Raw genomic sequence first — 57,671 nt, 5'->3', positions numbered from 1 at the left:
TTTCCGGCTCGCCAGCCGTGTCCTCCACCACAGACTTTGCCGGCGTCGTCGCCGAGCGGCCACCCATCACCGCAGTTCAAAGCGTCGCCGCTCTCTCAGAGCAGACTTATCAGCACCGCAAAACCATCTCGTCCGCCATCCACTTTCAAATGAGTGATCGAATCGTGCGATAAAGTAAAGCGAACGAGCCGATTGTCGGCTCGTTTTGAAAGCCTAGGAGCGAGCTTCGTGATGGATTCTGAACCGTCTGATTGGGCTCTAACCGCATTCGGTGCGGCAGCTGAACCGCTCATGCGCGCGATTCCTCGCGCCATCACGGCGGCGCACGAGCGCGCGATGGGAGCCCACTTCGGCGGGGGAATGCGTACGGCGGACGCCTACGGCTCCACTCTCGCGGTCGCGCAGTTCGAGGAGCTCGTGCGGGAGACCCAGGCCATTCCCGGCGTGCGTGTCGAGAAGCCGCTGGGTATGCCGGCACGGTTCGGGTTGGTCATGCTCGGGGATCCGGTGACCGCGCTCTATCCGTGGCGGTATGCACGGGACGGCAGCACTCGTCGCGAGGACGCCCGACTGACTAACCCCTCGAAACTGCGGACCTCGTTGTTGACCCTGCCGTCCGGGCCGGTCTCTCAACAGCTATCGCTGGACGAACACGCCAATTTGTCTGACGCGGAGTTGGAGGAACTGCTCGCCGACGAACAGATCATGCGTGAACAAGTCCGGTCTCTCGGCCAGGTCGTCACGATCGGTTACGCGAGCAACTCCATCGGGCAGGGGTCGATTTTCGATCTTGGTTGGGGCTTCGCGGAACTCCTCGACGAAGAGAGCGGCGCAATGAGCTGGAACTCGTGGCAGAGCCTGAGTACGAGCGGCGAATCGGCCGGAGCCGACCAGTCACTTCGACCTGCGCTGCGCATCGTCGATCCGCAGGCGACCCCGCGACGCTTCAACGATGCCCCACTGGACGACGACCTCGATCTCACTGCGCGAATTCCTGACGGTGCCGCACCGATCAGCGAACGTCAGCGAGAACCTGACGAAACAGGCAGTTCCGATGAGTAGTCGTCAGCTCTCGCTCCTGAGCACCGACACCATCTCGGATGGATTCGATCCCACCCGACTGACACAAGCTCGTCGCCTGGCCGGCCTCACCAAGCGAACCGTGGCCGAGCAGATCGGCGTATCTCCGGTGGCCGTCGGCCAATGGGAAGCAGGCACAGCTCGTCCCCGCCCCGACAACGTCGCCCACCTCGCCGACGTCTTGGACGTCCCTACCAGCCACTTCGCCGTGGGGCGCCCGTACGCGCGACTCGACAGCTCTGCCGCCCATTTTCGGAGCCTGCGCAAGACGCCGGCGCTGCAGCGGCAGAAAGCGATCGCGTTTACCGAGCAGTTGTGGGAGCTGGTGAACGCACTCGAAAAGAGGGTGCAGATGCGCCCGGTCGACCTGCCCGGTTTCTCAGCAGGAGAGGTTCTCCACGACTGGGACCTCTTCCCAACAGAACCTGTCCCCGCTGCGCAGGCCTTGCGGCAACACTGGAAGATCGAACCGGGGTGCATTCATCATCTCGTGCGAACAATGGAGCGCCACGGCCTCGTCGTCGCCTTCGTCAGCTACCCAGGCGCCGCGACCATTGACGCCTTCTCGACATCGCATTTGCCGCGCCCGATCGTCGTGCTCACTCCCAACCGCACCGACGATGTCTACCGGCATCGCTTCACTACCGCTCACGAACTTGGGCATCTGGTGATGCACAGCGATTGCGCGCCTGGAGACCTGAAACAGGAACGGGAAGCGGACGCCTTCGCAGCCGAGTTCCTCACCCCGCGCGCCGAGATCGCCCCGCTTCTTCCCGCGCGCCTGGACTTGAAGAAGCTCGAGCAGCTGAGCCAAGAGTGGGGAGTCTCCGTCGAGTCACTTCTGTATCGGTGCCGAGAGGTCGAGGCCATCTCGGACGCTACCTACAGACGTGCCTTCCAACGCATCAATCAGCTCCGCAGCGCGGGCCTCTTCCGCTCAGAACCTGTCAAAGATTCACCTGGCGAAGTCCCCATCCTCCTCAAACGAGCGTTTGCAGTCGCCGAACAGAATGGCCTTACGATGGAGGACCTCGCTGACGAACTCAGAATGAAGCTGCCTCGCCTCCGCGGCCTACTCGGCGAGGATGAAACGGACCAGCGCCCAACTCTTCGACTCGTTTGATGCGGTGCAAATCCCCTCGGTTTATAGGGTGCTATGTGTAGCTGCTCTTGGCGGGGGCCACACCGCCGGCCGGACATACGCCGGGGGTATCCCAGTGTCACTCCAAGGCACTTTTGGCGGCACCTTCCAGCTTTGAGGGGTATTGAAAGAGACCTGCTTGAGGTGCTTCTCCACTGGCTCGAAATGGACGTTCCCGCGAAACCATGCGTTCGTGAAGATCACCGTGGTGCCGTCCTGATACGTGAAATCCAGGCCCCGCATCCAAGTGTTGCTCTGCGAGTTGAATTTGGCTGCGGTGAAGTTGAGCAGTCGACCACCCACGGTCACGCTGGTGAGGTCAAGGTCCTGCTGGACTTGTGTCCTCTTGAAGTTGGCACTGCGGTCGAAGCTCACATCTGACAAGTCCACGTTCCACAGTTGTGTGCTTGAAAAGTCGGCTGTGCCTTTGAATGTGGCCCCACTGAAATCGGCTCGTACAAGGTGTGAGTGTGCAAATGACGCTTCGCCCTCGAAGACGCAGTCGGCGAACTGGAGCTGTCCTCGGAATCGGGTTCGCTCGAACGCAACGCCCCGCAGACGTGCTCCGCGCAAGTCAAAGCGGCAGTCCTGCCAGGGACCGTCACCGTCCACTGGATCCATCCTCACCTTGCGGGCGATGACCGTCAGAATTGTGGATCTGACTTCTTGCTCCTGAAGCGCCGCCCCGGGTTCCTGGTCGTCACGGGGAGGTGTACGCAGGTACGCGCAGAGCAGATCGATACATACCTGTCGCTCGGGGATACGACCGAAGTTGCTCCAATCGTCCGCGAGCGCGGCAATTGCGTACGCTCCCGCTACTCGCGACGCGAAGGACTCGGATCCCAGTTGCGTTGCCGCATCCGTAAATCGTGCCCGAAGATCCCTCTCGACCTCTCGCCGATGTTCTTGCTCGCGGGCTTCCTTCTGCTCCGCGATTGTGTCCATAGACGTCCGTTCGTAGCTCAGTCGTGTTTGACGAGCACTGAGGTATGCGAGAGCTGCACCGGCAAGGACCGCAAAGCCGCCTATGGCTGTTCCCTGTCCAGGCAGTATTGGCGTCGCCAAGACGGTGGTGATGAATCCTATGAGAAGCGCCAAAACGCCGAGCGCGATTGCAGTTTTCGCTATCCGGTCGGTACGGACGTTTGTGGACAACTTCTGACGTATCACCGGGGACTTACCCTTCTCCGAAACATCGCGACTGTTCTCGGAAGCAGGTCGGGGCTGAGTCGCGGTCACGCAACAATCTTGCCCCATAGTCACGCCCGGGACCGCTAACGCGTACGCGCCTCCAGATCCTGAAGGACGCGCACGATCAGAACTGTTGCCTGCGCTGCCGCGTAGGTCTCGGTCCTGTCGATATCACCGTGTGTCACTCTCTGCGCTAGGTCCCACGCAGAGCGAATGAAACTTCTCAGCTCCTTCTGGGTCGATCCTGCCGCGAATCGATCCACGTAGTAGCCCAACCATTTCTTCGCGTCTGCGGCCTTAGGCACGTCCTCACCCACAGGTACAAGCTCCGGGCGGGCAAGAATCTTTGCCGCGTCGATCAGAATTTCGCGGCACCGCCGGCCGACATCTTGAAGATCGTCAGTACTTCCCGACCGCGCGAGTTCACTCCCAAGTTCAGCCACACGGCCGTCCAGGCTGCCCCACATTGCCGATGCCGCAACGGTCGGAACCACGAGACTGGCGGAGTCCCGGATGTTCTCAAGGTCAATCTTGGTGGCTGCAATCAGATCGCGGACATGACTCTTGCGGGCCGCCCACTTTGGAAGGTGCATCTTCCAGTACCCGTTCCACTCGCCGAGGTCATCGTATGGAATCGGGTCTTTCACCTTCAGCGCCGCCAACAGACGGTGCATTCTAAGACGCTTCTGCTTGTACTGTCGGTCGTCCTTTGTCGGGTTTAGTGAGTTGTTCGTACTCACGTGCACCAGGACCCCGGCCAGTGAATCAAGCAGCTGGATAGCTTCGGTCGCGACCGCTGATCGCGGCAGATCACTCAGGTCGTCGGCCGTCACAAGCTCGCTCATGACGAGCATCCTGCCGTACCACTCAGCCCGCCGCACATTCCGCCTACGTACCGTGACTTTGTCTTACCGCTCCCGATCTTCCCGCCTACTGGGTAAAGGGAGGATTCGGCTGTGGTCAGGGCGCGGTTCCAACTTGGCTGGGATCGGCGAGTCGGGCGCGCGCACTCCCGTTACCTCCGGGAAGTCTGTTCCGGCCTGACGCTTCGCCTCCACTACCTCAGCGGCGACCGCGCCGATCGATGTATCTGCACGAGGTGCTTCAACCACCATCGTCTTCCCTGTCGGGTGTTCGGCAACTGAACCGGCTGCCGCCTGCGGAAGGGTCCGTCGCACAGCTTCGAGGCGGGTGCGTGCGAACGTTTCGAGCTCCACTGCGCGCTGCGCATCACCGGCAGCGCGGTGTGCGTCGGCAATCGCTTCGGTCGCCTTCATCAGCTGGCGGAGCAGGAGTGCGTAGCTGACGGCTTCCGACAGGTCGGGGCTGGCCTGCATGACAATCAGCGCGGCACCGCCCGCGGACATAGCGCCGGCCTTCTTCGGCCAGTGTTGGTGTGCAGGTACCTGCGCCGACCGGGCGAGTTGACGTGATGCTTCGGCAAGGGGTCCCGGCTTCGCCTCGAGTTGGTGCGACCACGCGGCGAACACGCCGGCGGTTCGACCGGCCGCCCGCGCCCACTGGGCGCGGTCAGTGACCGGGATCGAAGCGAGGTACCTGTTCCATGCAGCGATGTCGCGGGCGGCGCGGTCGAGCATCTTCGGGTCTGCAACGATCTTGGTTTCGCGGCCGGGCGAGACTGGCTTCTGCCCGCGGCGGGCGGCGTTCCACTCAGCGACAGCGGCACTGGAGGTCTCGGGAGAGTCGGTCCATTCGTGCCGCAGCCGGGGGAGTGTGAGGTCTTTCGCGAGGTGCCCGCCGCCGTAGAACACCGGTGCCGCGGCGCGGTCCTTCGGTCGTACCGCGACCTTGTAGCCGACCACGACGTCACTGCGCCCGGAAGCCATGCGTGGGCGCACGATCAGTCCTTGGCCGCGTAGTCGGCGCACGAACTCGGCTTCGTCGCGAGACGCGGTGGCGCACGCGCGGACCCGCCGTGCAAGAAGCTCCCGATCGAGTTCGCTCGAACCCTCTCGCGTGGCGCGGTGCTTCTCGGCGCGGTGGTAGCCGCGTTCGCCCGTCCTGGTGTTTCGGGACTCGATAACCGCGAGACCGTGTTCGCGTTCGAGTTTGTTCACGGCTTCGCTAGCGCGATTCCAGTCGCGGTAGAGGTCGACTTTGGTTCCGTCTTCGCGCACTGCGGAAGCGGCGATGTGGATGTGGTCGTTGCCCCCGGCCGAGAGGCCGTGGCGGACCGCGACCCAGCGCGCAGGAGAGCGGCCGGAGGTGTCGGTGAAGCCCATCTCGTCCATGAACTTCCGCGCGATCGCCCCCCACTGATCGTCGGTGAGCTGACCTTCCTCGGCAGCGAGCGACAGCGAGCAGTGCCAGACGTTTCCGTCGCGGAACGGATCGATCGGGTCGCGGACCATCTTGCCGTGCGAGTCACGCACTTCGCTCCCATGGTCGTCCCGCAAGAAGTTCGGGATCTTCACTTCCGTGCCGAACACCCGGCGAGGTTGATCCAGCTGCCGGGCGATGTCGATCGCATCCTCATGCGAGAGTTCGTTGTCGTCGTGCCATGTCATGATCGCCGAGTCGCCGGCCACCAGGTGCGGGTCGGAGTGTTCGTTCGACCGGCCCGGACCCTGCAGGTACGACAGCAGCCCGGTCATCTTCTCACCGCGCCCGATCTTGACGATCATCGCGCATCGAACCCGTCGAGAATGACGTCGATCCGCGACGCCAACCGACGCACCTCACCGAGCGTGACACCGAGATTTTCGGGCAGCTCGCCAGTGGCGTTGGTGGCCTTCGCCATCTGGTTGATGTTGTTCGACAGCGCCGACAGAAGCCGGAACGCCCCGAACAACTCGATCGCCAACTCCTGCCGGTCAGTGGCGGTCTCACGGCCATCGGCCATCGCCGCCTCGACCAGCAGTCGGGGCACGCTCACCTTCGCCTGCTGCGCCTTCGCGAGTAGCGCAGACTCTTCCTCCGCAGTGACCTTCACGATGTGCCGATGTTGTCGACCGCCAAGGACGTTGGCGCGCCTTTCACGCCGGAATCGGCGCGGACGTTCAGTTGACTCGTCACTCAACGTCGTCACCTCTCTTCCGGCCCAGCGCAGCGCCCCCACCGATGTGGGGCTACACGACAGTGTCTCAGGTTCTGCGGGCACCGCCGAATCTGACACGCCGGATTAGGTCACCTAATCCGCTATCTTGCTCCGCCGGGGCTCGATCAGTTGGCACGCAGCGCCTGCGTCGTGTGCCCGCTTTTGAAAGAGCACAGGACGAGCGCAGCGAGTTCCGTTGCGCGGTTTTCCGGCCGTCCCCAACTGTGGTGCGGACCCGATTGTGGGTGCCTGAGATCGAGCGGAGCGGGACAGGGAATCTCGGGCATCCACACGAGGCTCAGGGCGCTCCACACTTGGGGTCGGCCGGCGTCCGAACGGGCAGAAGAAGGGCCACGCTCCGCGTGTCCGACGCGACATCATCGCGGGGGGATTGTCCCCCAGTGGGGACCGGGCTTAACGGCATTGGGCACACACGACATTTCTCCGCTCCGCTGTGTCGTGTGCACACAACGCCTACCCGGACACCCACCCGGGGACAACAGATTCCGAGCGCGACTCGACTCGTGCACCCGCCGCGTGTACGGCTCGAGATTCGCGCGCAACGTCTATACGATCGACCGCATGGAGAACCAGTCGCTGGAAACCGAATTCGCCGCTCTCGATGAACAGATCCGACGAGAAGCCGAGAAGAAGATGCAAGCGATCCGCGTCGTCGCCACCGCACACAAAACTCTCGCCGCCACCCGCGAGGAGTTCGCGCGCGCCGATGCGGCGAACAAGAAGGCCTTGACCGACGCGATCACCGACGCACGCAGCGCCGGATTCACCGACGCCGACCTGAAGCGGTGGCAGGCCGATGAGACCAAGGCCAGCCGACGCGGACCGCAGCGCCGGCCCCGCAAGAGCGCGCTGAAAGAACAGCCGGGGACGACCGCTGACACCGGAGCGGCTAACACCGTGCCACGCCCGGCGGATGAGTCCCTCGCCGCCTCGGCCTGATCGGACCTCACGTCATCGTGCCACCGACGCTTCCTATGTCGGTGGCACGCTCATGTTCACGACTTCGGGGGGATTATGAGCGATGCCACGCTCGACAGACAGGACCGACCATCAGGTAGTGATCGTCACGCTCGCGTGCGCGATAAACGCGCCCTCGTCACTCTGGTGGGACCGCTCTCGGGGACACTCTGGGCCGCCCTCTTTGCACCCGATCACCCAGCCTCGGCAGTCCTCGGTGCACTGATCTTCTTCGCCCTGGCCGCGCTCATCGTGAAGAAGGCCTCCCCACTCGGGCCGGCATGGAATGTCCGCGCGGAGTTCTCCCGCGGGTTCCGCTGGCTGGGCTTGGGGCTGGTACGGATTCGGGGTCGACAAGTCGCAGTGCGCGCTCAGCTGGTATGGATCGTGGTCATTCCCACTGCACTCGCACTCCTGGATTATCACTACCTCTCAGATCCAATCAGCGCGGCCTTCCCGGTAGTCGATCCCGCAGAACTTGCCGCGCAGGAAACTCGGCATGCGAATGTGAAAGTCCTCGGGCTCTACGGCGCACTTGCCGCAGCATTTCTCGGAGCAAGCCTCTTCGAGGAAATGGTCTTCCGCAGCCTCCCACTGATCGTGCAACGGTGGCGACCGCACGCCACGATCCTCATCGCGATTACCGCTACCGCATCCACTGCTCTGTTCGCGCTAGCGCATTCGACCTTCGGTACCGCTAACGTTGTCTCGGCGTTCATTGGTGGCGTGGTCTACGTTGCGCTCGCGCTCTACACACGATCGCTCTGGCCGTCGATCATGGCCCACGGAATCTACGATGCGATCATCATGGTGGGCTGGGTGGTGTAGCCAACGACAACTGCGCTCGTCTATTGGGACTCTCGGGTCAGCTGTACTTTCGGATCGCCGCCTGCTTTGCCGTCGCGAACTCGTCAACATCCAGAACGCCCTCCGCGTGTAAATCCGCCAAGCGTCGGAGCTCCTCGGCCAGACCCCCACCACTCGGCTGGGGCTGTGTCGGGACCTGGACGACAATGTTGGGGCGCTTACAGTCGGCGATCTTGCGCTGCAACTCGTTCAGCCGAGGAAGCGTCCGCTTGTACAACGCTTTGCCCAGCGGCAGGCAGTTCGACAGGGTGAACGGATCGTCGGCGGCCTTGTTCCGCGACTTGTTCGAGTTACGCCAGTAGTCGTGTTGTGCGCTGCCTTGATAGCTGGGCGTCAGGATCTCCAGGACGCCGTTGACGATTCCGCCGTTGAACTCGATGTTGGTGATCTCGGTGTAGGGAAACGTTGTTACCCGACCTCCGCCGAGTGAGCCGGCCATGAAGCTGGTGTAGCCGCCTGTCTTCACGATCATCAGTCGATCCTCGAACGCGGCAAGGACACCGCCCATCGAGTCGCTCGCCACGACGAACCACGGCCACTCGTCCTCATGCGAATGCTGTTCGAGATACCGCCACGCCGCCTTCGTCACCCTCGGGCCGAAGACCTCGACCTGGCTTCGGCGGCCTTCGATTCGCTCCTGTTCCGCTTCTGCAGCCCGCCGCTCTCGTTCCTTCTGCTCGGCGGCAGCAGCTCGCTCCTCTTCGCGGTGCTGCGCCTTCTGTTGCTTCTCGTGAGCACGCTGTTGGACGGCCTGCCGGTGCGCCTCGGCGCGTTCTTCCGCTTCCCGGCGGGCGGTCTCGGCGCGTTCGTCCGCAGCCCGGCGTTCCGCGTCGCTACGTGTCTGTGCTTCGGCGCGTTGAGCCTCGGCGGCCGGACGCATGCCCGCGGGGAATCCCGCGGCAGTGAGGTGGTGCACGTAGTGGCCGATGAACGGCGCATCCTCATCGGGGATGGAGCCGAATGACATCTGCTGGCCGGAACGTGTGGTGACCACCAAGGTCTTCGCGGATCCATACATGGTGAAGTCGAAACGGTGAATACTGTCCGCGTCAACGCCACTCTTCGGTCCACTCGCGCCGACATCGCGACCGGCGAAAGCCAGCAGGCGGGCGTTGGTGATGACGAGACCATCGCACGGTGGGTACATGGCCGAGGTGCTCGCCACCGCCCAGACGATCTCCCCTGGATACAGGTGGACGGCGAGGGCCTCCACCCATTTGTCGGCGGTCCGGCGCTTGACTGAGGGGGCAATCTGCAATGACATCGTGGGCTGCGGTTCCTGACTACTTCGTCGGCGGGTCGAAACAGTACATCGCGCAGCTGGGCGCTCCCGTTGCAGACCCCGGACATGGCACGGACCACCGTCGTGTGCCAGATGGCTATCGTGTCGGTGCCCGCTTCTACTCTCCTCGGTAACAGCACCTTGAGAGCGGTTCGAGCGGAGGACATCCTGAGCGTCATCAGCGGAATTTCCCCGCTCCCGGGTATGCCCGTTCCCTCGGCAGAGACCGAGGACGAGCAGCTCGCTCTGATCGGGCAGCCACAACCGGTGCGCGTTCCTGCACAGCTGTGGCGGTCGTGGCTCGCCGAACCGACGATCGTCGCTCGGTTCGAGGCCAAGCGCTATCAGCGTGCTGGGGACCTATGCACACCATGGCTGGCCGGTGTCTCATCAACCGGCCACGGCTCCTTTCGTGCCGCGAGCCTGCCCGGCACCTCCCGCCGCGGCACCGTGCCCGCGCATCTGTTCGCTTACCAACTCGAGTACGGAGTGATCCCGAGACTTGGGTGGTCCGGCGCCGACGACGCGGTGCTGTGCCATCAATGTGACTTCGCCGGTTGCGTCAACCCACACCACATGCGCCTGGGCACCAACGCCGTCAACCGCAGCGAGTACTACCTGCGCCGCCGCAACCTCGCCAGTCCACTCGCCGACATCCGCGGACCGGCCGGACGCACCCGCGCCATCGCCGCCGCCATCCGCATCGGCCTCGTGCACGGCGACGACCCTGACAGCATCGAGTTGCGGATCCACGGGGCCGAAGCCGCCGGCCTTCCCCTCACTCTCTGGTGATCGCCCGGACAGAACTGCGATGCACAACTCTGCACACTCGTTAACCATGCAGAAGCTGAACTCCGCCGGCGGGAGCGTGTTGAGTGCATGTCTGTCCTGCGGACGATCAAGGGTGAGGTGGCATGACCACCTGTCTCACCTTTTGCACGTTACTAAGCGACCCGGTTAAACGAGATCGGTCCGGCAGAACGACGCTGTGTCGAGAATGAACGGCGACGGTCGCCGTGGGATAGCTGAAAGGCGTCAGATGACACAGCCCTCCGGTCCCGGCTGGTTCCCAGATCCCGAGGGTGGACCCCGGTTGCGATGGTGGGACGGCCGCCAATGGACCTCGGCGACCAGTATGCCGGGAGCTCAGCCCACGCCAGAGACTCCGTCGCAGCCGGGAGCGTCGGAACAGACGAACCCAGGCAACAAGAAGCGGAACGGTCTCATCGCTGTCGGTGCGGTGCTTGCGCTGCTGATCGTCTACGTCGGTGTGTCCTACTTCCGCAGCGGTGCCTCTGACCGAACGGACACCGTCGCCGCTCACGCCACGACCAGTGTCGCCGCACCGACAACGTCGGCCGCGACCTCGACGAAAGCAGCAGCATCAACCACCACCACCACCACTCGGTCGCAGCCGCCCGCGACCACTCAGGCCGCGACAGCACCGGACATGTCCAAGTGCAGTGACCACAACGGTGAAGCCGACCCCGCCATGCGCGAAGCGTTCAACACCCTTCCGCTCGACCCGAATATCAGGCTGGTTTCGACACAGTCGGTCACCCACTCCGACGATCGCAGCATGGTTGCGGCGATCTTCTACCTGTGCGCCCCGAATCTGAAGGGCAACCAGCTGAAGGACTACGCGACTCTAATTGCGCGCGCTCTCAAACCGTACGCATTTGCCGAGACCGTCAAATCGATGTCGGTGTACAACTTCCACGGCCAAGACACCATCGGCCGGGTGCGGTGCAAGGAGTTCCAGCTTCACACCTTCAGTGAGACAGCTGATTCTGGCGCTGTCCGCGCGTCCTGGGAAGACCTTCCCTGACCAGAGAGCTCATTCACCTCGCCTCCCTCTCGAACTGAAGGATTCATGATGGAAAGCGCAACTGTCGGATTTCTTGTGGTGTCGGTCATCGCATGGGTCATCGTCGCCGTCATCTTCGGCCTCTGTGCATCAACGATCGCTGAGAGGAAGTACCTGAACGGTGGCAACTACCTCTTGCTCGCATTCCTTCTCGGCCCTCTAGCCATTGTCGTTGCAGGATTTATGCCGGCACGTCCGCGGCCGGCCCCTACCGGGATGGTGTCCCTCGAGTGCTCCGTCTGCAACGCGCGCCAGAACGTGGCGAAGGAGAAGCATTGGTTCTCCTGCTGGCAGTGCAAGCAACGGACCGACGTCGTGGCTGCGTCCCGCTAATCAAGCCCGCGCAGCACCGTGCGGCGTGCACGGCTGACGCGCAGAGGGTGTTCGGGCTCGATGCCCGAACACCCTCCACCCCCACCGGACACGCCCTCGGAAGTTCCCAACCTCCGAGGGCGCGCCGCAACTGTGACTAGGCGATGTCGATGTCCTCGGGGCGTAGCTCACCGCTGATCACCTTCTCCACGTTCGAGAGTGTGTGCCCGTTGCCGGTGAGCATCCCGAGGTACTCGCTCACGTACTGCGGGCGCGATCGCCATGCGTCCTTCGCCATCCGCGACTCCATCGCCGCGACGGTGAGCGCGAACGTGAGCATCCAGGCGCGGGACTCGCTGGCCGCCGTCGCGGCCGCCGCGATGTGCTTCTTCGCGTCGTACACCGCCCAGGTCTTCTCACCCATCAACTCCGGCAGCAGATCAGACGAGTGGTACTCCGACAACTGGTGCGGTGCGAGCGCGACCATCATCGCCGTCCATGTCGCCGCGTTCCTCGGGGGCTTGGTCGCCGACAGCATCTCGCGGATGAACCCGCGCCTCACCTCGGTCGCGGCCTCTGCCAACTTGTTCAGCTCCCGCACCCGGCGGCGCTGCACCCGCTTGGCCTCCTCCGCTGCCAAGAGCGCGGCCGCGCGGGCTTCCTCGTTCTCCGGCAACGGGTCGGTCGGGTTGAACCCGGCGAGTTGGATCGCCCGGTTGAACTGGTAGCGGCCGCCGTTGACCGGGACCAGGCCAGCCTCCGCGGCGCGCAGCACGTCGAGGAAGTAAAACTGCGGCACGTACACGTCGCGTTCCTCGACCGAGTTCGCGTGCCGCAACCCGTCCTCGGGGTCGACATCCGGGTCATCGAAGGTGTCCCAGTCGATGTCGCCCTCCTCGACCGGCTCCCCAGATCCGATGTCGACGTACATCGTGTCAGTTGCCACCCACACACCCCACAGCTCCGGGCGTTGGCGCACCTGCTCCTCCGTGATCTGTGCGCGCGGATCCGCCTCGGCGTCGTCGGCGGTGGCGATGTACCGCCAGTGGATCTTCGAGTCGTCCCGGTAACCGGGATCACCGTCGAGCACGGTGAACCCGGCCTCGGCGTACGGGGCGGTGCGTTCGGCGCGGGTGGCCTTCTCCTTCCGGTCCGCCAACAACCTGCGGGCCTGGTAGTCGAACGTGCGTCGATGGCACTGCACCAATGCCGCCATGGCCTCGGTGTCGCCATCCGCCTCGAACGTGGCGATCACGGCAGCCTGTTCTATCGTCAGGCCCTGTTCCTCGAGGCTCGCCCGCGCGCCTTCGCGGCGGCCGACCGCGCCGAGCAGCTTGACCTCCTTCTGCTTCACACTCAGCTCCCTGGAGACCCGTTCCACCGGCACCCCGAGGTCGAGCATTTCGGCGACCCCGGCGGCGTTCTGCGCCGCCGTCAACCCGGTGCGGTGGTTGTTCGAGTTCATCTGCTCGCTGATCCGGGCGATCGCACGCTCGACCTCGTCGGCCGCGTGCTGCGGGCGCACCAACACCGGGATGGTGTCACGGTTGGTGGCGATCGAGGCAAGCGTCCGGCGCTGTCCGTCGATCACGACCAGGCTGCCGTCCTCGCGGCGGCTGGCGGTGATCGGATGCAGCACACCGTGCTCACGCACCGACTCCACGAACCCCGGCGTCTCCTCCAGATCCACTTGGTCGCGCACGTTCTTGCCGACATCGAGGGTGCGCGGATCGACCTCGAGAAGTTCGGCGGCTACCGGTTGCTGCGTTGCGGTCATGATGTTCTCTCTCCTGTACTGTCTCGGGCGAGAACACCGGGCAGATAGTTGCTGCCCGGTGTTCTCTTGTTTCCGGGATGTCCCGTCAGCGGGTGGCCGGTGTCGGTGTGCTGTCGTGCACCTGCCGTGCCCTCTGCCACCCGGTGGCGAAGCCGTCGTTGAAGGTGTCCAGTTCGGCGTCCATGTAGCCGAACTCGATTCCTGCGCGTTCGGCGAGCACGTACAGCGGCTCGTCGTCGGTCTCGCCGCACGTCGCGTGCACACCGGCGGTGAATCCCTGCTCGCGGATGATGCGCATCGCGTCCTCGTTCATGTCAGTGCTCGTCGCGGAAGGTGATGGACTCGCGCGTGGGGTAGACCCGCACGAATCCGGCGGCGGCGACGGCGTACGCGAGCTCGCCGTAGAACAAGACATCGCCCTTGCTCAGCGACCGGTGCCGCTCGGCCCGGTACCGGCGAACCACCTCGAACTCGGCCAGCCGGGGTCCGGGTTCGTTGAACGCCTCGAAGACCTCCTCGAGGTTCACCTCGAGGTCGCGGCGCGGATCCATCGCGAACCGGCTCACCTCACGCAGGGGGTCGCCGTCGGTGTAGCCGATGAGCATCGCGTCCCGTGCCTGGTTGTGCAGCACCCGCATCGGCACGCTCGGCGCTCCCGGTGTCACGTTCATCTGAGGTTCCCTTTCGGTGGTGATGGGACCGAAACTTTCCGGTCCCGGTCAGGTCTGTGGTGGCCGTCGTGCCGGTGGGAACCGGGCAGATAGTTGCTGCCCGGTCCCCACCAACGTTTCGGATCGGAGTACTTACGCCGCCTGGGCGGGGCGACCACGGCGGCTGGCGATCAGTGCCTCCGCGACCGGCCCGAGGATCGGCTCCGGGTTCACGTCCCATCCGGCGACCAGAACGGCGCGGCCGCGAATCGGGCGGTCGGTGGCCGGGCCATACCGGCGCACGATCGAGGTGGCCAGCGGGTTGACCGGGACGGCAGGGGTGTCCTGGTGGTTCGCACCGACGAGCAGGCTCGCCGTGCCCTGGTGCGGGCCGCGTCCGAGGACGAACCCGGCGGCGCCGACGTCACCGACGACATCGAGGGCCGCGCCGATACCGGCCGGGATGCGCAGGCTCGCCCACAACGGGTCTACCGGGAGGGCCTGGGCGGTCATGGTGCCGTCGATCTCGATGACGATCGCGGAAAAGGTGGTACGCATGTGTGTCTCCTTCGGAAGGCTTGGGCGGTGGTCAGAGGCCGAAGTCGGCCGGGACCAGCCGAATCTCGGCCGCCTGGATGTACGGGTCGTCGGGGATAAGGCCGAAGACCATGCCCACCAACTCGGCGCGCATGTCCGTGCCGAGGTCGTCGAAGTCGGGGTCCTCCTCGACCCGCAGGTCGGCGTAGATCGCGCGCGCGACGACGATGGGGTCGATGACCGTGTCGAGGACAATGGTGGTGCTCACTCAGAACCTCCGCTGCTCAGCCGGGCCACCTGCGCGGCCCGATCATTTTTTGTGCCCTTCTGGCAAAGGAGAGGTCCGCCGGTATGAGGGGGCCGGAGTGCAACTGTCGAGCCGAAAAATCTTGGGGGAGCGAAGCGGAGGAAAGAATTTTCGGAGCCCCTGGGCCGCCGTAGGCGTCGGCGGTGGCGCGCAGGTCACCGCCGGCGAGACTCGGAAGGCCAGAAGGGAACAACAAGATGCTCTTCCACCGGGCGAAGCGCAGCGGAGCTCGAATCAGGGACACCGCAGGTGGCCTCCCCCGGGCCGCAGGACCGAGGCCGCAACAAGTGAGCCGATCAGCCGAGACTCGGACACCGCGCCACGGCGCATCCTTGCCTGTTCTCGACGCTGTAGGGTCTCGAGAACTGTGGCCAGATCTCACGCACGATGGCCACTCGGTGGCCAGTTGGCCGTTTGGTTGAGATTGTCGCGGCGTCGCCGCATGGTGTGGAGTCGTGGATCAACAGTGCGGCCGCAGGCCGCTGCTTCTACGAAAGTGAAAGCGACGCTGACCGGACCTCAGCGTCCCGCCATTGAGTACGCGCTCACCGATCCGGCGGTAGCCGCAAGCCGATCGTCTACCGGCACAAAACTGCACGGTGAGGCCGCGTTCGCGCATGGCGAGGAGACAGCCGAAGCTGGTCCGATCGGTGGCCGGCGCTTCGCGGGTGGTGCCGCGGCGGTGGTCAGGCGTTGTCCCCCAGCAGGGTCGTGCGGACGTGCCGCAGATGCGCGCGCATCGCGGTGCGGGCGCTGTCCGGGTCCCGGTCGGCGATGGCGTCGACGATGTCGGTGTGCTCGCCGCAGTATTCGCGGTGCAGCTCGGGGTTGAAGGTGCGCTTCTTCAGCCCGCCCCAGATCGGTTGTTGACGGCTGTCGATGAGGAGTTGGCTGACCCCGATCAGGACGATGTTGTGGGTGGCGAGCGCGAAGCTGTGGTGCAGCGCGGTGTCCCACCGCTCGAACTCTTCCGAGGATCGGGCGCCGTCCCCGCCGCGCAGGCAGCGGCGCATTTCCTCGATGTCGTCGCGGGTGGCGGCGGCCACCGCCAGCGGGAGCAGCTCCGGTTCGAGGATCAGCCGCGAGCTCATGATTTCGCTGGGGCTGGGATGGTTCGCCGTCTCCGGGTCGGCGGTCTCCCGCGGCGCCAGGAACGTGCCCCGGCCGACGTAGCGCACCACGGTTCCCCGGTGTTCGAGGTCTTCGAGGACGGATCGGATCACGGCACGGCTGACCCGGGCTTCGGCGGCCAGTTCCCGCTCGGTCGGCAACTTGTCCCCGGGGCCCAACTGCCGCTCGGCGACGACGGCTTCGATGTGCCGCAGAGCGGCCGCCGTAGGTCCCACAGCCAGGGTCACAACAACTCCTCTCGACGAACCAATTCGAACCAATTATAGGGGTTTGGTTTGCACCTTCCCTGCCGACCCTCCGATAAATCCAGTGTTGACGCTCACACCAACCACGACCTATCGTAACCAATACGAACCGCAACCCGGTTTGGTTCACATTGGTTTCACAGGAGGTCTCATGCGCTTCGCGCGGATTCAAGGTAAGAGCGGCGCGGTCATCTGCGCTGTGGACGCGAACGGTGCTGCCCTGCCGGTGCAGTTCGGTGACACCGGTGCCCCAGTGCGCGAGCTGCAGGAGATCATCGCCGGTGGCCGGGACGCTCTGGCTCGGCTGAGCACCCGACCCCAGGCCGAGGGCGGTGCACTGCTCGCCCCGATCACCCCGCACCGCAACGTCTTCTGCGTCGGCCGGAACTACTCCGAGCACGCCGCCGAGTTCGCAAAGAGCGGGTTCGATGCGACCGGATCCCCGGACGGGCAGCACGTGCCGCAGTACCCGGTGGTGTTCACCAAGCCGGCCGCCTCGGTCATCGCCTCCGGCGACCCGGTCGATCCGCACCACGGTGTCACCTCCGCGCTCGACTACGAGGGTGAGATCGGCATCATCATCGGCAAGCGCGCCTCCAAGGTCAGCCGCGACGACGCGATGGACTACGTGTGGGGCTACACCCTCATCAACGACGTCACCGCCCGCGACCTGCAGCGCGACCACAAGCAGTGGTTCATCGGCAAGTCCCTCGACACCTTCTGCCCACTGGGTCCCTGGGCGGTGACCGCCGACGAGATCGACATCCACGACCTGCAGCTGCAGACCCGGGTCAACGGTGAGCTGCGGCAGGACACCAACACCGCCCAGCTGATCTTCGACGTGCCGACCATCATCGAGACCCTCTCGGCCGGCATCACCCTCGAACCCGGTGACGTGATCGCCACCGGCACCCCGGTCGGCGTCGGCATCGGCTTCGACCCGCCGAAGTACCTGGTCGAGGGCGACGAGGTGATCGTCTCCGCACCCGGCCTCGGCGAGCTCCGCAACACCATCGGCCTGCCGGCCGCCACCGACCAGCGCATCCCCGCCGGCACCAGCGAGCTGTTCGTCGAGAAGACCGGCAGCGGACCCGCGGTGGTGCTGATCCACGGCCTCGGCGGCGCGACCACCGTGTACGAACCGCAGGTCTCGACGCTCGCGGAGACTCACACCGTGCTGCGCTACGACCTGTCCGGTCACGGGCGCTCCCCGTTCGCCGGACCGGCCAGCATCGACAACTGGGTCGAGGAGCTGCGCGCCCTGCTCGACGCCGAGGGCATCGAGCAGACCGCCCTGGTCGCGCACTCGATGGGAACCCTGGTCGCGAACACCTTCGCCGCCACGTACCCGGAGAGGGTCACCAAGGTTGCGCTGCTCGGCGCGGTCCGCGCCCAGCCCGACGCCGCCAAGGCCGCCACCCGCGCCCGGGCCCGCACCGTGCGGGAGGGCGGCATGTCCGCGGTCGCCGACACCATCGTCGCCGCCGCCCTGTCGCAGGACACCCACAGCACCCGCCCGCTGACCGTGGCCCTGGTGCGGGAGTTGCTGCTCGGTCAGAGCCCCGAGGGTTACGCCAGCGCCTGCGAGGCCCTCGCCGCCGCCGTCGAACCCGACTTCTCCTCGATCGAGGTACCGGTGCTGCTGCTCACCGGCGACGAGGACAAGGTCAGCCCGGTCGCGGTCAACGACGAACTGCTCGCGCTCTACCCCAACGCCCAAAAGCATGTGCTCGACGGGGTGGGCCACTGGCACACCCTCGAAGATCCCACTGCTGCCACCAACCGGCTCCAGGAATTCCTGAACAAGCCCTGAGCTTCTCCGAAGAAAGGAGTGGCGACAATGACGTCAGCCAACACCCCCGATCAGTCCATCCTTTTCACCAACGTTCGGATCTTCGACTCCACCGGCTCCGACCCGTACGAGGGTGAAGTGCTGGTCGAAGGCGAACGCATTGCCGAGGTCCGCCAGGGCACCGGAGATCTGCCTCGCGAAGGCGCGAGAGTCATCGACGGCCAGGGCAAGTTCCTGATGTCGGGTCTGTGTGATGCTCACACCCACTTCTCCTGGGTCAACTCCGCCGACCTACCCGGTCTCGGGACGATGGGCGTCGAAGAGCACACCCTGCTGTGTGCCCGGTCGGCGCAGACCTACATCGATTCCGGCTACACCATGTGCGTCGGCGCCGCGGCCGCCAAGCCGCGACTGGATGTGGTCATCCGCAACGCCATCAACGCCGGCCAGATCCCCGGCCCCCGCTACCTGGCGAACTGTCAGGAGATCGCGGTCACCGGCGGCGCACTGGTCAAGGGCATCACCGCCTTCGCCGACGGTCCCGAGGAGATGCGCAAAGCCGTCCGCCGGAACGTCGACCTGGGTGCGGACCTTGTGAAGCTGAGCATGTCCGGCGAAGAGATCACCGGAAACCAGCACGCCGAGGACAACTACTTCTCGGACGAGGAAACCCTCGCCGCCGTCACCGAGGCGCACCGCCGCGGACTACGGGTGTGCTCCCACGCCCGGTCCGGGGAGAGCGTGAAGATGTCGCTGCGCAACGGCGTCGACATCATCTACCACGCCTCCTTCACCGACGAGGAAGGTCTGGACATGCTCGAAGAGCAGAAAGACCGCATCTTCGTCGCACCCGGGCTGAACTGGCTGGTCGCCACCCTGCACGACGCCGAAGCGTTCGGGTATCCCCCCGAGGCAGCAGAGGCCGCCGGGTACCAGCACGAACTCGACTGTGCGATCGACAATCTGAAGAAGATGAAAGAACGCGGCATCCGGGTGCTGCCCGGAGGGGACTACGGCTTCGCGTGGACCCCGCACGGCACCTACGCCCGCGACCTGCAGCACTTCGTCAAACTGCTCGACTTCTCCACGAAGGACACCCTGCTCTCGGCCACCGCCCTCGGCGGGCAGATCATGCGAATGCCCGACGACCTCGGCCAGGTCAAGGCCGGGTTCTACGCCGACATGATCCTGATCGACGGTGACCCGCTCGAGGACATCACCATCCTGCAGGACCAGTCCAAGATCGTGGGCATCATGAAGAACGGTGTCTTCCACAAGGATCCCGGATCGGGGCAGTCGGCGCGCCCGGCCGAGCTCAGCGAAACTCACCGGGGCACCCCCATCCCCGCGTAGGGGTTCGCTGACCGTCACCGGCCGGTGAGGGTGGGGGCGTGGCGCACTCGCCCTCACCGGCCGGCCCATCGACAATCACGTCCGCCGATCCCCATTTTTGCCCGGCGGCGGACCGTCACCGGGGCCCCGAGGAGAATCACCGTGCCGTCGACTCTGCTCTCACGGCAGCAAGCCAAGCTCGTCGCCGTCACCGAATTCTGGGACTGGCAACTGCGCGCACGATGCCGCACCACCGGTTCGGCCACCTTCTTCGCCCCCGACGGCGAAACCGCCGGACCACGGATCCGCCGCGAGAACGCGGCCAAGAAGATCTGCGGCGACTGCCCGGTGCGGTCGCACTGCCTCGCCCATGCCCTGGGCACCCCCGAACCGCACGGGGTGTGGGGCGGAATGACCGAACGCGAACGCGCCGGGACGAAGAACCCCACCACGGCCCGGTCCGCACCGCTCGCATCCTGAAACACACGACGCCCATCCCGATCGGCGCACCTGCGCCTGCAGCGGTCGCACCCACCACTCCCACGGATCGCTCCGGCAATGCTGCCTCATGCCCACCCTGCCGATGCCTGCCGTGCCGAATTTCAGCGAAGGACTATTTCGATGTGCAACCTCATCCATGAGGCTCACCAACATTCGCTCTCCCGCCGCGGACTGCTCGCCGGCGTCATGGCACTCGGGACCGCGACCGCGTTGGCCGGGTGCTCCTCGGCCGACACCACCGCCGCGAAGACCACCGGCACCTTCTCGTACGTCGACGACGCACGCTCGCACCGCACCCGACTGGTCCTGCTGGGCACCGCCGGCGGCCCGATGACCTGGATCGCCCCGCACAACGGCGGCGACCAGACCCGCCACGGTATCGCCACCGCGCTCGTCGTCGACGGTGCGATCTACCTGGTCGACTGCGGAATGGGTGTCGCACACCAACTGCGGCTGGCGAACCTCGGTAAGGAGGGCGACTTCCACGGCTACGAGGGCCTGCGCAGCGTCTTCCTGACGCACCTGCATTCCGATCACACCATGGACTACTTCAACATCGTGCTCTCCGGCTGGTACCAGGGCCTTCCCGGTCCGGCACCGGTCGAGGTCTACGGACCCGGGGACCGGGGTGCCCTGCCACCGATCTCCGGCACCATCGACGTCTCGGCCGTCAACCCCGAGAACCCGACCCCGGGAACGGTGGACATGACCAACTACCTCACCCAGGCGTTCGCCACCGACATCAACGACCGTCTCCGCGACTCCGGTAAACCCGGTCTCGACAAGCTCATCCGCACCCACGACATCCCGATTCCTGCCGAAGTCGGCGCCCGGGCCAATACCAACCAGTTCCCGGTCATGGACCCGTTCCTGGTGATGGAGGACGACCGCGTCAAGGTCACCGCGACCCTGGTCGATCACGGCGCCGTCTACCCGGCCTTCGCGTTCCGCTTCGACACCGCCGACGGGTCCATCGTCTTCTCCGGCGACACCGCACCCAACCCCAACCTGATCACCCTGGCCACCGGTGCCGACATCCTCGTCCACGAGGTGATCGACGCCGACTGGGTCAAAGCCCTCTACGGCGAACCGCCGTACAGCCCGGAAGAAGAGGGGTTCATCGAACACCTCCTGCACTCGCATACCACGATCGAGCAGGTCGGCCCGGTCGCCGAGGAAGCCGGCGTCAAGACCCTGGTCCTCTCGCATCTCGCGCCGGGAAACAACCCTGCCGAGCGGTGGCAGGCTGCGGCCGCCGGCTTCTCCGGCGACCTGATCGTCGGCGAAGACCTGATGGAGATCGGCGTCGGAGAGCGCACCAGTTGATCGATACCGCGCTCCTGCTCGGTGCGGCGGTCGCGGCAGCGGTGTTGGTCGGCGCCGTGCTGCAACGACTGAGCGGCACCGGTCTTGCGCTGGTCTCCGCCCCGCTGCTCACGCTGCTCCTCGGCCCCGCAGCGGGGGTGCTACTGGTCAACATCTGCAGCATCTGTTCGGCCGCACTGATCTTCGGTGTCGTGCGCCGGCACGTGGACTGGCGCCGATACCGGATGCTGACCGCGGCGGCGATTCTCGGCGTCCTACCCGGGGCGGTCCTGGTCGCAGTGGTACCGGCGTCGTGGTTGGCCCTCGTCGTCGGGGTCAGCGTCCTGGCCGGGCTGACCGCCACTCTGCTGACTCGTCGGCGCCTGCGGCAGCACGACGATCGCCGAACCCCGGTGATGGCTGCGGGTTTCGTATCCGGGCTGATGAACACCACCGCCGGGGTCGCCGCACCCCCGGTGACGATCTACGCGCTCGCCTCCCGGTGGCCGCAACAAGCCTTCGCCGCGACCCTGCAACCGTTCTTCTTCACCGTCGCCGGCCTGTCGCTGGTAACCAAACTCGCCTCCGTTGGAGCCGTCCACATCGATCCGAAACTCGGGCTGACCGCGGCCACAGCCCTGCTGGTCGGCGTCAAGATCGGCAGCACCCTGACCGGGCGCATCGACCCCACCCACGCCCGCACGGTGGCCGTCGCCCTGGCCTACGTAGGGGCCGCGGCCACCGTGCTGCGGGCAATCACCTCGCTCTGATCGCCATCGGGAACTACCCCGGTGGGGCCCATTATTCGAACGCTGACCAGCACGTCCCGAAAGCCGGCCCCTGACCGAAACACGCTGACCAGCACAAACCCGATAGCCCCGTCCGGTGATGATTTTGCTTTCGGGGCGTCAAACGGGGCATCTCCGAATAGTCGGGTTTACGCCCGTCGGCTACTCAGAACCACGGAACCGGCAGCTGGTGGGGAAAGGTCCGCTGAAGAAATGCCATCACGTTGAGACAGATCGCGGTGGCCATACCGTGAGACTCGAGATGAACGAGCAGGTCGTCGCGTCTCGAAATGTCATCGGCCGCGAGACCCTACAGACGCGACCAGGGAGCGGACGCCGATTCATCGTCGGCGGCCCGCCCCTACCCTGACCGGGCAGATCGGCGGACCCACACTCCCACTAGGCCAGTCGCATACACCAGCAAACAAGGTGCTTCACTTAGTCCATGTCGTTCGATGCCGTCGGTGTAGTTGTGATGATCTCGGGTCCCGGAGACACGGCTGATGAGGTCGCCGTAGTTCGTAGGGTCATCGAGAAGTGGAACAGCGAACACTCCGCTACCACTGGCGTGGTGTTCGTTCCGAAGCACTACTCGACGAACACTGTTCCCATTTACAGCAAGGGGACCGATGGGCAGGCAATCATCAATGAGCAAATCACCAATGACAGCGATGTCGTTGTGTGCCTGTTCAAGCATCGGCTCGGTACACCGACTCCGCGGAACGAACATTCTGGCACAGCTGAGGAAGCCGATGCCCGGCAGGCTGATGGTCTGGTACACGTCTATTTTTGGGTGGGAACTGACTATCCAGCAGACCTGGTAGACGACCCGGACAGGATGCAGGAGTGGCAGAGGCTGAAGGACTTCCGCAGTCTCTTCCACAACAACGATCGAGGTCTCTATTCCACCTATGAATCGACAGAGCGATTGCGCGAGCAGGTGGAAAGCGCATTGTGGAACGACGCTCGCGCTTTTCAAAGTAATCGGGCAGCCAAGCCGGTCGACGTCGTTTCCTCGACAACGAAGCCGACTGTAGACGTCGTGGTGAGCGGGAACGTCTGGTGTGCGCGTGAACTTAGAGGCATTCTCGACAACGCCATTGAGGGTGATATCGAGTCTGAGCGGCAGTGGGCTGCAAGCTGGAGAGACACACCTGATGCTGGCCTTCGGGCGATCTTGGCACCCTTGCCGACGGGATCGGTCCGACGTGTTCCGAAAACTCAAGCGGAGATCGATGAGTGGGCGGACGGGGTCCGATCGCGAATCAACGAGTTCGACAAGGCTGTCGCCTCCTCGGCTGGCACTTCAATCCAGGTGAGTCTCAACTGCGAGACAATCCTCAAGGACGTCGAGGTCGAATTCATCTTCGCAGGGGTATCCGGAACCGACCCGACCAAGAGTTCATGGCCTGACCTGTGGACTCCTCTACACGTACCGCCGTCGCCGGAAGACTTCTTGGGGTATGAACGCATCAAACCCATGGACATCGACTACCGAGCGATCGGCCCGATCACCTCACACTGGGAGCAGGATGGCGATGATGTGGTTCTGACGCTCGCACTCCATGAGCTGCGGAACCGGCGATTGCCCGCCACCTTCGATGATCCGGTAATCCTGACACTTCCGTGCACGGCGGACGCACCCTCCGAGATCAGCTACACGTGGCGAGTCAGTGCATCGAACAGCAACCAGGAATGGGCAGGGAAGGGCACCATTCCAGTGCTCAACGAAGCTCGGTCCGAACTCGTGGCGTGGTTGCGGGCGACGGGCCGCGATTGAGTCGCCATCACGGCTAACCTGATCCAGTGGCGAAAAAACAACCGGGCACCCTTTGGGAAGGCTTCACGCCGGAGGAATCCAGCCTATTGAGCTACATCGATCATCTCGGCAATAACGGGTGGGCGAGGAACGGCCAAACCGAGGAGGTGATGCCGATCGTGTTGAGCGACTGCGATGCCGCTGGTCTCAGCCTCGCGCGGATCAAGGACGCGATGGCGACCATCGGTTATGACAAGCACTCCCTACATCAGCTCGATCGATGGGAATCAAAGCGCACGACCGGTAAATTCGGCCCGTAGCCCGAACCTGCGCTCTCGGCTTGCAATAATGTCTCGGTGGCTAACAACGATGACAGCAGCGATCCGAGACTCGAACCTGCCGAGAACGGAGCGCAGTTCGACCGAAACCTAGAGCTGTACAAGCGGTTATCAGAGGTTGTTAGCAACACTCTGACTGATGCTATTAACGACGCGGGGTTGAAAGTACACTCGGTTAGCACCCGCGTTAAGGATCGCGCGAGCTTCATCGATAAAATCATAAAAAAGAAATATGCAGATCCATTCTCTCAGATTCCCGATCTAGTTGGGGCGCGAGTGGTCTGCCTTTTCGTCGACGACCTTACGAAGATCGACAAAATTATCCGAAGCAATTTCGAAGTTATCAAAAAAGAAGACAAGATCACAGAAGCCCCGGACAACACCTTCGGATATATGTCGATCCACTACGAGTGCAAAATATTCAAAGATAGCAAAGGACCGAACGGGCTTGAGGACATCACGTTCGAGATTCAGTCGCGAACTATCCTAATGGACGCGTGGGCAAACGTTTCCCACCACCTAGCCTACAAAGGCAACGCCAGCCTCCCCGAAAGCCTGCGACGAGACTTCCACGCACTCAGTGCGTTGTTTTACATTGCGGATGGCCAGTTCCAGCTCTTCAATGCAAGCTCAAAGCGGTCCGACGCCAACGCCGAGGAGCTGATCCGCAAGGCAGCCGGGGAAATTGTTCCGATCGATCGCTCCACACTTAAAGCCTTCCTGCGCGACAAGTTCCGCGACCGCGAAGACTCGCACGACTCAGATTATTCCGAACTTGTCGAACAGCTCGCAAGTTGCAATTATGTCAATATCCAAAATCTGGATACAGCGCTAGACGAAGGGCTTCCCGCAGCCCTCCTTTCAGAAACAGAGAATCCCCCGTACCATGATGAAATTCCGGACATGCGGGCGCGATACAAAGATGTAGGATTAGCCCGTCACGCATTGGCTAAAGTCGACCCGGAATTCAAAAACAGGATTAGCGCTAGCTGGGCGATAAACAATTTCGTTAAGAATCTGAACGAGGAAAGCGGCGACCAGTAATACGTCACACTTTTCAGCCCAGGTCACAGTAGTGGTTCAGGCACGACCAACCTTTGGGGTTGGTCGTGCCTGAAGCCGGTCTATCTTTCCTGATCGTTCACGCGGCCGCGGTCGGCTCGTAATCCGGGTGGGATCCTTTCGATTGTGGTGGTGTTCGTTGCAGTGGCCGCGTTGGCGTGGGTGGGGTAGTCCGAGTGGACCAGGCGTATGACCTCGGCCAACTCCCGATCGGCCTGACTCTCTCCAGCAACGATCGGGACTGTCTCCTGCTGACCGGCTCTTGCCTCTTCCAATGCGACCTGGTCCCGTTCCCATACCGCAACTGGTGGGATGGCGGCTTCCGTGAGCGCGGTTCCGACGGCCTTCTCGGCGGCGGTGATTGCGGCGTCCCGGGTGGGGAAGGTGCCGCTGTCGAGGGTTTCCCTGTCGTTGTGGGTGGACCAGTACCAGTCGCGTCCGGTCCATTTCACGACGGCGCCGGGATCGCCGGTGTCGCGGTCGAATCCTGCGGTGAGTTCGGAGCCGATGTCGTCGGTGCGCTGCCACCGTGGTGGTTGCGGGTTCGCTGCCCGCTCCGCCTGCTCTTCGGCGTACTTCTTGGCAGCCTCCAGCATCCGCAGTGGGGTGATCTCCCGGAGCTTTTCCCGGGTCATCCCCTCGGCTTCTGCGTGCCCGCGGGTGGCGTTGAGGTCCCTCGTCCAACCGCGGTACATGCCGGCGGCCGCCAACCGCCCCCTGGTGGCTTCCTTCTCGGCGAGAGCCTCGGGGGAGTTTTCCCGGGCGGCGAGGTCGGCGCGCATCTCGTTGTAGGTGTGCGTGAGCCGGGTGATCTCGTCGTCCTTGGTGAACGGGACCCCGAGCTTTCCGGCGAGCTGCTCGGTCTGGGCGACCATGTAGTCGCGGTCCTTGACCTTGAGGTCGAGCGCGGCGGGCAGGTCGGCGGCCATGTTGGTCAGCCGGGTGACCATGCCGGAGCCACCGTCGGCGGAGCCGAGGGCGAGGTCGATCACCTCGGCGTCGAAGGTGCGCACGATTCCACCGGTGAGGTGGAACGCGTATCCGCCGACCGACAGCCGGCCGACGGTGATGTCGGCGCCAGCGATCTCGGCCAGCAGATGCTGGCCGTCGGGTTGGCGTTCGAGGTCGGCGGCGATGTGCGCGAGCCGGGTCTCGATCGCTTTGCGGACCTCGGCGGGTTCGGCGAACGTGTGCTCGTGGCCGCTGACCGTGAGAGTGCGCTGCTTGCGGGGCAGCTCACCCCAGGCGACCACTGCGTCGGCGACCTGTTGGCCTTCCTCGATCTCCTTGGTCACGATCGGCAGCCGGGTGCGGTTGTCGTGCAGTTGCCACTTGATCCGTTCCTGGTCGGAGCGGTGGGCGCGGGCTTCGGCGTTCAGTGTGCGGAGCCGGGTTTCGAGTTCGACGACCTCGATGTAGCGGGGGTCTCCGGTGGCGGCGGCCTTGGTCGCGGCCATCGAGGAGGTCATGTCGTCGCCGCCGATGTCCTCGGCCTCGGAGACGTCGAGCCGGCCGCGGCGGAGTTGCTCGATGTACCCGGATTTGCGTTCCACGGTCTGCCATTTGGTGGTGTCGAAGGAGCGTTCGCCGACGATGTTGATGATCTCGACGGTCTTGTTCTGGTTGCCCTGTCGGATGATCCGGCCTTCGCGTTGTTCGAGGTCGGCGGGTTTCCAGGGGCAGTCGACGTGGAAGAGCGCGGTGGCGCGTTTCTGCACGTTCATGCCGGTGCTCATCGCCTCCGAGGAGCCGATGAGGACCTTGACCTCACCGCGGCGGCAGGCGGCGAACAGCTCCCGTTTGTCCTTGGGTTTGGGGTAGTCCTGGATGAACTGCACCGCGCTCGGGGCCATGCCGCGGGCGACGAGGTCGGCGCGGATGGCGTCGTAGAGGGTGTCATCCTGGCCGGGTTTGGGGGTGCCGCGGTCGAGGAACACGATCTGCAGCCCGCCGGTGCGCGGGTCCGGGGCGCCGGTGTCGTCGAAGTAGACGTTGTCGGCGGTCCGCTGTTCGATCTCCCACAGCTTGTTCACCAGCAGGTCCACTCGGCCTTCGCCCGGTGGTGGGGCGTCGAGCCCACCGAGGCGGGGGTCGAGGGTGACGTTGAGGCCGTCGCTGCCGATCTTGAGTTTGTTGTCGATGTGCGCGGTCCGCGCCGAGCACTTCTGCATGCGCGCGTCGAGGTCGATCATGAAGTCGCGGACCTGTTGCGGCAGCTCGAAGCTCAGGTTCTGCCGGCCGCCACCGGCGATCTCGGGGAGCACGGCGGGCACCTGGTCTCGGGTGACGACGTCGGTGAACTGGGCGTTCATCGCCATCAGGGCGGGCAGGTTCACGAACTTCCCGATCCTCGACACCGAGCGCAGTTCGTTGCCGGTGACGTTCATTTCGACCGATTGGCGCATCGCGGCGAAGTTCGCGGCCCAGGCATCGATGCTCCCCATCCGCCCGGCGTCGAGCAGGTCCGGGCGCAGGTACTTCGTCATCACCCACAGCTCGGACATGGAGTTGGCGACCGGGGTGCCGGTGGCGAAGGTGACCACCTTCTCCGGAACGGGTTTGCGGCCCTCGACCGCGGCCCGCTGGCGGTACTTGCGCCGCAGGTGGGACAGTTTCATGTCCAGGTCGGTGGCCCGACTCGACCCTTCCCGCAAGGCCAGGTCGGCGTTGTTGGACTGGCGCTGCAGGTTCTTCCACAGGTGCGCCTCATCGAGGAACAGGAAGTCACAGCCGGTTTGCTCGAAGGAAAATCCGGCGTCCTTGGAGTCGGCGTTGATCTTCTTCTCGAGTTTTTCCTCCCACCGCTTCTTGGCCTTCTCGATTTCCTTGATCGTGTTCTGCCCGGTAGCGGCCTCGCGGGCTTCCTCGAGTTTGGCGAGCTCGTCGGCGATGTACGCGGCCTGGGTGTCGACCGAGCACTGCATCTTGGTGAACGCCGGCTCGGGGACGATCACCAGATCCCAGTCCTGCGACGCCGATTGCGCCATGAACAACTGCCGGTCGGCGCGGGACTTGAAGTCGTCGCCGACCAGCACTCGGGCGCCGGGGTAGGCGTCGGCGACCTCGCGGGCCCACTGATCGACCAGGTGATTGGGGACCACCACCCAGGGCTGTTTGACCTGCCCGAGGCGGCGCATCTCCATCGCGCACATGGTGATCGACCAGGTCTTGCCCGTGCCGACGGTGTGGTCGAGCAGGATCGACGATTCGTTGATCTGCCGCACGGCCACCGCCGCCTGGTGCGGGTGGGGTGTGATCCGCAGTCCGGGGAAGGTGCGGCCCTGCCCGTCGTATTTCGGGTCGACGAACGAGTTGAACCGGTCGTTGAACACCCGGGTCAACTCCGCGGCCCGGGCGGGGTCGTTGAACAGCCAGTCCCCGAACGCGGTTTCGAGCATCACCGCCCGCTGCTGGAGTTCCTCGGTGAGCTCTTCGTGGAACCGCGGCTTGGGGGAGTACTCGAGTTCGGCCTCGGTCTTCAGCACCCGGATCGGCTGGTTGTTGGCGATCTTCTCCATCAGCGACAGCCCGTCGACACCGCGGCGGTCACCGGCGGTCTCGGCGTTGAGCCCGTAGGGGTCGGTGTACTGGTCGCTGCTGATCGTGAAGTCCCAGGACGCGGTGACGGGGGAGTACTCGACCGCGACCCTGGTGTCGGGGTGCACCGAGAACGTGTCCCGGATGAACTGCTCGTACATCGCCGTCGGCACCCAGTTCGCGCCGGGGCGGACGGTGATCGAGGTGGGGTCCTGATCGGCGGGGATCACCCGGCGCAGCGCCTCGACCGCGCCGGCGTAGAGCTGCGGGTGCTCGGCCGCGGCGGCTTCGGCGGCCGCCAACTTCTCCCGCACGTTCCCCGACAGGAACCGCGGCGCCGGGATCAGCTCGGTCCGGTCCTCCGGGTCGGGAAAGATCAGCCCAGCAAGTTGGGTGCGGGCGCCGGCGGCGTCGATGCCGACCAGGCCGGCGATCCGGTCCAGGTCGACCCGGCCGGTCTCGTCCAAACTGACTGCCAGCGCTTCGGCCACGTCCTGGGCCGTATGCGCCCGTTGCGGTGGGGTGATGACGTCCTCGGTGAAGATCTTCGATTTGCGCGCCTGCTGGGTGTCCTCGTCGAAGATCTCGATGCTGCGGACCAGCTGGATGGCGGGGTCGTAGCGGATGGCGCCCTCGAGGTGGCGCATCTTCTTCCACGGCGGGTTCGGCTCGGACGCCTCCGCCAGCAACCGGGCGGCGACGTCCTCGGGCAGTACGCCGGTGACCGGGCCGATCTCGTCGCCGTTGTTGCGTCGCCACCGTTTCTCCAGGTCGGCGAAGCGTTTGTCGATCACCTTCTGGTTCGGTGGTCCCGGGGTGATCCAGGTGAACCGGTTGAGGGGACCGTACTTTCGCGTGTACGTGTCGTACTGGCGGTTCAGCTGCGTGCGCAGCCGGTTCTTGGTGTCCTCGTCGCCGCCGGTGCGTTGGGCGTCGACGAGGTCGGTGACGGTGCCGGCCATCGCGAGCATGGTTTTCCATTGGGCGCCGCGGGCCTTGTCGATTTTCGACGGCACCGGCGCCCACCGGCCGCCGATGGACAGCTGTTCGAACAGCTCGATGTCGGTGTTGAACCGCACCGAGCCGGGGACCTCGGTGATCGCGGCTTCTTCGGCGGTGACCAGCCCGGGCCGATCGAGCATCGGGTCGGTGGCCGGTTGCTCCGCGTCCTGGCCGAGCCCGGCGGCGTTCGCGGTGTCGATGAGGGCGGTGAGCCGGTCGCGGACCTGGTCGGCCAGGGGGCGGCTGGTGTCGCCGGTGACCGTCAGGGTGGCCGCGGCGTACATGCCTGTCCCGGCGCCGAGTTCGCCGAGGACGTTCTCCGGATGGGCCAGGAAGTAGTCGTTGACCTTCAGTGCGCCGCCGGCCAGCTCGGCGGGGGAGGTGGTGATCCACTGCTCGGTGTCCGCCGACATGCCCCGGCCGGCCTCGCGGCGGCGGAAGATCAGCAGGTCGGTGACCACATCGGTGCCGGCCTGCCGGTCGAATGCCTTGGTCGGCAACCGCAATGCGCCGACCAGGTCGCCGAGGTCGGTGATCTCCTCGCGGGCCTTGGTCCGCTGGGCGTCGGAGGTGAAGGCGCTGGTGATGACCGCGACGTAGCCGCCGGTTTCGGTCAGGGCGAGGGATTTGCGGACGAAATGGTTGTGGATGGTCAGCCCGGACGGGTTGTGCAGCGGATCGGTGACCGCGAAGTTCCCGAAGGGGACGTTCCCGATCACCGCGGTGAACGCGCCCTCGTCCGGGGAGAACTTCTCGAATCCGTGGTTGCGGACCTGATGGCCGGGGTAGAGGTGGTGCGCGATCCGGGCGGTCATCGGGTCCAGCTCGACCCCGACCATCCGGGTGTTCTTCGGGGCGTGGCCCATGAAGTTCCCGGCGCCGCAGCCCGGTTCGAGGACCCGCCCGCCGGTGAATCCGGCCCGGCCCAGCGCCGCCCACATCTCGGCGGTGATCGCCGGGTCGGTGTAGTGGGCGTTGAGGGTGGAGGCGCGGGCGGCGTCGATCTCCGTCGGGGTCAGGACGGTGGCGAGTTCGGTGCGCAGCTCGTCCCAGTCGGGTTTGCGTTTGTCGAAGATGTTCGGGACCGCACCCCACCCGGACCAGGCGGCGAGGATCCGCTGCTCGGCGGCGGTGGCGGCCCGGTCCTCGTCCTCGAGCCGGTGGACCAGGCCGATCGCGTCGATGTTCGCCCGCGCCCGGGCCTTGGCTCCGCTCGGGGCGAGGATCTCGGTCCCGAGCGTGAAGTTGCGGGCCGGCTCCTGCGGCCGCGGCGCCGCGGTTTCCTCGTCGCCTTCGGCGATGTCGTCAACCGCCGCCACGGCAATACTGCCGGCGGTCGGAACGTCCCGGTCGTCGAGGCTGCGGTCACCGGGGCGGACTGTGGTGTGCTCGATGTCCACCGACCCGGCCGCGGTGGTGCGGTGTCCGGTGCGGACCGCGGCGATCGCGTCGGCCAGGGTTGCCGTGATGACCGGTTCGCCGCCGCCGAGCACCTCCCAGTCCTCGGTGCGCCACCGGTAGTGGACCTCGGTGCGGCCGGGCCCAGGGGCGCCGACCAGGTACTCCGTGGCCCGGACCGCCTCGAGGTCGGGGGCACCGGTTGCGGCGGAGAACAGGTCGTCGGGTTCGGCGGCGCTGGTGTGCAGGGTGTCGAATGCGTGGCCGGCGACGTCGAGGCGCAGGATCTCCGGCATGTTGAGGCCGTGGGCGCGGCATGCCGCCACCAGTGCGGGGTGCTCGCGCTCGACCTCGGTGAGGATCCGCGAGTGCAACTCCCGGGACGCCTGCGAGGTCAGGAAGCCGGTGCGGCCCAGGCTGGGGTGCGGTGAGGTGGCGGCCGCGACGAACACCTCGTCCTCGCGCAAGGCTTGCCCGGTGATCTCGGCGAACCGGCCGCGGGCCTGCTCGGCGACCATCCCGCTGCGGACCGGTCCCGCGGACTGCTGGCCGGCGCCGACGGTGGCCCGCCGGACCGCGGGTAGGTGGTGGCTGCCCCACAGCTCGCGGCTCTCACCGCCGTCGGTGGTGACCTCCCAGATCGGGCTGCCGGTGTGCGGGGTGAACCGGTGCACCTGGGTGCGGGGCCGGTCCGTCCGCACGAAGGTCTCGCCACCGCGGGGGAACCATTCGGTGGCCTTGTCCCGGTAGACGTCCTCGAGGGACGCCAGCAGCGGCCCCCGGACCTCCGCGGTGAGCCATGAGCGCCCGCCGTGGTCGTCGATCACCGCCGCCAGCTCAGGGCGCTCGGTGAGACGATCGGCCAGGTCGTCGGCCGCGGACTCGAGAACAGGGCTGGCCCGCTTGGTCACCAGGGTGCTCGCCGCCAGCGCCACCACCAACGGATCCTGAGCAAGCTCCTCGTACGCCCACACCCGCCACCTCTCCACGGCCGCAGTGCGGTCGTCGACGCTGCCAGCCGCCTGCCAGGCGCGCAGGCCGCGGTCCGGGACCTGCGCCCGGGCGGCGTCGGCGCGGTGCTGCGCCTCGGCCACCGCAGCCGGGTCGGCGCCGTCGAGCATCAGGGCGGTGTGCACGCGTTGAGCGTCGAGCCAGGCATGGATCTTGTCCCGATCCGGAATCTCGTCAACGGCCTGCAGATCCGCGCCGGGTGCTGTTACCGCGTCGACGATGTCGACCTCGGCCGTCGCGGCGGCCGCCGGGGTGGGCGCGTCCGGGTCGGGGGAGTCCTTGACCGCCTCGTGGACCGCCTCGAGGGTGGTGGCGATGTTGTCGTGCAGCCAGTACGCCGCCGCCTGATACTGCGGATCGGCGCCGTCCACGGACAGCAGCCAATCGCTGACGGTGAGGCCCAGGAGCCGATGCCGGCCGACGCTGAGGTAATCCTCGGGCCGGCGCCGCAGCACCTGCAGGCGGGGGTGGGTGATCATCTCGGCCTGCAGATCGGCGAGGACCTCGCCTTCACGTGCCCGCGCCCATTCGGTCCGGGCACCGTGCCAGCCGCGGCCCCAGTCCGTGAGGATCTGCTCGGTGCGCGGGTCACCGACGGGGACGCCGTCGAGTGCAGCGCGGACTCGCGGGTCCGCAGCCGGGACCGGGGCACCACCGGTGAGCCCGTGTTCGGTCCAGGCGTCGGCGCCGACGTGGCGCCAGTCCACCGGGTCGATGCGGTGGCTGTTGGCGTGGACGCGGCCCAGGGTGTCCTCGGCCAGTTGCTGCCGCTGCGTTTCGGTGTCGGGGCCAGCGGCGGCCACGACGGTGTTAAGGGCCTGCTGCACCGGCCCCGCGGCGGTGAACTGCGCGGCCAGGCCGGTCGCGGCCTCGGTAACAGCAGGATTCGCTTCGAGGGCGAGGACCGCGGCGTCCGCGGCTACGCGATCGGGGTGGTGCTGCGCCCAGGCGCGGGCGGGCAACTCCGCCGCGGCCGCCTGCCATCGGGCCGGGTCGTCGAGGGCGGCGCGGGCGATCGCCGCGACCTGCGGGTCCTCGCTCATCACCTGCTCTACCAGCAGGGCCTGCACGTCCTCGTGGGTCTTGCGGGCCGCCCAGATCATGAACTGCTCGAACGTGTTGGTCTCTACTCCGGCGACCAGGTTCAGGTGCTCGTCGGCCAGCACCTGCCCGCCGATGTCGTCGAGCAACGCCGCAATGCCCTCGTCGTCGGCGACGGATTCGCGTTGGCTGGTGAACTCGGCGACCAGCTCTCGCAGCGGCCGCCGGCCAGCCACATCGTCCGGGGCCGGATCCGGAGCCGGTGTCTGAGAGGGCCGGTTTTCGCGGTCGGTGCGCTGAGCGGCGAGTTGCTCACGAATCTGCGCGGACCGCTCCCGTGCCTGTCCGGGCGTCAGTGGGGGACCGGTGTGCTCAGCCCGCTCATCCCGCGCCCGTTGGGTTTCCGCCTCGGCGAGGATGCGGGCGATCTCCGGGTCGGAGGCGTTCGCGACCTTCCCGGACCGGGTTCGCAGCACCTTGATGTGCTCGTCGGCGCGGCCGATCGTCAGGTCGTCGGGCAGCCGCACCGGCAACCCCCGCCGCCGCCGCAGGGTCCGCAGATATGCCTGCTGCCGATCGGTGGCCGGGCGGTCGCGCCAGTCCCGGCGCGGTGGCCGGGCCCGGCTCAGGGCGGCCACGTCCACGCCGTCGACGTCGTAGCCGGCGGCAGTGCACACCTGCCGGGCACGCTCGGCCGCGTCGCGGGCCTCATGGGCGTCCGCCGACACCCGCTCGACCCGGGCCGCCATCCGGTCCGCGGTCGTGGTCAGGTCGTCGATCAGCTCCGGATCGGTTCCCAGCAAAGCGGTTTCGGCGGCCTGCACCTGAATTTGCTGTGCACCGCGGATCAGAGTGGACAGCTTGCTCTCGACCTCGTCGAGATGTCGGGCGGCCTGCGCATAGGCCACCAACTCCGGTGGAGCTACACCACTCGGTTCCCCGCGGCCTTCGACGCCGTGATCTGCTCGTCGATCATCTGCGCCAGCTCGTCGGCCAGCGGATCCGCCGCCGTCAGCGGTGTGGTCACGTTGTCCTCCATCCGTTGCGCGATCAGTGATTCCGCGTACGTCCGAAACGTCATCGCCTCGCTCGGCCACACCCTGCGGACCACCTGCCGCGCCAGGTCCGGCACCTCGACCATCCCCGTCCGCCAGCGGTCGGGATCGCGGGCCTGACGCTTCGCCGCGATCTCGGCCTCGATCCGCTGCTCGATCCTCAGCTCCCGGGCGATCTGCTCCTCGCTGATCTCCGGCACCTGCGCGTACAGCTCCTCGCTCAGCACCGCCTCCCGGCTGTCGTGTTCGGCCTGCGCGATCAGCTGATGGGTCGTCATCACGTCCGGGTCCTGCCCCGGGTGCTCGGCCTTCCAGTTCCGCACCAGATACCCCTGACCGCCCCCGAACCGCTGGGACGCCAGCTCCGTCAACCGCTGGGCCTCCTCGTCGAACTGCGCCAGCAGTTCTGTTTCTGTCGCGGCCGGGTCCACGCCCAGGTGCTCCCGCCAGATCCGCTCCACTTCCGAACGAATCGTCGGATCGAACTCCGCCATCGTCATGTCCTTCCTGAGTGAATTGTTCGCCGGTTTCCCGCATCTCGCTCATCGGCGACCTCCGAGCACGATGCGTGCGCCAGTGCACGCGCTGTCGGGGTCGCCCACAGTCGCCATGAGGCGAAACAGGTGGGAGGGGTGTGCGGTGATCGTCCTGCGGGCCATACGGACCTTCCCTGCGTGCGGTGCATCGACCGCCGCGGGGCATGACTGACCACGGCGGCAATGCTCACGTCACGCTCAGGCGCCGTCCCGCGCTCAGCGTACGAGCGATTGTCGCTTCGATAACTCAAGATCATCATCCATCCCACCCCCATCGCGCCACTCGAGTGTGGCGCCCGGCACACGAAAGTCTTGGTTCGGTGCTCGGTGAGACTGTTACCGTGCCGGCCGCTGCCGCTACGCCGGGAAGGCGCCGTCGGGGTGGTAGCTGATCGAGTTGCGGCTGGTATTCGGGGTCGGGAAGGGTTGCCCGACCATCGGATGCCCCTCGATCACCTCGCCTTCGACGGCTCGGCGATCGCCATGCTTGGACACCGCGGTCACCCGGGCCACGGCCCGCACGATCCAGTCCGGATCGACCACGACCGCAAGATCCTGCTCCAGGGCCCGGCCCTCCTTCAGCTTCCACACTCCCCGAGAGCGGTTCCAGCATTCGGCCTCGCCTAATCCAGGCCGGTATCCGACCTGAGTCCGGCCGAGGGGATCTCCAGGCCCGAGCGGTTCCTCCTCGCCCATCCGGAACACGATCACCGGCAAGCCCCTTCCGCATACTTGGTACTGGGACCAAGTATGGACGACCGCGGGCGGGCTCAGCCCACCCCCGTCGCCGAGGGCCTGTCATCGCAGGAGCGCTTTCACGCGTTGGCGGCGCTGTGCCGTGCGGATCGCTTCCATGTTCACCCCGCCCCAGACGCCCCACCGTTCGCCGACCGCCAATGCCTCGGATAAGCACTGGCGCCAGACCGGGCAACCCGCACACACCGCCTGTGCGGCGCGCAGATCCTCGCGCCGACTCGTTCCGTCGCCTTTGACCGGAAAGAACAGATCCGGGTGTACCTGCGTGCATACCGCGATGTCTCGCCACGTCCCTGCGTCGTCCGATGCGCTTCGCATAACCCGTCCTTTCATACTTTTTACTAGTTAAAAGTATGAGCTGCGCGGTGGCAGTGTCAACCCAGACGCCCGTTTTTCGATGTCTCTATTGACGGAAGCGCCAGGTCCAGGCGATGATTTGGGTATCCCACCTGCGGTGGGGAGAGGGCTCGCCCCTCTGTTGGAGATCACTCATTGGGCAGCACCACAACGGTCGCTGTCGTCGTGTGTCCGCCAACAGAAAGGGGTCCACATGGACCTGGCCCAACCCGAAACTCTGGTCTCGATCGCTCTGGTGATCGCCGCCTGCTTCGTCTTCTTCGTGACCGCCTGCCTGGTCACCGCCATCCTCATCGTCATCCTCACCGGCAGCACCGCCGGTCTCCGCGACTTCGCGAAGGTGATCGCCGCCTTCGGCAGGGTGGTGAGGTTCTGGTTCCGGTTCGGCAGCTGACCGGCGAGATCTCCAACGCGAGGAGAGTCCCCGGCCTCGGGCCGGGGACTCTCCTCATACGGATTTCCGTCTATCCGTGTTTCCGCATTTCCGTTCCGTCGGTTCTCATGTGCGGCTCCGACTGTCGCGGGTGTCATCCCTCGCTGACGGTCGCAGCGCGTACCGGAATCTGCCACGTGTCAGAGTGCCGTCCTACACTGCCCACGCGACGAGAAAGGGGTCGCCACCCACTACCACGGTCGACGGGGAGCGATTTCCTGTCGCCCTGATCCGAGAAGACCCTTCCCGGATCGGCGGGGTGGCGATCTCTTCCTGTTCGGCCCGGCCCGGGGTGACGACGTGAGGCGGTCACCGGACGTCAGAAGACACCGGCGTTGAGAAAGACACCGATCGTGGCCGTGGTGACACCACCCACCAGGATGTAGGTCGTCACGTCACGGAAGTCGCCGTCGCTGCGGAATCGGCTGTCTCGCAGCCTCCAGAGTCCGTAGGCGGCGATGCCGGCGCCAACCAGGATGATCCACAGGATGGCTGCCAGCGGCGGCATTGTCGGGCCGATGTTCATGTGAGCAGTTCCCCCTGGATTTGCGTGCGGCCAGTATGTCGTAGGAGTACGTCAGAAAAGCGCGGCCTGTCCTTCGGCGGCGGCGCAGTCGGTCCTGCGCTCGTAGGCAGCCGCGAAGGACTGGGCGACCTCGGCGTTGATGCCGAGCTCGCGGCCGACTTCGGCCCACGTCAGCCCCTGCTGTCCGAGCGTGTAGGCGTCTTTTTGGTCGTCCGTCATGGGGTTCCTTTCATTCAGTGGCAGCGCAGATCGCGGCGTAGCGTGCGTGAGCGTCGCGTTGACGGCGGCCGAGGTGGCACATGTACTCGTAGAGGTCGTCGGTGGCCACGGTCTCGGTGGCTTCACGCAGAGCCTGGGCCGCGGTCTCGAAGGAGCGTCGATAGGACTGAGCCACCACGGCTTTGGCGTAGTGGGGTGCCCGTTCAGGGAAGGTGGCCGCGCCGACGACACGGACCAGGTGCTGACGCAGCTGCGCGTGATGGTGATCGATGCCGGCCGGGTGGCCGTCGATCTCGTGGGCGACCATCACGTAGTCGTGGGGCTGTCCGCCTCGGATCAGGGCGTGGATCAGCCGGTAGAGGGCCCCGTGCGCGGAATCGGTGAAGTCGCCGACGGTGAGGGTGTCGATGATCGGGCGGGCCTGCGCAGCGGAGATCTGCATCAGCGCAGACAGGCAGCACGCCTCCGCATCGAGATGTGGGGCGTCGACGGAATGCTCGATCGGGTCATGGTCGGGAATCTGCTCGGTGATCGGTGGCGCGAGATGTAGTGGCGCGGCCATTTTTCCTCCCCTTCAAATTTCTTGCTTGCCATTTATTGTAGTCGCCGAAACGGAATTGTCTATATTTAACGAAGGAATTCGTGGCCATTTTTCCACGAAATACTCCCGACATCAGAAAACGGCCCCAAACTGGTGTAACGTCGCTACGCGCAGAGCCTCAGCCCCTTTCTTCCACGCGCCGGGACCGGCTCGCGGACAATCAAAGCCGACGGTCATTGCGCATTTTATTTCAAGAAATTACCGCCATTCAATGCGAAAATAAATAGGGCCGGAAATCAACGCGCGTACCGAGTGATCGCGAACCGATGGCCCGGACGAGAACAACCGCCCACATTCGGGAAATCCAGCTGTTCCGTCCGATTCGGGATCCGTGTGATGGCGGACCCCGACGGGGGTTTCTACGGCGTACGCGAGAGGCCACCTAGATCCGCATGCATTCTGCGCATTCCCAGCGGCCGCCGACGTGGTGGCATGTCCGTCGTTCCTCGCACATCCAGCAGGTCTGGTTGCGTCGTCGTTCGCCGCCGGCGTCCTCAGTTGCCGCCGATGGCTTCGGGCCGGCTGCCTGCGGTGCCGTTGCAGTCGCCGGCCTCTGTCGACCCGCTGGCTGGCCGCTGGCCGTTCGCAGTCGAAGCATGGGGCCGAAGAGGCCGAGGCAGCGTGAGCAGACGTCGTTTTGCGAGGCGACGGGTGTGTCGCAGGCGTGCACGGCGCATTCTGCGAAGAGTTCGAGCTGCGGCATGGGGTGGCGGGGCATGGTCATGACGATCGTTCCTCGTCCTGCGGTGCGGGCCGAGCACGCCGGGCAGATAGTTGCTGCCCGGCGTGCTGGGTTCGGGTTTGTCAGTCTGTGGTGACTCGGGCGCTGGCAGCGGCGGCGGCGAGGTCGATCGTCACCTTTTCCAACGCGGACCGCGGCACGGTCCAATACCGGCCGTCTTCGCTGCCCAGTTCGGCGATCTTCACCTTGCTGCGGTTCGAGATGACGACGAACAGCTGGGTGGGATCGATGTTGCGTGCCTTGACCCGAACCGTCGAACCCTCGGTCAGGGGCGCGAAGGTCACGATCGGTTTCGTCAACAGTTCCGCGGGAGCGGGCAGCAGCGCCGCAGGCGGTGCCGTCACTCCGCAGCCGACGCCGTCGACCGGCGTGAGCGAGAAGTTGACCTTCATCCGGCGGGCCACCTCGAATATGCGTCCCTGCAGGGAGGCGGTCGCGTACAGCGGGTCGATGATGACCTTGTCGCCAGCCTTGAAATCGTTGTTCGACATCGTTGTTCGTTCTCCTTCTGGTAGTGGATGCGGTGACGGTGCGGTGGTTACGCGGGGATCCAGGTCAAGCCCCGGTCCCCGATGAGGGCGGTCTTCCCGGTCGGTGCACCACCGGCGTACTGATGCAGCGCCGTGCGGGCCCGGGTGACCGCGCAGCCAAGAGCATCGGACGAGTTGCCGAGTGCCTCGACGCCGGACTCGCCCATGGCCAAAGCAACCGAGTCGCCGCCGGTGTCGTACAGGCCGACAGTCCAGAGCGTGATCGCCGTATCGGTGGTCAGCGCGGGTTCGCCGTTGGTGGTGGCGAGGAGGTAGATCGACCGGCCGTCTGGTGCGTACAGCGCGCCGGTGAGGGCGTAGCAGTTGCCGCCGGTCGAGGCCACGTCGGGATCGGCGACGCCGACCGCAGCCAGACGGGTCAGTTCCCGGTCGTAGATCTCCTCGAAGGTGCCGTAGGCCCGGTAGTCGAGCGTCTCGGACGTCTCCGCGTCGGTGGCCGGTCCGCGCTCGCGGCGTTCGATCTCGGCGAGTGCGTCGCGCTCAAGTGTGAGTCCGTCGCGGCCGGTTGCCGCCTCGAGCCAACCCGAGACGCTCGACAGGGCGTTCTGCAGGTGGACGCCGGGAAAGTCGTCGGGGCCCATTCCCGCGCGGGGAGGGGCCTCCTTGGCGACGGTGATCAGCTGTCGGTAGCAGTCGAGCAGCTCGGACGTCTTGACGACGGGAGCCGCGGGGCTGGTCGGCGTGCCCATATGTCGGTGACCTTTCGTACGGGATCAGGACCGTCTGCCCGCCCTGATCGTTTTTTTGCCTTGCTGGCAAGGGAGAGTCGGATCGGCGGTATCAGGACGGGGTGCAACCTTCTGGGCCGGAAGTTTCTCTGCGAGCGAAGCGAGTGCGGGAGAGAAAGTTCCGGAGCTCTGCCGGCGCTTGCGCCGCCAGGGGGTTGCGGCCCGGCCGCCGTCGATCAGGATCGCCTAGGCCAGCAAGTCAACAAGAACGATCTCTTCCACTGAGCGGAGCGCAGCGGAGTTCGAATCGGGGGGACACCGCAGGTGACCTGGTCAACGCCGGAGGCGGGGACATCGGAAACCGGATCGTCCGATGCGGTCAGTTGCGCCTGGGCGGGGTGTGGTTTCGCGTCCGGCGGGCTATCAGCGCACGCGATCGTCTTCTTGCCTGCTGCGGACATAGTTGTGCCCCCGGCATGGGGGGACGCCGGGGGCACTGGGGGTGTTCTGGGAACAAAATTGGGGGGATGCGCCCAGAACAGTCCCAGAGTCTACGGATCGCCTCCGACACGCATTCGCGCGGGCACGAATCGCAGTCAGACGGGTTTGGGAGGAGTGAACCACCGATCTGCCTGAGGTTGCGCACCGGCACAGGGCGGTATTCGCACGGTCTCCCCGCATGATCTACAGAAGAAGGTGCGGTGGCCGTTTGTGCTGGTGGCGGCGGCCGTCGAACATCCACAGACCTCCCAGCCGACGAGGCACCGTCCACCAATCAGCAGGTGATCGTTCGGACACCGGTCCGGAGCTTCCTCGTACTTCACCAACCCATTTTATTCGCACACACATTCGAATTGCGCTAGTCTGATGGAGCCCCGACTCGGAGGGAAGCCGAGCGGGGCGCATACTTTTTACCGCTGTTGACCTGCGTCTTCGGCGGTTGAGCGCATGGAGGAATTGGCTCGTGACTGTAGGGGATCTGGTGCTGCTCCACCCTGCGGGCATCTCCGTGTTCAAGGTTCTGTCCGTGGAGGACGAGCATGCTGTGGTCGAGTCCGTCCTGGACTCGCCAGGCACATTTCCCTTCGAAGTGAGGGTGAAATACCTCGTGCCGGCGCCGTCCTAGAGCCAGCGTGTCGGCCCTGATCTCCTGAAGCTGTCATGAAGTGCAAAGTGGACCCGAAAGTGCTGGTCACGAGGCGACCGAGTTTCGGCACCCGCCTCCCAGCTCGGCGGCCTGGCGCTTTGTTGTGGTCGCGCCGCCCGTACCCTTGCCGGGTGTCCGATCCATCCGGCGAAGTCTGCGCCGACAACACCCCGGCGCAGACGCTGCCGTCCCTGACCACGCTCGGTGCCGCGCCGCAGCCGCACATCATGTTCGTGCCGGCGCGGACCGGCACGAACATCGACCTGCGAATTCACACCTCTCTCATGTCGTTCGACGTTGCGGCCGGGCCGTGGAGTCCGGCTGCGGCCGGGTTTACGGTCACGGTGGTCGTGCACCTTGTGGACACCGAAACAGGTGAACCCCGGCATCTTCCGATCGCCGAGCCGCACGAGTGGGCGCGGGCGATCTTCTCCGACGTCGATGCCGCACAGGGCTACTTTCTCGGCGCCGTCGACCCGGATACCGGTCGCCACCGGGACGGGCAGCTCGCGTACCGGCTCTACCTGGACCCGGACCGGCGGGCGATCCGGGTGCCCCGTCAGTTGGTGGTGTGCCCGCACTACCGCCTGTCCACGGTCGACGACGGCCCCGAGATCCGGATCGTCGCGACTGCCTGAACCGGCAGCCCGCGATTCTTCCGCCCAGACAGAACGGCCCGGGTTCTCTTCCCGGGGCCGTTCTGTCTAGATCGGTTACGACTCCTCGACCTTCCGAGCGTCATGGTCAATCAGTGGACGGTGCGTGACCGGGACGAAGAACGTGTCGGCGGCGAACACCAACACCTGCCCGCTCTTGTGCCATCCGTAATCGGCGAGGACCTTGGTTGCGTGGAGCGCGCGGGCCCCTCCGCAAGGGAGAGGCCAGCTTCCGAGGATCATCCCGTCCTGGGTCTGCACCTCCAGGGGCCCGTGGTTCCGGTCGAAGGTGGCATACGGTCCGCCCTCGGCGAGGTGGTCGAGGCCTCGTTCGAGCTCCCGGCGCCGTATGCGCCGGCCCCGGAGGATCCGTGCCGCCAGTGCGATCGGGAACACCAGTACGGCAACGTTCAGGCCCCAGAGAATCCACTCGCTCACTGATTCACCTCGCCCGTGTTCTGTCGGGATGGATGGTCGCTGTGACCAGGACGAGTGTCACCACGATCGCTACCACGAGTGCGAGCAGCAGCGGCAGCGAGATGACCGCGGTAGTGAGCACTCCGATTCCGGCGGCCACGAAGGCGAGGGCGGCGAGGAGCCAGAGAACCCGGGCGACAAGCACACGGCGTCGCAGGAGGGCGGCCGACCCGATCACGACCAGCAGTGCGCCGGTCCAGAGTGTCCAGGTGGTCATCTCTCGTGTTCCTTTCGGATTCGACTGGCTGCGTGGGCAGTGTGTCATCATGCCCCGACACCTCCTACCGCCGCAGGGGCGGCGGTAGGCGCGAGAAATTTAGTCGCGCTCGGAATCTTCCCCGGACCGCAGGGTGTTGACCTCGTCGAGCTTGGTCACCGCCCGTGGCGCGTACATCACCGTGAACGCCTCGACGCCGATCAGCGCGCAGAGCGACCGCACGCGCTCCCAGTCGGCACTTGGCGGCGCCGTCATCGTCGGCCGGGTGATCACCACGGCGACCCGTCCCTCGCCGTCAATCCGCACGCCGGACGCCGCCCAATACAGGTCACGCAGGACCCGGTACGACCCCCACAAGACGACTGCCTCCTCACCGGCTACGTTCATCGCCCGGCATCGCATGGGCTTCTGCTCGATCGAGTTCGGCACAATTGTCCAGTCCGCACCCAGGGTCGCGGTGACGATCACGCCCGGGCCCGGGTACGCGCGCCTGGTGTAACGCGCGGCCGGACCGGTCCCCTCCAGCGCGCGCGGGTACTCCTTGGCTGCGCTGTCCTTGAGCCACACGCGCATCTGAGCTGGCGTGCAGTAGGGCCGGAGCAGTTCAGCGAACTGCTGGTCGGCGATCAGCTCGTCGAAGACACCACCGCGCTCACCCGAGGCCACCTGTTCCCATTTCCTGCGGTCGAACTCCGCGTAGACGTACGCCAAGGCCTCATCCCTGACCGCGTCCGGCAGCCTGGTCACGCCAACCCCCTCGCATCGGTGTCGAACCCATCCATCGAGGGCGGGAACTCCAGCCTCACCATGTCTGCGGCCGTCGCGAGATCTCCGACGTCGGCGACCCACTGGTCGATCAGCGACCGCACGCCTTGGTCCTCGAAGTCGAAGCTCGACCGGTTGACGCTGAGGACCTCGGTCTCCGTGGCCTCCATCTGCGCCCGGAACGCCGAGACCTCGGCGATCCGCCGCAGGTCCGAGACGCAGTCAAGGACGGCGACGCGCTCCTTGCCGGCGCGCAGGCGCAGGCCCCGCCCGAGCTGCTGGATAAAGATCCGCCGCGAGTGCGTGACCCGCGCGAACACGATGATGTTGACGTCCGGCACGTCGATGCCCTCGTTGAGCAGATCGACGCTCACGAGCAGCTCGGTCTTGCCCGAACGGAATCGCACCAGCCGCTGCTGCCGCTCGCGCTTGGTCATGTCGTTGTGGATCGTCTCGACTCCGCGCCACGGCGAGTGTTCCCCCAGCAGTTCGGCGAAGCGCTCGGCGTGCTCGATCGTCTGGCAGAACACGATCCCGCGGGGCGCTCGCGTGGAGTTCCACACCTTGGTCAGGCGCTCGATGATGGCGTCGTCGCGCTCGGGGATGAACAGCCGCCGGTTCAGGTCCTTGATGGTGTAGGAGTGCTCGGAGGCCTCTTTCACGAACTCCCAGTCGATGTTGTCGGCGAGTAGCTGGTAGTCCACCTGGGCTAAGTAGCCGCGCCGGATGCCGTCGGCGATCGCCATCTGGACGACCGGCGGTCCGAAGGTAGTCTCGATGTCGAACTTGTCCCCGCGCCACGGCGTCGCGGTGACTCCGAGCCTGGGCACGTCGTAGAGCATTTCGAGGATATGGGCGTAATACCCGCTCTCGCCGACATGGTGGACCTCGTCGATGACGACCAGATCGGGCCGGTAGCCCCGCTCCACATAGGCGTGCGCGGTCGGGAGCACGGCGAAGGTGACGCCCGACAGATTGTCGCGGTGTTCGCCTTGGCCGATCATCTGGGTCGGGACGTCCTTCGGGATGAACGGCCACATCGACTTCTCCAACTGGTCGACCAGGGGGCCGCCGTGGGCGATGACCAGGATCTTCGCAGAGGGGTCGCGGTCGAGCCGGTCGGCGACGATCGATCCGGCGACGACAGTCTTTCCCAGGCCGGTGGCCAGGTAGACCAGAGCCTTGCGCCGCTCCGTGTCGTCCAGGGCCGCCAGGGATTCACCGACCGCATCCACCTGGTACGGCCGCAGCTCCACCTGTGGAGGCAGGTCCCTTGCGCTGCGGTACAGCTTCGCCAGAGCCGCACCGTCCCAGGCCTTGATCGTGCGGCCGACCTTCCCGAAGGCGGCGATCCGCGTCCGGGCCGTTCTTGTGAGGCTGCCGTTGGTGACGACGATCCCCTCGTCGGCGCCGTAGGCGTCGATCGCGTTCGAGACCTCGTTCACCGCGTCCTCGCTAACCGAGCCCTTGACCGGATCGAGCCGCCACTTGGCCTGGACGGCGATCAGCTTCCCACCGAATCGCGCCAGCAGGTCACCCCCCTGGTCGTTGGGCCCGTCGATGTTCACGACGTCGGTGAACCCGAGCAGCGGCAGCAGCCGCTCCAGTGCGCGGGTGAACCCCGCGGGGCCGGCCTCGACCAGCCGGTCCACCGAGAGGAAGGACCCGCCGCTCATGCCCGGCTCCCGTCAGTAGTCACCATGTCGCTCAGCGACTCCAGTCCGATGGACAGCCTGAGCAGCTCCCGGGAACTCAGGCGATCGGTGGCCGTCAGCGTCCGCTCCAGATCCCTGACCAGGCTCGTCAGATGGGACAACCGCTCCTCGCGAATCGACTCGTCCTGCCACGAGCCGTAGCTCGACGTAAAGACACCGCCGTCCAGCATCTGCTCGGGCGCCTCAACGATCAGGTCCTCGAACGCGCGCGGGGTGAGGAACTCCGCGTACCCGCCTGAGGCTTCCAGGGCGTTCCAGTCCGCGCTCGCATCCGCGGCGGCGGCCTTCTGGGTCTGGACCTTCGCGGCGGGCGAGAGCTTCGCCCAGAACCCGGCCGGGTCGCTCTCGACGAGCGGCCCGCTGGCCTCCCTGATCCGGTCAAGGAGACCTTCGGCCGAGACCCGGGCCGTCGCGGCGTCGATCCGGCGGTCACCGACCTGGTCCAGGACGCCCTCCACGAAGTCACCGGCCCTGCCGTCGTATCGCAGATACGCCGCCGCCGCGTCGTGCAGGACAGTCGCGGCGACGTCGACCGGGTTCCATCCGTAGACGGTCAGCAGTGGATGCCTCTGGTCGATGAAGAGCTCGACCACGCCGCCCTGGAGATTGGCCGACGAGAACTTGTCGGCACCCTCGAGAAGATCCACCTCGTCCGTCAGGTACACGGTCACCCTGATCGTCCGGTTGCCACCCGGGATCACGACGTCGGCGCCGTCCAGCTGCGGCATCACCCGGCCGTTCGCGCGATAACGGGCGAGCCGCTCGTCACGGGTCTCCAGCTCCGGCGACTGGTCGTCGGCGGCACCGTCTTCATCGCCATCGCCATCGCCATCGCCATCGACATCGGCGTCGGCATCGGCGGCCGGATCGCCACCACCCGTCCCGCCGCCGGGAAGCAGGTCATCGACGTCGGACTCACCGTCGTCGTCACCCGAGCCTCCGGCCTTGATCTCCTCATGGCTGACGACGTGCTTCCACCACATCTCGTCGCTCTGGTAGGCCGATAGGCCCCGACGGAAGTTGGCGCCCCACTTGCGGGCCTGCTCAGCCATCGCCTTATCGCCGTCTCCGGGCACCAGGTACCGATAGCCGGGGTCGTACCGGCGGTAGGCGTGAAACAGCAAACCCAGCTGCGAGGTGTTGGGGTTGTACCCCAGCTCCCTCACCAGCTTCTCCAGGAGTGGACCGTCGCCGCGCACCTTGTCGCGGACGGTGTTCCATGCGGCGTTGTCCCGGCCGAAGTCAGTCTTGCGATAATTCACCGGGAGGTGGTCCAGATGCAGCTCGCCCACAATCCGACCACGCCCGAGTTCGACCGGGTACTCCCTGATCACCTCACCGGTGTCGGGGTTCGACCACTCGAACAGGGCCTTGTCCAGGTGGACGATCGTGCGGCCCTGGCGCAGCAGCGAGATCCCGTAGTCCCCGCCCGCGTCGTCGTACCGCTGGATGCCGAGCCAGCCGTGGATCGTCCGGTCCCGCAGCTCCACCTTCTCGGACCCGCACTCCAGGCACACATCGAGGTCCGCGATTCTCTCGGAGTGCCAGTGACCGCACGCCAGGCAGGCGAACGCCGGCTTGAGGTCGTGACGCACCTTCGTCACTGCCGGCACGTCCTGGCCCTTGTAAGCGACCGACCTATCGGGCGACCACACGCACGGGATGTAGGGCTCGATGAGACTGCCGTTGAGGGTCAGACCCACGCCCAGCCCGCCGATCACCTCTGCGGCGGCGATGTCGGTGCCGTCAACCGAGCGGAGCATGTACGAGTAGGTCTCGCCCAGCCGCGCCTTCACACGATTGGCGATCCCGGACCAGCGCAAACGTTTGACCGTGTCGCTGCGAAGTCGGGAGACGCTGACCGAAGTGCCGTGCTCGCCGACGACCTTGGGTTCTGTGGTGATCGGGACCTGGAAGGAGTCCCGCGAACCCATCGCCTGGATGTCGATCACCGCGACAGTCCAGTGGTCGTCCTCCGCCCGGCCGGACTTGACGGTGGTTAGATGGCCCAGCCGTCCGGTGGCCACGTTGAAGCCCATGCCGAACAGGCCGAGGGAGCCGTAGCGGGCGTTGCCCGACGAACCGGCCCGCAGGGCTTCGCGCATCTGACTCACCGACATGCCCCGGCCCGAATCGGTAACGCTGATGGCCGAGTCCGGGCCGATCTTGTCCGAACCGTACGGGAACGCGATCTCCACCCGGCCCTCGAACCCCGGGTCCTCTCGCTGGGCGTCGTCGATCTCGTCGAGCGCGTTGTCGATCAACTCGGCGAGACACTCCTCCACGCTCATGTCGACGTCAGCGATCACGTCCAAGATCCGGGGGGAGGGGGTCAGGTCAAGGGTCTCTTCGGGCATCGCTTCCTCGTCGGTAGTTCTCAATCGCCATGTCGGAGCACTTCCGGATGGTTTGTCGGCTATTGCCGAGAACACTACTTCGGCCTGCGGACAAACCGATTGAGCCGCACCAGCAACCACCGCCGTGAACGATTCAGAGGACGCTGGTCTTCGATCTCACCGAGGTACCGATCCCTATAGCTGCAATGACTGACCTGAACAAGCGCTCATCCAAGGCGGGAGCGAAGATATTCCGTGATGTCGTCCTGGATGTGTTCGGCGGTATCGCTTTCGCGTCTGGATTTCAGTTTCCGCACCCATTCGCGACCAGGATGCAGCACATCCCAGCGGCTGACTTCTCCCGCGTGCCGACCGGCCCCTGGGTCGTGGTTGCCGAAGCCGTCAACGATTCGGTTCCACACCGGTGCCGTACGTGCGATGAGGACGTTCTCGCCGAGCGGGATCCAGATCGGCTCGACGACTAGCCACCGGCACCAGAAGTCCTCGATGTTGAGGTTGGTGGCCTTCTCGACGGTTCCGGCGTGCTCCTTCAGACGGGAGCTGAGCACGGTGCCCTTCGTCGGCTTCTCAGGATCCGCGACGATGAGTCCGCCTTTACGTCCGCCTTTCGGAATTGCCTTGCCTACATAGATGGGCTGCTCGAACTTGTTGTCCCGGTTGCGCTCCGCGATCATCTGGTACGCGGGGAAGTCACCTGTGTAGTAGATCGCGTAGAGCCCGGCGCCCTGGAATCTGGGCACCGCCCCGAGCGGTGTCGGATCGGAGTCGAGCATCGCTGTCGTGATGCTGACGCCGAGGTTGTGCATGTCGAGTGGATTGAAGGAGTTCTTCACGGTCAAGCGGTGGCATGCTTCTTAGCCGTGCCGACGCTACGGCCCTTGGCAGCGGCGCGGAAGTCGGCGACCGCGATGTGCTCGGCCACGCTACCCGCGACCTTTTGCGCGAGCAGGACGGGCACGGCGTTGCCGAGCTGGCGCATGGCTTCGCCCCACGCGCCGTGCAGCTGGTACCGGTCGGGGAAGGTCTGCAGACGCGCGGACTCCCGAATGGTGAAATAACGCACGGACCCGTCGGGGCGACGGAGCATGTTCTCACCGCCAGGAACGCCGTGGCCGCCCGCCTTCAACGCCTTCGCCGGAAGATCGATCGGACTACCCGTGTGACCCGGGTAGGTACGTGCGCCCGGCTGCAGAACGTGGTTCAAATGCCTCTTATCGCCACCGACCTTCGGCTCAGGCAAGTCGCTAATGGCGTCGCGCACGGTTCGCCAGGGTTTCTCGGCTGGTGTACCCGCTTTCGCGAGGGCCTTAACACGGTTAGCCGCACGTGCGGGCATCTCTTCACGCCGAGACTTGGGCACCTTGTGGCGCTCCCAGTATTCGCCGGACACCCACTGCGAGTACAGAAGCGCGTCATATGAGTGGGTCGCCGTCGGGAACGACCACTCAGCGTCGAGGTCCGATCGGAATCCGACGATGAAAACACGCCAACGCTGCTGAGGCACGCCATAGTCGGCGGCGTTCACGAGCGTGGGGACGACCTTGTATGTCAGCTCGTCGGAATGCGTGGACGTGTGGTCACTCTGCAGGCGGTGCAGATGATCCACCCACGTCTCGCCCTCGTGGCTTACGAGGTTCGGATGCGCCAGTCGGAGCTGGATGTAGTGGAAGTAGTTCGCGAAAGCGCTGCGCGTGAGTCCTCGGACGTTTTCGACGATGAACGCCTTCGGTTGGAGCTGACGAATGACCTCGGCAGTCGCTGGGAACATGTCCCGAGCATCGTCAGCTGCGCGTGCCTTCCCGCCCATCGAGAACGGCTGGCATGGGGGTCCGCCCGCCACGAGATCGACGGAGTCCCCCAACGCCGACCAGTCAACACCGCGAACGTCACCTTCGACGACGTCCCAGTCGGCGACGAGTGGGTAGTTGCGGTCACGGTTCTCGCGGACGGTGTCGCATGCCCACCGGTCCCACTCGACAACCTTCGCCGGTGAGAATCCGGCCAGCTCACAACCTAGCGCCAGGCCGCCGGCCCCGGCGAACAGTTCCACGGATTTCACGCATGTAATTTAGCGCGGGCAGAGGAGGGATTTCACCAGACCCCAGGTGACACGCCGCGCGACACGCTGATTAATCTTCGATCCCTTGTTCGATCAGTCTCCACACAAGGTCGTCGTCGAGCATGTCGAGTCCGTCGACTGGGATGGAGCCCTCCACGCAGTACCTCGCCATACGGTACGCGATTCCCTCGACGTCGAACGCACTCGAGTCCATGCCGTGGAACCTCAACGTGTACTCGATACACCTCACGGCCTCGCGATGCAGGCGTTCGAACGCGTCGACGGCGTTAGGCATGGTGCTCCTCGGGGGGCGGGGCGGGGCGGGAGTGACGGTCGGACCTGTGATGCCACATCCACTCGACGTAGCGTAGAAGCCGTGGTCGAGTCGTGGGCGTCAACCCCCGCTGTACGCCGCGTCATGCAGGGCAACAAGGGGCGCGACACGAAGCCGGAGGTCGCGCTTCGACGTGCCCTCCACGCAATGGGCTTGCGGTATCGGGTGTGTGCTCGCCCGGTCTCAGAAATCCGGCGCAAAGTAGACATCGTCTTCGGTCCAGCACGTGTCGCCGTCGAGGTGCGAGGCTGCTTCTGGCATGGATGCCCGGAGCACTATCGCCCGTCAACGAAGAACCAAGAGTTCTGGGCGAACAAGGTCGCGGAGAATATCGCGCGGGATCGGGACACTGACCGGCGACTGTCGGACATGGGATGGCTGGTGCTGGTGGTCTGGGAGCACGACGACGTCGCTGCTGCGGCTCAGCGCGTCGCGGGGGTGGTGCACGAACGACGTTCGGCGAGACGTGGTGACGAACGGTAAAGCCCCCGGCTGGGCGGCGCGGCGTCAGCCGAACCGGCTTTTCACAACGTCGGTAACCATGTCGACGTCGGCGAGAGCCATGGTCATACCCCACTCAATTCCAAGGTCGCCGGCCACTTGTTGCGCCCAGAGATGGACCGCGGTCGACGGCTTGCCGAGTTCTGCCGCGAGCGCGGGAACCCACTCGGTCAGATTCGTTGTTCCAGGACGAGGCCGTGGGAGGTGACTGCGACCGCAGCGACTGGCGTCCTCGTTCGTGGCATCAGCGTATTGCTCAAGATGGGCAGCCTCGTCGCGCTCCATGTCAACCTCACCTCCCGTGCGAATTGGTGTGGGCGTTTGTTGGTTCGCTCGACAGCCCATACTGCGGCCTGCGTATTCCTGTTCAGGATAGTGCTCAGGAGGCAGTCGCCCCGAAGCGGCCACAACGACGAAAGGCTCTGCCTTCAGGTGAGCAAGATCGGATGGCCGCCGGTGCACCCGCGCAGCCGCCAAATCACGTGCCCCGAACTCACCCGGCTCCCGATATCACTACTTGAGTTCGACCGTTAGAGTCTTCTGGATGCAAAACCCAACCTGTCGATCACGCCAGATCGGGAAACTTTCGTGGACGCTGACAGCGATGACGCCGTCTCCAGTGGCGTCCTGACCGAACATCTCCTCACCCGGGCGGTGATCGAGGCCCTCACGGTAGGCAGGTCGTGGGCGCACATCGCTACTCAACTCGGGGTTCCACCTCCAGCTACCCGGGATCACCTCGCGGTGACGGATCGGGACTGGCAGGAGGCAATCGTCGCTCATGAGAATGCCCGGGCAGCACGGCTCAATGGCCGGACTTGGACCCGGCGTCCGTAGACGAGGCATCGGGAGAGTCGCGAATCCGCGCATGGCCGGATGCAGGTTCAGGATCGCAGATCACGTGGTGTCAGAGCTCCGCGAGAGACACCAGCCCGCCGCCCCGCGCCGGCTTCCATGCAGGGCCCCCACGAACTCGCCTTCTCGGAGCCGCAGGTGGCTACTGCTGGACGGACACTTCATCCGGGTCATGTCCGCGGAGATACCTTGGCCCCGGTGCGATGCCCGAGGTCGTTGGCACGGCGAGACCGCCCCGTGCCCCACCAGCCCCGGGCCTCAGAGGCCAGGCCGGGCGAGGTAACGCCACGGAACCCCCAGGTCACAGCAACCTCATGCGACCTTGCACTGACCCTGGCCTATAGATTAGATCGATGGCACTGCAGGCAAACGGTTACCAGATCATCGGCGTTTCCTTACGCGGGTCTGGTCCGATTAGCGAGATTCTCCACCTCGAACTCGATGACGGTCTATCGGTGTTGTATGGGCTCAATGGTGCGGGCAAAAGCCATGTACTTCGAGCGCTGACCGACTGCCTCTTGGGAATCAAGGGGGGCGACTACGCCGGGATACACATCCAGCTGGACGACGCGCCACCCAATTCTTACGCAATTTTCCCACAGCAGATCGACCAAGTCCTCAACGCAGCGATCAAGCATGAGCGTGGAGATATGTTTTCTTCGTACTCATTCGATGAGCACGAAATCCTGGATAGCGAATACCGGGAGTCTAGCGATGACGAACTGTCGATCGACGAAAAGCTCTTCAAATTGATTGAGCTGAGAGCCTCGCACCACGGTTTCAGTAGCGAGACAAAGCAAGCACTGAACGACCTCATCCAATACCGTCGATTCACTCTGCATCCAGATGGCGACGGCACGTGGTCTTTATGGCTTGCCGCTGGAATATCCGACAGCATGCTTGCTTCGAATTTACTCGCGACGGTGCCTGACAGTTTAGATACCTTCTACCGCGAAGTTTTTGCAGGCGAACCCGACAGCGGCCCCTACACTCATCCACTTGTTCCGATGTTAATCGCGATGAATTACGCTACGCATTTTCCTACGACTGGCACAGGCGAACCCCCGCAGACCCACAGCGAATGGCCGAATTGGCTGCAGGTACCAGTTTTCAGCATCGGGAAGGGAATCACCTTAAGGCCAACCACGGCCATAGACACCGCAATTGACACAAGTCAGCTTAATGTTGACACGTTGGTAGCGATCACCGGCGTAACGTCCAGACCTTCAAATAAGCGCAATCCGATGATTACGGCGACTCCGATGGTCACAGCAACAAGCGGCGATACCCTTGGGTTAGTATCCGAAATAGAAACTCGCAAACTGCAAATCGAAAGCGATTGTAACTACTACATTTCCCTCATGCTCATTTCTCCTCCTACTATCCGGTTCAATCTCCGCACCGCCGATGAATTACTCTTAGGTGACCGCCCACGGTGGGAATTTTCAGTCTCATCCAGCCCAGACCGATGGCTCTCCATCGAGAAACTTTCCACAGCCCAACTTCGCTGGGCTCAATACAGCATCCGGCTCGCAATCGCCCACAGAGACGAGGCACCCGTTGTATTCCTATGCGATGAGCCTGAGCTTGGACTGCATCGCTTGGCGGAACGTCGTGTTGCAGCCGGTCTCGTAGAACTGGCACAAAAGGGACAAATGAGCGTATTGGCCGCGACTCACTCGTCATTTGTACTAGACAATGCGAAGGCGACTAAGATACTTACGTACCGCGACAAGAACGGCGCAGGCGCAACAAGGGTTCGGCCTCTGACCTACAGCCTGCTCGACGATCTTGATATCGACTTAAGCGTTGTCCAGCTGGGGTTGCAGTTTTCCGACTTAATCCAGTTGATGAATGTTGCAGTCGTAGTAGAGGGTTTGCACGATGAAGTTGTCTTGAAGAACCTTCTTCGACCACACCTCGATAAAGCTTCGGCAGGCATTTTTGCTATGCGTGGCGCGAAAAATGCAAAGTCTCTCGTGGAAGCCAAGTTGTTATTTATGGCGACCAATGCGCGGGTGCTGGTTGTTCTCGATAACCTAGACAACCAAATAATTTCTGGACACTGGAAAGCGATCTGCGACGCAGCAGACGAAGGCGATCTCGATGAGGCGAGGCGCAAGGTCGGTGGTCTTCTGAGCCTGAAGGGAGTAGACGAAGCGAGGTACTTAGCCGAACTCGCGACCGCAGCTCTTGAGACGGGAAACATCTCTCGAGTCGAAATATTCGGACTTTCGCAGCCTGATATTGTCTGCTACCTGCCGGAAGCAGATTTATTGACAGATTCAACGCAAAGCTGGGAGATGTTAATTCGACGATGGAAGAACGATGCACCCATGACGGGGCCAAGCAATATCAAGAAATATTTGAACAAAATCGGATGTCTTCCGCTACCTAATTCCGAGGAGCTGAATTCCGCGATCACCAGTGCAGCATTATCTGCCGCCGAAACACCCGCAAACCTCAATCCCGAGCTAATAAGGCTAGGTGAGCGGATCGTATCGTTGGCCACTCACGCGCGATAGACACTACGCCCGCGATGCGTATGCTGGGCGATCGCAGCTCACGCCGCGGAAGGACGATGATGGCCTTGTGGCGCAGCGCAGTCCTGAGACAAGCCTCGGCAACCGGTGACAACTCTCCCTTGGCAGCCAATGCCTCGATGGTTTCCGTAGTAAACGAAAATCCTCTAAGGCCCGTGGCAGTCCTTCCAGCAGCCACAACCTGGCCTTCTGCATTCTGTGGGACGACTCGATCGAATAGCCTGTCATACGTCATTGCCTCAATAGTCAAGACCGTCATCAGTTCAAGCGTCAGAGTCAAGGGATCGATACCCCAACCAAGTGACCAGATCGTGAGAGCACCTGATGCCCGCGCCCGCTCGAAGGACGCGTATGGCTCATCGCACTCGTAATCGATGGGCACCCCGCCATCCCCAACGGCTTCTTCGACACCAAGCAGCTCCTCAGCAGCTTCCCGCTGAATAGAGCGCCATAGATCGAAATCTTCATCGATGGACGCAGGCGAAGCCGACGAGGGCTGGAACATACCGGCCGGCACCAAGGAGTAATGACCGCCAGCGATCGCTACAGCCCTCGAATCGCGTTTATGAAGTAGGAAGCGGGCTCTTTCCTTCACCTTCCACACGCAGGAGCAGCGTTCCGATTGACGGTAATATCGCACGGTCACTCATACGAAGTAGGTCATGGCGAAACATCTTCCTAAGCGGCAGCTGTCGCCACAGTCGTGGACTTTGGGTAGTCTCAACAGAATTTCCTGACACTACCTTCGCAAACTCGTGCGCCAATGGTTCGGCGATGTTGAGCATCTCAAAGTAGCGGCCTGTGGAAAACTGCAGCTGCATGCGACCGCCGCCACTCACCTGAAGTTCGACCAGACGATACGAGACCCGGTCTTCAAACAATGTCGGACGAGCGAGATCATCCATCGCCTCACTGTAGAGCGAGTATCGCTGGCCGTGCGGAGCGGTAGGCAGGACGGACTGAGCCGCATTTAGAAAGGCGGTTTGCTTGACCTCAGGACCCCTCCGTATATCTATTTGGATCTCATGGAGCGGTGTCGGCCGATGACTCCAACCCGCCATCGCTAGCATTGACGTCTTCTCGATTGTGCAAATTGTCGGGCTGGCCGTGACATGAAGTCGTGCAGCGTGCCTCGCCAGCTGAGCACGGGTTGTATTGAGCTTCCGGCGCTCGGAAACCCAACGATCGCGCGACTGCACGTGCTGCTGTGGAGTCAGCGCTTTTCGAGCCCACCATGCCCCTGCTGCCGCGATCAAGACACCAGCGATGGCAAGTCCAGTTCCCACATCCACGCTCACAAATTCGTCCTTGCCCTCGCCAACGTGCGCGCATTTAGGTATCGGGCACTCCCCCCACCTTGGCTGCTTACCCAAGTCCCCCACGAAATCCGCGAACGAATTCGTGGCTCCATCGGCGCGTCCACCTCCCGTTCACGGGCAACCCTGCCTCTACCTTCGCAGACCCTTTATGAAATGGGACGCGGTGGCCGGGCAACGGCAACGCCAACTGCGTATCCGTGAGAATCTCGAATCGAGCCAAGCCAGTCGTCACACCGAAGGTCATGCACCGCAACATCCCAAGGGGATACACGCACTACGCCCCGCTTAGCTCCTTAAACGTGTCTTACGATTCGTTTATACCAGGGTAGACGCAATGGACTGCGAAAGCTGGGCAAGTCAAATGCATCGACCTTGTCGTAGAGGATCTCGAAGTATTCCTGCCAGCGCCCAGCATCGGCAGATCCTGCGGCGAGCCTTTTTGCTCGCTCCGCCTCAACCCACGGTTTGACTTTTATCCATACATCTTTGACCGATCCTCCCAGATAGCCGGCGATCGGGACGACGTCTACGACTTCGTAGTGAACAAGGACACCAAGGTTGTCGTAGAACCAACACAAGTCGCGAACAAGCAAGCGATCATTCTCAGGGAGTTGATCCAGACCTTGAGGACCTACTGAATAGGTGGGAAGAACCTCATTCACGTAGCGCCGCGCCTGCGCTAGTCGGTCGGACCTATGTTCTGTGAATAGGTCGATGAGCACACGGGTTGACGTTGATTGGCGTGTTAAGTGCAGCGTGAGGTATCCAACAAGAGCGGTCGCAAGCAAGGCCACAAGCGAAAGTATGAAGGCGGCAACATCCATGAGCTAGATTGTGGCTTACTTTGCAGCCTAGCGATCGTCGGCACGCGGCTGTCGAACGATTCTACGGCGGCGTCGCTCTGGCAGGCGTCCGGCGATAACCAATCTCCGTCAGGTGCGCCCGCGACGGCACTTCGATGAAACCGGGCGTTCTCTGGGCCGGAGGGTCCGTTTTGGCTTTCGCTATACCAAGCACACCCGGGGAACAGTGCGCCACGGTAGATGTCGAGTGCACCGTGAGCAGGTAACGGGCGTCATGTCGTATGCGATACACGAGGCATGGTCGGGGAGGACCGGGAGTTGAGGCATGCGTTCGATTCGCGCCATGGCCGTTCTGGGAACAACGGCATTGATGATGGTCCTGGTGGCTGGCACAGCGTCAGCAAGCCCACCTAGCCCTGACCCGATTTGGTATTCATGGTTCCCGACCAGGGAAATGGGCGATGCGTTCAGTCAGTTCATGTGGGTTATTACCGGATGGATGACTGGCTATGGCCACTTCTAAGGATTCATAATGCCTAATTCACCGTGGGACATTTTCCCGTACAACTTCTTCTATTGGATCGGCACTTTGATGGCACCGTTCCTCGGAGGTGGATCATGATCGGAAACCTGCCTGACCTGCAGGCGTGGGGCGATGTTGGCTTTTGGCCGTTTAATGATTGGTATCAGTTCGTTCGCTGGTTCAACCAGTTCTAGGAGTCGACATGATCGGCGGGAAGCGGCACAGGGACAGTCTCACACCAGTCGCGCATCCTGCGTGACGACGTGGACATCCACAACCGTCCCGATCCGAAACTTGCGGAAGGAGGTGCCTGATGGACTGGAACTACTTCATCCATCCGGACATCTACCAGTGGCTCGAACCCATCGAACCCTTCTTTTATTGGCTGATCGAAATCGGGGTGTGGTGATGAGCGAGATCAGGGTCGACCTGTACACCGCCACCCGCGACGACTGATTGCCAGTTTCAGGAGTCGGCTGCACGCGGTCAACACCCCGCCGAGGAGGCGAAACGGGCTGAGCGCCGTTCTGCGGCCACCAGGGTCCGTTTTGGCCTTGGACATACCGGCACACCCGAGAACGCCGTCGCACGGCGAACCTGTGGCTGGTAAATCGACTCCGAACCGTTCGTTTTAGATGTCCGGTTGAAAATTCCGGTATTACGCGCTTCAAACCGAACGATGTGGGTCGTCGGGATAGAACTCGCTGACAGGGCGGGCTGAGTCAGGTGCCGGCGCCGCGGCTACCTGACTGCCGTCGTAGTTCCTCGATCGTCTGCTCGGCGGCCCGCAGCGCGGTGGTCAGCGCGTCGACACGGTCGGCGGCGGATTGCCGGACATCGGCCAGTTGCGCGGCGTGATCGGCGCGCAGCTGGTCGCGGTCCGCGCGTGCCTCGGTGCGCAGGTCGGCGAGTTCGCTGCGAAGACGGTCCACGTTCTCGCGGCTTTCCTGGATGGCGGCGTGCGCTGCGGCGGACTGTGTTTCGGCGCGGGCCTGGGCGAGCTGAGCCTCGGCCTCGGCGGCCGCGATCCTTTCCTCGGAGTCGGCCTGGATGCGCTCTTGTTCCGCGCGTGCCGCACGTTCACGGTTCGCCGCGTCGTCCACGGCGGCAGTGGCCTCGGTCTGGATCCGCGCCAGCTCCGCGTACGCGTCTTCCGCGGCGGCATCGGCCTCCTCCCGCGCCTGCTGATGGTCACGGTCGCGGGCCTCGGCGTCGCGGCGGCGACGTTCCTCCTCGCCCCGCAATCGTTCCGCTTCGGCTACCTTCGCGAGCGCCTCGGCGTGCGCCTGGTCGACCTCGGCGGCGATCGCCTCGACATCGGTCACCGAGGCGACCGTCTCGGTCACCGCCTCGAGGAAACGCTGAAGCTCCGCGAGACGGCCGGGCAGCTCCTCGAGCTGCACACCGAGAGTGGCCCGGGCCATCGACACCGACGCCGTCCCCCCATCGTCATCGGCCGCCGCTGGTGCTGCGGCCTGCCCCGCGCCGACGGTGGCGAGACGTCGGCGCTCCTTCCACGCGTTGCCCTTGTTGTGCACCGGGCCCCCGGGATCGGCCTCTCCGCAGTACTTGTGTCCTGTGTCAGCGAATCGTCCTTGATATGTGCGCCCTGACCTGCGGTAAGGAAATTTGATTGGCAAACCGAGTGCTGGTCAAGGTTGTCGGGG

At 64.7% G+C, this 57,671-nt stretch carries 51 protein-coding genes; 20 read left to right on the top strand and 31 right to left on the bottom strand.

Annotated elements, in window-relative coordinates; all coding sequences use genetic code 11:
- Positions 1-192: 192 nt before the first annotated feature.
- Positions 193-1,062 (top strand): hypothetical protein, encoded by an 870-nt coding sequence (locus ACFTWF_RS35025; protein ID WP_378465669.1) that lies wholly within the window; start codon positions 193-195, stop codon positions 1,060-1,062.
- The gene (locus ACFTWF_RS35020; RefSeq protein ID WP_378465668.1) at positions 1,055-2,203 is read left to right on the top strand and encodes a helix-turn-helix domain-containing protein; all 1,149 of its coding nucleotides are present in this window, start codon (positions 1,055-1,057) and stop codon (positions 2,201-2,203) included. The genes ACFTWF_RS35025 and ACFTWF_RS35020 overlap by 8 nt, the downstream gene beginning before the upstream one ends.
- A 21-nt stretch (positions 2,204-2,224) precedes the next feature.
- Here the strand turns inward: ACFTWF_RS35020 and ACFTWF_RS35015 are convergent, their stop codons facing one another.
- From ACFTWF_RS35015 to ACFTWF_RS35000, 4 genes are all read right to left on the bottom strand, one after another.
- Positions 2,225-3,460, bottom strand: coding sequence for a pentapeptide repeat-containing protein (locus ACFTWF_RS35015; RefSeq protein WP_378465667.1), 1,236 nt, complete (start codon positions 3,458-3,460; stop codon positions 2,225-2,227).
- A gap of 35 nt (positions 3,461-3,495) precedes the next feature.
- The gene (locus tag ACFTWF_RS35010) at positions 3,496-4,257 is read right to left on the bottom strand and encodes a hypothetical protein (RefSeq protein ID WP_378465666.1); all 762 of its coding nucleotides are present in this window, start codon (positions 4,255-4,257) and stop codon (positions 3,496-3,498) included.
- Positions 4,258-4,320: 63 nt separating this feature from the next.
- Positions 4,321-6,057: a relaxase/mobilization nuclease domain-containing protein gene (locus ACFTWF_RS35005; RefSeq protein WP_378465665.1), complete on the bottom strand. Its 1,737-nt coding sequence runs from the start codon at positions 6,055-6,057 to the stop codon at positions 4,321-4,323.
- The gene (locus tag ACFTWF_RS35000) at positions 6,054-6,491 is read right to left on the bottom strand and encodes a plasmid mobilization protein (protein ID WP_378465664.1); all 438 of its coding nucleotides are present in this window, start codon (positions 6,489-6,491) and stop codon (positions 6,054-6,056) included. The genes ACFTWF_RS35005 and ACFTWF_RS35000 overlap by 4 nt, the downstream gene beginning before the upstream one ends.
- A 561-nt stretch (positions 6,492-7,052) precedes the next feature.
- Here ACFTWF_RS35000 and ACFTWF_RS34995 point away from each other — a divergent pair.
- Complete coding sequence (locus ACFTWF_RS34995) at positions 7,053-7,430, top strand: hypothetical protein (RefSeq protein ID WP_378465663.1); 378 nt, start codon at positions 7,053-7,055, stop codon at positions 7,428-7,430.
- A 75-nt stretch (positions 7,431-7,505) separates the two neighbouring features.
- Positions 7,506-8,276 (top strand): CPBP family intramembrane glutamic endopeptidase, encoded by a 771-nt coding sequence (locus ACFTWF_RS34990; protein ID WP_378465662.1) that lies wholly within the window; start codon positions 7,506-7,508, stop codon positions 8,274-8,276.
- A gap of 37 nt (positions 8,277-8,313) precedes the next feature.
- Here ACFTWF_RS34990 and ACFTWF_RS34985 read toward each other — a convergent pair whose 3' ends face one another.
- Entirely contained in the window at positions 8,314-9,528 is a 1,215-nt protein-coding gene (locus tag ACFTWF_RS34985) for an SHOCT domain-containing protein (protein WP_378465661.1), read from the bottom strand.
- Positions 9,529-9,801: 273 nt separating this feature from the next.
- Here ACFTWF_RS34985 and ACFTWF_RS34980 point away from each other — a divergent pair, with 273 nt between their 5' ends.
- From ACFTWF_RS34980 to ACFTWF_RS34970, 3 genes are all read left to right on the top strand, one after another.
- A complete protein-coding gene (locus ACFTWF_RS34980; protein ID WP_378465723.1) occupies positions 9,802-10,389 on the top strand; it encodes a hypothetical protein in 588 nt (195 codons plus the stop codon).
- Positions 10,390-10,636: 247 nt separating this feature from the next.
- Positions 10,637-11,425, top strand: a complete 789-nt coding sequence (locus tag ACFTWF_RS34975; protein ID WP_378465660.1) for a DUF2510 domain-containing protein — start codon at positions 10,637-10,639, stop codon at positions 11,423-11,425.
- A gap of 45 nt (positions 11,426-11,470) precedes the next feature.
- Entirely contained in the window at positions 11,471-11,797 is a 327-nt protein-coding gene (locus tag ACFTWF_RS34970; protein ID WP_378465659.1) for a hypothetical protein, read from the top strand.
- A gap of 136 nt (positions 11,798-11,933) precedes the next feature.
- Here ACFTWF_RS34970 and ACFTWF_RS34965 read toward each other — a convergent pair whose 3' ends face one another.
- The 6 genes from ACFTWF_RS34965 to ACFTWF_RS34940 all read right to left on the bottom strand — a co-directional run bounded on the left by ACFTWF_RS34965 (position 11,934) and on the right by ACFTWF_RS34940 (position 16,405).
- Entirely contained in the window at positions 11,934-13,553 is a 1,620-nt protein-coding gene (locus ACFTWF_RS34965; protein WP_378465658.1) for a ParB/RepB/Spo0J family partition protein, read from the bottom strand.
- Between the two features lie 85 nt (positions 13,554-13,638).
- A complete protein-coding gene (locus ACFTWF_RS34960; protein ID WP_378465657.1) occupies positions 13,639-13,866 on the bottom strand; it encodes a hypothetical protein in 228 nt (75 codons plus the stop codon).
- Position 13,867: 1 nt separating this feature from the next.
- Positions 13,868-14,224 carry a hypothetical protein gene (locus ACFTWF_RS34955; RefSeq protein ID WP_378465656.1) on the bottom strand — a complete coding sequence of 119 codons (357 nt, stop codon included), beginning with the start codon at positions 14,222-14,224 and terminating at the stop codon, positions 13,868-13,870.
- 132 nt (positions 14,225-14,356) lie between these two features.
- Positions 14,357-14,761, bottom strand: a complete 405-nt coding sequence (locus ACFTWF_RS34950; RefSeq protein WP_378465655.1) for a hypothetical protein — start codon at positions 14,759-14,761, stop codon at positions 14,357-14,359.
- 31 nt (positions 14,762-14,792) lie between these two features.
- On the bottom strand, positions 14,793-15,008 hold the full coding sequence (locus ACFTWF_RS34945; RefSeq protein WP_378465654.1) for a hypothetical protein: 216 nt from the start codon (positions 15,006-15,008) through the stop codon (positions 14,793-14,795).
- A 725-nt stretch (positions 15,009-15,733) separates the two neighbouring features.
- A complete protein-coding gene (locus ACFTWF_RS34940; protein ID WP_378465653.1) occupies positions 15,734-16,405 on the bottom strand; it encodes a FadR/GntR family transcriptional regulator in 672 nt (223 codons plus the stop codon).
- A gap of 169 nt (positions 16,406-16,574) precedes the next feature.
- On the opposite strand from ACFTWF_RS34940, the gene ACFTWF_RS34935 reads away from it, so the two are divergent.
- The 8 genes from ACFTWF_RS34935 (at position 16,575) to ACFTWF_RS34900 (ending at position 25,282) form a co-directional block, all read left to right on the top strand.
- Positions 16,575-18,236, top strand: a complete 1,662-nt coding sequence (locus tag ACFTWF_RS34935; RefSeq protein ID WP_378465652.1) for an alpha/beta fold hydrolase — start codon at positions 16,575-16,577, stop codon at positions 18,234-18,236.
- A gap of 27 nt (positions 18,237-18,263) precedes the next feature.
- Positions 18,264-19,568: an amidohydrolase family protein gene (locus ACFTWF_RS34930; RefSeq protein ID WP_378465651.1), complete on the top strand. Its 1,305-nt coding sequence runs from the start codon at positions 18,264-18,266 to the stop codon at positions 19,566-19,568.
- 141 nt (positions 19,569-19,709) lie between these two features.
- Entirely contained in the window at positions 19,710-20,027 is a 318-nt protein-coding gene (locus ACFTWF_RS34925; RefSeq protein ID WP_378465650.1) for a WhiB family transcriptional regulator, read from the top strand.
- Between the two features lie 141 nt (positions 20,028-20,168).
- Entirely contained in the window at positions 20,169-21,374 is a 1,206-nt protein-coding gene (locus ACFTWF_RS34920; RefSeq protein WP_378465649.1) for an MBL fold metallo-hydrolase, read from the top strand.
- On the top strand, positions 21,371-22,123 hold the full coding sequence (locus tag ACFTWF_RS34915; protein ID WP_378465648.1) for a sulfite exporter TauE/SafE family protein: 753 nt from the start codon (positions 21,371-21,373) through the stop codon (positions 22,121-22,123). Before ACFTWF_RS34920 ends, ACFTWF_RS34915 begins: the two co-directional genes overlap by 4 nt.
- Before the next feature lie 463 nt (positions 22,124-22,586).
- Positions 22,587-23,921, top strand: coding sequence for a hypothetical protein (locus tag ACFTWF_RS34910; RefSeq protein WP_378465647.1), 1,335 nt, complete (start codon positions 22,587-22,589; stop codon positions 23,919-23,921).
- Positions 23,922-23,947: 26 nt separating this feature from the next.
- Complete coding sequence (locus ACFTWF_RS34905) at positions 23,948-24,220, top strand: hypothetical protein (RefSeq protein WP_378465646.1); 273 nt, start codon at positions 23,948-23,950, stop codon at positions 24,218-24,220.
- A 36-nt stretch (positions 24,221-24,256) separates the two neighbouring features.
- Complete coding sequence (locus ACFTWF_RS34900) at positions 24,257-25,282, top strand: GTP pyrophosphokinase family protein (RefSeq protein ID WP_378465645.1); 1,026 nt, start codon at positions 24,257-24,259, stop codon at positions 25,280-25,282.
- An 80-nt stretch (positions 25,283-25,362) separates the two neighbouring features.
- Here ACFTWF_RS34900 and ACFTWF_RS34895 read toward each other — a convergent pair whose 3' ends face one another.
- From ACFTWF_RS34895 to ACFTWF_RS34880, 4 genes are all read right to left on the bottom strand, one after another.
- A complete protein-coding gene (locus ACFTWF_RS34895; RefSeq protein ID WP_378465644.1) occupies positions 25,363-34,197 on the bottom strand; it encodes a helicase-related protein in 8,835 nt (2,944 codons plus the stop codon).
- 14 nt (positions 34,198-34,211) lie between these two features.
- Complete coding sequence (locus ACFTWF_RS34890; protein WP_378465643.1) at positions 34,212-34,838, bottom strand: hypothetical protein; 627 nt, start codon at positions 34,836-34,838, stop codon at positions 34,212-34,214.
- Positions 34,839-35,237: 399 nt separating this feature from the next.
- A complete protein-coding gene (locus ACFTWF_RS34885; protein ID WP_378465642.1) occupies positions 35,238-35,591 on the bottom strand; it encodes a hypothetical protein in 354 nt (117 codons plus the stop codon).
- 87 nt (positions 35,592-35,678) lie between these two features.
- The gene (locus tag ACFTWF_RS34880) at positions 35,679-35,954 is read right to left on the bottom strand and encodes a WhiB family transcriptional regulator (RefSeq protein ID WP_378465641.1); all 276 of its coding nucleotides are present in this window, start codon (positions 35,952-35,954) and stop codon (positions 35,679-35,681) included.
- A gap of 232 nt (positions 35,955-36,186) precedes the next feature.
- On the opposite strand from ACFTWF_RS34880, the gene ACFTWF_RS34875 reads away from it, so the two are divergent.
- Positions 36,187-36,387 carry a hypothetical protein gene (locus tag ACFTWF_RS34875; protein ID WP_378465640.1) on the top strand — a complete coding sequence of 67 codons (201 nt, stop codon included), beginning with the start codon at positions 36,187-36,189 and terminating at the stop codon, positions 36,385-36,387.
- Between the two features lie 358 nt (positions 36,388-36,745).
- Here the strand turns inward: ACFTWF_RS34875 and ACFTWF_RS34870 are convergent, their stop codons facing one another.
- The 5 genes from ACFTWF_RS34870 to ACFTWF_RS34850 form a co-directional block, all read right to left on the bottom strand.
- On the bottom strand, positions 36,746-36,952 hold the full coding sequence (locus tag ACFTWF_RS34870; protein WP_378465639.1) for a hypothetical protein: 207 nt from the start codon (positions 36,950-36,952) through the stop codon (positions 36,746-36,748).
- A gap of 51 nt (positions 36,953-37,003) precedes the next feature.
- Positions 37,004-37,171: a hypothetical protein gene (locus tag ACFTWF_RS34865; protein ID WP_378465638.1), complete on the bottom strand. Its 168-nt coding sequence runs from the start codon at positions 37,169-37,171 to the stop codon at positions 37,004-37,006.
- Between the two features lie 10 nt (positions 37,172-37,181).
- A complete protein-coding gene (locus tag ACFTWF_RS34860; protein WP_378465637.1) occupies positions 37,182-37,733 on the bottom strand; it encodes a DnaB-like helicase N-terminal domain-containing protein in 552 nt (183 codons plus the stop codon).
- Between the two features lie 843 nt (positions 37,734-38,576).
- Positions 38,577-39,005 (bottom strand): hypothetical protein, encoded by a 429-nt coding sequence (locus tag ACFTWF_RS34855; protein WP_378465636.1) that lies wholly within the window; start codon positions 39,003-39,005, stop codon positions 38,577-38,579.
- A gap of 47 nt (positions 39,006-39,052) precedes the next feature.
- The gene (locus ACFTWF_RS34850) at positions 39,053-39,754 is read right to left on the bottom strand and encodes a hypothetical protein (protein WP_378465635.1); all 702 of its coding nucleotides are present in this window, start codon (positions 39,752-39,754) and stop codon (positions 39,053-39,055) included.
- 943 nt (positions 39,755-40,697) lie between these two features.
- Between ACFTWF_RS34850 and ACFTWF_RS34845 the strand changes: the two genes are divergently transcribed.
- Both ACFTWF_RS34845 and ACFTWF_RS34840 read left to right on the top strand, forming a co-directional pair.
- On the top strand, positions 40,698-40,859 hold the full coding sequence (locus ACFTWF_RS34845; protein ID WP_378465634.1) for a hypothetical protein: 162 nt from the start codon (positions 40,698-40,700) through the stop codon (positions 40,857-40,859).
- 152 nt (positions 40,860-41,011) lie between these two features.
- Positions 41,012-41,518 carry an N-formylglutamate amidohydrolase gene (locus tag ACFTWF_RS34840; protein ID WP_378465633.1) on the top strand — a complete coding sequence of 169 codons (507 nt, stop codon included), beginning with the start codon at positions 41,012-41,014 and terminating at the stop codon, positions 41,516-41,518.
- A gap of 75 nt (positions 41,519-41,593) precedes the next feature.
- Here the strand turns inward: ACFTWF_RS34840 and ACFTWF_RS34835 are convergent, their stop codons facing one another.
- The 8 genes from ACFTWF_RS34835 to ACFTWF_RS34800 form a co-directional block, all read right to left on the bottom strand.
- Positions 41,594-41,974, bottom strand: coding sequence for a hypothetical protein (locus ACFTWF_RS34835; RefSeq protein ID WP_378465632.1), 381 nt, complete (start codon positions 41,972-41,974; stop codon positions 41,594-41,596).
- 4 nt (positions 41,975-41,978) lie between these two features.
- Positions 41,979-42,230: a hypothetical protein gene (locus ACFTWF_RS34830; protein WP_378465631.1), complete on the bottom strand. Its 252-nt coding sequence runs from the start codon at positions 42,228-42,230 to the stop codon at positions 41,979-41,981.
- Positions 42,231-42,329: 99 nt separating this feature from the next.
- Positions 42,330-42,977: a hypothetical protein gene (locus tag ACFTWF_RS34825; protein ID WP_378465630.1), complete on the bottom strand. Its 648-nt coding sequence runs from the start codon at positions 42,975-42,977 to the stop codon at positions 42,330-42,332.
- Positions 42,974-44,671, bottom strand: a complete 1,698-nt coding sequence (locus ACFTWF_RS34820) for a DEAD/DEAH box helicase family protein (RefSeq protein WP_378465629.1) — start codon at positions 44,669-44,671, stop codon at positions 42,974-42,976. Before ACFTWF_RS34820 ends, ACFTWF_RS34825 begins: the two co-directional genes overlap by 4 nt.
- Positions 44,668-47,067 carry an ATP-binding protein gene (locus ACFTWF_RS34815; RefSeq protein ID WP_378465628.1) on the bottom strand — a complete coding sequence of 800 codons (2,400 nt, stop codon included), beginning with the start codon at positions 47,065-47,067 and terminating at the stop codon, positions 44,668-44,670. Before ACFTWF_RS34815 ends, ACFTWF_RS34820 begins: the two co-directional genes overlap by 4 nt.
- A 206-nt stretch (positions 47,068-47,273) precedes the next feature.
- Positions 47,274-47,900, bottom strand: a complete 627-nt coding sequence (locus ACFTWF_RS34810; protein ID WP_378465722.1) for an Eco29kI family restriction endonuclease — start codon at positions 47,898-47,900, stop codon at positions 47,274-47,276.
- A 2-nt stretch (positions 47,901-47,902) separates the two neighbouring features.
- Positions 47,903-49,126 (bottom strand): DNA cytosine methyltransferase, encoded by a 1,224-nt coding sequence (locus tag ACFTWF_RS34805; protein WP_378465627.1) that lies wholly within the window; start codon positions 49,124-49,126, stop codon positions 47,903-47,905.
- Positions 49,127-49,196: 70 nt separating this feature from the next.
- Entirely contained in the window at positions 49,197-49,421 is a 225-nt protein-coding gene (locus tag ACFTWF_RS34800) for a hypothetical protein (RefSeq protein ID WP_378465724.1), read from the bottom strand.
- On the opposite strand from ACFTWF_RS34800, the gene ACFTWF_RS34795 reads away from it, so the two are divergent.
- Complete coding sequence (locus tag ACFTWF_RS34795; RefSeq protein WP_378465626.1) at positions 49,386-49,943, top strand: very short patch repair endonuclease; 558 nt, start codon at positions 49,386-49,388, stop codon at positions 49,941-49,943. The two genes, ACFTWF_RS34800 and ACFTWF_RS34795, sit on opposite strands and share 36 nt — an antisense overlap.
- Before the next feature lie 24 nt (positions 49,944-49,967).
- On the opposite strand, the gene ACFTWF_RS34790 is transcribed toward ACFTWF_RS34795, so the two are convergent.
- Positions 49,968-50,246, bottom strand: a complete 279-nt coding sequence (locus tag ACFTWF_RS34790) for a hypothetical protein (RefSeq protein WP_378465625.1) — start codon at positions 50,244-50,246, stop codon at positions 49,968-49,970.
- 923 nt (positions 50,247-51,169) lie between these two features.
- Here ACFTWF_RS34790 and ACFTWF_RS34785 point away from each other — a divergent pair.
- Positions 51,170-53,341, top strand: coding sequence for a hypothetical protein (locus ACFTWF_RS34785; protein WP_378465624.1), 2,172 nt, complete (start codon positions 51,170-51,172; stop codon positions 53,339-53,341).
- A gap of 1,630 nt (positions 53,342-54,971) precedes the next feature.
- Here the strand turns inward: ACFTWF_RS34785 and ACFTWF_RS34780 are convergent.
- Positions 54,972-55,502, bottom strand: coding sequence for a hypothetical protein (locus ACFTWF_RS34780; protein ID WP_378465623.1), 531 nt, complete (start codon positions 55,500-55,502; stop codon positions 54,972-54,974).
- Positions 55,503-56,726: 1,224 nt separating this feature from the next.
- Positions 56,727-57,542 (bottom strand): hypothetical protein, encoded by an 816-nt coding sequence (locus ACFTWF_RS34775; protein ID WP_378465622.1) that lies wholly within the window; start codon positions 57,540-57,542, stop codon positions 56,727-56,729.
- Positions 57,543-57,671 lie beyond the last annotated feature (129 nt).

The organism is Rhodococcus sp. NPDC056960 (assembly GCF_042674125.1).
Classification (GTDB): Bacteria; Actinomycetota; Actinomycetes; order Mycobacteriales; family Mycobacteriaceae; genus Rhodococcus_F.
The sequence above is the reverse complement of the archived record's forward strand: the minus strand, read 5'-3'. Positions and strand labels throughout refer to the sequence as shown.

Coding starts and splice junctions, on each gene's coding strand:
- ACFTWF_RS34850 (WP_378465635.1), bottom strand. CDS start 39,754: ATGGGCACGCCGACCAGCCCCGCGGCTCCCGTCGTCAAGACGTCCGAG.
- ACFTWF_RS34930 (WP_378465651.1), top strand. CDS start 18,264: ATGACGTCAGCCAACACCCCCGATCAGTCCATCCTTTTCACCAACGTT.
- ACFTWF_RS34860 (WP_378465637.1), bottom strand. CDS start 37,733: ATGGCCGCGCCACTACATCTCGCGCCACCGATCACCGAGCAGATTCCC.
- ACFTWF_RS34795 (WP_378465626.1), top strand. CDS start 49,386: ATGCAGGCGTTCGAACGCGTCGACGGCGTTAGGCATGGTGCTCCTCGG.
- ACFTWF_RS34910 (WP_378465647.1), top strand. CDS start 22,587: ATGTCGTTCGATGCCGTCGGTGTAGTTGTGATGATCTCGGGTCCCGGA.
- ACFTWF_RS34815 (WP_378465628.1), bottom strand. CDS start 47,067: ATGCCCGAAGAGACCCTTGACCTGACCCCCTCCCCCCGGATCTTGGAC.
- ACFTWF_RS34965 (WP_378465658.1), bottom strand. CDS start 13,553: ATGACCGCAACGCAGCAACCGGTAGCCGCCGAACTTCTCGAGGTCGAT.
- ACFTWF_RS34890 (WP_378465643.1), bottom strand. CDS start 34,838: ATGGCGGAGTTCGATCCGACGATTCGTTCGGAAGTGGAGCGGATCTGG.
- ACFTWF_RS34870 (WP_378465639.1), bottom strand. CDS start 36,952: ATGAACATCGGCCCGACAATGCCGCCGCTGGCAGCCATCCTGTGGATC.
- ACFTWF_RS34955 (WP_378465656.1), bottom strand. CDS start 14,224: ATGAACGTGACACCGGGAGCGCCGAGCGTGCCGATGCGGGTGCTGCAC.
- ACFTWF_RS34780 (WP_378465623.1), bottom strand. CDS start 55,502: ATGGATGTTGCCGCCTTCATACTTTCGCTTGTGGCCTTGCTTGCGACC.
- ACFTWF_RS34800 (WP_378465724.1), bottom strand. CDS start 49,421: ATGCCTAACGCCGTCGACGCGTTCGAACGCCTGCATCGCGAGGCCGTG.
- ACFTWF_RS34950 (WP_378465655.1), bottom strand. CDS start 14,761: ATGCGTACCACCTTTTCCGCGATCGTCATCGAGATCGACGGCACCATG.
- ACFTWF_RS34960 (WP_378465657.1), bottom strand. CDS start 13,866: ATGAACGAGGACGCGATGCGCATCATCCGCGAGCAGGGATTCACCGCC.
- ACFTWF_RS34935 (WP_378465652.1), top strand. CDS start 16,575: ATGCGCTTCGCGCGGATTCAAGGTAAGAGCGGCGCGGTCATCTGCGCT.
- ACFTWF_RS34785 (WP_378465624.1), top strand. CDS start 51,170: ATGGCACTGCAGGCAAACGGTTACCAGATCATCGGCGTTTCCTTACGC.
- ACFTWF_RS34790 (WP_378465625.1), bottom strand. CDS start 50,246: ATGGAGCGCGACGAGGCTGCCCATCTTGAGCAATACGCTGATGCCACG.
- ACFTWF_RS34920 (WP_378465649.1), top strand. CDS start 20,169: ATGTGCAACCTCATCCATGAGGCTCACCAACATTCGCTCTCCCGCCGC.
- ACFTWF_RS34970 (WP_378465659.1), top strand. CDS start 11,471: ATGATGGAAAGCGCAACTGTCGGATTTCTTGTGGTGTCGGTCATCGCA.
- ACFTWF_RS35005 (WP_378465665.1), bottom strand. CDS start 6,057: ATGATCGTCAAGATCGGGCGCGGTGAGAAGATGACCGGGCTGCTGTCG.
- ACFTWF_RS35020 (WP_378465668.1), top strand. CDS start 1,055: ATGAGTAGTCGTCAGCTCTCGCTCCTGAGCACCGACACCATCTCGGAT.
- ACFTWF_RS34865 (WP_378465638.1), bottom strand. CDS start 37,171: ATGACGGACGACCAAAAAGACGCCTACACGCTCGGACAGCAGGGGCTG.
- ACFTWF_RS34975 (WP_378465660.1), top strand. CDS start 10,637: ATGACACAGCCCTCCGGTCCCGGCTGGTTCCCAGATCCCGAGGGTGGA.
- ACFTWF_RS34830 (WP_378465631.1), bottom strand. CDS start 42,230: ATGACCACCTGGACACTCTGGACCGGCGCACTGCTGGTCGTGATCGGG.
- ACFTWF_RS34995 (WP_378465663.1), top strand. CDS start 7,053: ATGGAGAACCAGTCGCTGGAAACCGAATTCGCCGCTCTCGATGAACAG.
- ACFTWF_RS34990 (WP_378465662.1), top strand. CDS start 7,506: ATGAGCGATGCCACGCTCGACAGACAGGACCGACCATCAGGTAGTGAT.
- ACFTWF_RS34875 (WP_378465640.1), top strand. CDS start 36,187: ATGGACCTGGCCCAACCCGAAACTCTGGTCTCGATCGCTCTGGTGATC.
- ACFTWF_RS35010 (WP_378465666.1), bottom strand. CDS start 4,257: ATGAGCGAGCTTGTGACGGCCGACGACCTGAGTGATCTGCCGCGATCA.
- ACFTWF_RS34980 (WP_378465723.1), top strand. CDS start 9,802: ATGCCCGTTCCCTCGGCAGAGACCGAGGACGAGCAGCTCGCTCTGATC.
- ACFTWF_RS34820 (WP_378465629.1), bottom strand. CDS start 44,671: ATGAGCGGCGGGTCCTTCCTCTCGGTGGACCGGCTGGTCGAGGCCGGC.
- ACFTWF_RS34880 (WP_378465641.1), bottom strand. CDS start 35,954: ATGCGAAGCGCATCGGACGACGCAGGGACGTGGCGAGACATCGCGGTA.
- ACFTWF_RS34855 (WP_378465636.1), bottom strand. CDS start 39,005: ATGTCGAACAACGATTTCAAGGCTGGCGACAAGGTCATCATCGACCCG.